Annotated in this window: 51 protein-coding genes and 1 pseudogene (1 of these 52 running past the window's edge); 24 read left to right on the plus strand and 28 right to left on the minus strand. The window is 73.7% G+C overall.

Going from position 1 to position 55,871, the window contains the following annotated elements; translation table 11 throughout:
• From cysD to C2142_RS42030, 6 genes are all read right to left on the minus strand, one after another.
• Window positions 1–721 (minus strand): sulfate adenylyltransferase subunit CysD (gene cysD / locus C2142_RS28805; protein WP_241002835.1); only part of this gene is annotated, 721 nt, incomplete at its 3' end.
• Window positions 718–1,314, minus strand: coding sequence for an adenylyl-sulfate kinase (cysC, locus tag C2142_RS28810; protein ID WP_277347278.1), 597 nt, complete (start codon window positions 1,312–1,314; stop codon window positions 718–720). The genes cysC and cysD, both read right to left, overlap by 4 nt.
• 38 nt (window positions 1,315–1,352) lie before the next feature.
• Window positions 1,353–2,054 carry a phosphoadenylyl-sulfate reductase gene (locus tag C2142_RS28815; protein WP_148645638.1) on the minus strand — a complete coding sequence of 234 codons (702 nt, stop codon included), beginning with the start codon at window positions 2,052–2,054 and terminating at the stop codon, window positions 1,353–1,355.
• Window positions 2,035–2,214, minus strand: coding sequence for an IS1 family transposase (locus C2142_RS28820; RefSeq protein ID WP_148645639.1), 180 nt, complete (start codon window positions 2,212–2,214; stop codon window positions 2,035–2,037). Before C2142_RS28820 ends, C2142_RS28815 begins: the two co-directional genes overlap by 20 nt.
• A 73-nt stretch (window positions 2,215–2,287) precedes the next feature.
• Window positions 2,288–4,012, minus strand: a complete 1,725-nt coding sequence (locus tag C2142_RS28825) for a nitrite/sulfite reductase (RefSeq protein ID WP_148645640.1) — start codon at window positions 4,010–4,012, stop codon at window positions 2,288–2,290.
• A 200-nt stretch (window positions 4,013–4,212) separates the two neighbouring features.
• Complete coding sequence (locus C2142_RS42030; RefSeq protein ID WP_329492070.1) at window positions 4,213–4,296, minus strand: putative leader peptide; 84 nt, start codon at window positions 4,294–4,296, stop codon at window positions 4,213–4,215.
• A 175-nt stretch (window positions 4,297–4,471) separates the two neighbouring features.
• On the opposite strand from C2142_RS42030, the gene C2142_RS28830 reads away from it, so the two are divergent.
• Window positions 4,472–5,770 (plus strand): YihY/virulence factor BrkB family protein, encoded by a 1,299-nt coding sequence (locus C2142_RS28830; RefSeq protein WP_148645641.1) that lies wholly within the window; start codon window positions 4,472–4,474, stop codon window positions 5,768–5,770.
• A gap of 94 nt (window positions 5,771–5,864) precedes the next feature.
• Here C2142_RS28830 and C2142_RS28835 read toward each other — a convergent pair whose 3' ends face one another.
• Window positions 5,865–7,247 (minus strand): FtsW/RodA/SpoVE family cell cycle protein, encoded by a 1,383-nt coding sequence (locus C2142_RS28835; protein ID WP_241002836.1) that lies wholly within the window; start codon window positions 7,245–7,247, stop codon window positions 5,865–5,867.
• A 521-nt stretch (window positions 7,248–7,768) separates the two neighbouring features.
• Between C2142_RS28835 and C2142_RS28840 the strand changes: the two genes are divergently transcribed.
• The 3 genes and pseudogenes from C2142_RS28840 to C2142_RS28850 all read left to right on the plus strand — a co-directional run bounded on the left by C2142_RS28840 (window position 7,769) and on the right by C2142_RS28850 (window position 11,038).
• Window positions 7,769–8,773 (plus strand): cytochrome c oxidase assembly protein, encoded by a 1,005-nt coding sequence (locus C2142_RS28840; RefSeq protein ID WP_148645643.1) that lies wholly within the window; start codon window positions 7,769–7,771, stop codon window positions 8,771–8,773.
• Between the two features lie 441 nt (window positions 8,774–9,214).
• Complete coding sequence (gene rsgA, locus C2142_RS28845) at window positions 9,215–10,276, plus strand: ribosome small subunit-dependent GTPase A (protein WP_241003288.1); 1,062 nt, start codon at window positions 9,215–9,217, stop codon at window positions 10,274–10,276.
• A 177-nt stretch (window positions 10,277–10,453) separates the two neighbouring features.
• Window positions 10,454–11,038, plus strand: a pseudogene (locus C2142_RS28850) (YdeI/OmpD-associated family protein).
• Window positions 11,039–11,115: 77 nt separating this feature from the next.
• On the opposite strand, the gene C2142_RS28855 reads toward C2142_RS28850, so the two are convergent.
• Window positions 11,116–11,571: an ASCH domain-containing protein gene (locus C2142_RS28855; protein WP_148645645.1), complete on the minus strand. Its 456-nt coding sequence runs from the start codon at window positions 11,569–11,571 to the stop codon at window positions 11,116–11,118.
• Between the two features lie 310 nt (window positions 11,572–11,881).
• Between C2142_RS28855 and C2142_RS28860 the strand changes: the two genes are divergently transcribed.
• Window positions 11,882–13,459: an AlkA N-terminal domain-containing protein gene (locus C2142_RS28860; protein WP_148645646.1), complete on the plus strand. Its 1,578-nt coding sequence runs from the start codon at window positions 11,882–11,884 to the stop codon at window positions 13,457–13,459.
• Window positions 13,456–13,965, plus strand: coding sequence for a methylated-DNA--[protein]-cysteine S-methyltransferase (locus tag C2142_RS28865; RefSeq protein ID WP_148645647.1), 510 nt, complete (start codon window positions 13,456–13,458; stop codon window positions 13,963–13,965). Before C2142_RS28860 ends, C2142_RS28865 begins: the two co-directional genes overlap by 4 nt.
• A gap of 169 nt (window positions 13,966–14,134) precedes the next feature.
• Here the strand turns inward: C2142_RS28865 and C2142_RS28870 are convergent, their stop codons facing one another.
• Together C2142_RS28870 and C2142_RS28875 are read right to left on the minus strand one after the other, a co-directional pair.
• Window positions 14,135–14,671 carry a GNAT family N-acetyltransferase gene (locus tag C2142_RS28870; RefSeq protein ID WP_148645648.1) on the minus strand — a complete coding sequence of 179 codons (537 nt, stop codon included), beginning with the start codon at window positions 14,669–14,671 and terminating at the stop codon, window positions 14,135–14,137.
• A 40-nt stretch (window positions 14,672–14,711) separates the two neighbouring features.
• Entirely contained in the window at window positions 14,712–15,311 is a 600-nt protein-coding gene (locus C2142_RS28875; RefSeq protein ID WP_148645649.1) for a MarR family transcriptional regulator, read from the minus strand.
• 100 nt (window positions 15,312–15,411) lie between these two features.
• On the opposite strand from C2142_RS28875, the gene C2142_RS28880 reads away from it, so the two are divergent.
• The 3 genes from C2142_RS28880 to C2142_RS28890 are packed head-to-tail and all read left to right on the plus strand — an operon-like array spanning window position 15,412 to window position 18,442.
• Window positions 15,412–16,962, plus strand: a complete 1,551-nt coding sequence (locus C2142_RS28880) for an MFS transporter (RefSeq protein ID WP_148645650.1) — start codon at window positions 15,412–15,414, stop codon at window positions 16,960–16,962.
• Window positions 16,963–16,994: 32 nt separating this feature from the next.
• Window positions 16,995–17,591 (plus strand): TetR/AcrR family transcriptional regulator, encoded by a 597-nt coding sequence (locus C2142_RS28885; RefSeq protein ID WP_162002561.1) that lies wholly within the window; start codon window positions 16,995–16,997, stop codon window positions 17,589–17,591.
• Window positions 17,588–18,442 carry an SDR family NAD(P)-dependent oxidoreductase gene (locus tag C2142_RS28890; protein ID WP_148645652.1) on the plus strand — a complete coding sequence of 285 codons (855 nt, stop codon included), beginning with the start codon at window positions 17,588–17,590 and terminating at the stop codon, window positions 18,440–18,442. Before C2142_RS28885 ends, C2142_RS28890 begins: the two co-directional genes overlap by 4 nt.
• Before the next feature lie 124 nt (window positions 18,443–18,566).
• On the opposite strand, the gene pth is transcribed toward C2142_RS28890, so the two are convergent.
• The 4 genes from pth to C2142_RS28910 all read right to left on the minus strand — a co-directional run bounded on the left by pth (window position 18,567) and on the right by C2142_RS28910 (window position 21,294).
• Window positions 18,567–19,199: an aminoacyl-tRNA hydrolase gene (pth, locus tag C2142_RS28895; protein WP_148645653.1), complete on the minus strand. Its 633-nt coding sequence runs from the start codon at window positions 19,197–19,199 to the stop codon at window positions 18,567–18,569.
• Window positions 19,200–19,317: 118 nt separating this feature from the next.
• Complete coding sequence (locus tag C2142_RS28900) at window positions 19,318–19,902, minus strand: DUF305 domain-containing protein (protein ID WP_241003290.1); 585 nt, start codon at window positions 19,900–19,902, stop codon at window positions 19,318–19,320.
• Window positions 19,903–20,036: 134 nt separating this feature from the next.
• Window positions 20,037–20,702: a DUF3105 domain-containing protein gene (locus tag C2142_RS28905; RefSeq protein ID WP_148645654.1), complete on the minus strand. Its 666-nt coding sequence runs from the start codon at window positions 20,700–20,702 to the stop codon at window positions 20,037–20,039.
• 133 nt (window positions 20,703–20,835) lie between these two features.
• Entirely contained in the window at window positions 20,836–21,294 is a 459-nt protein-coding gene (locus C2142_RS28910) for a hypothetical protein (protein WP_148645655.1), read from the minus strand.
• A gap of 343 nt (window positions 21,295–21,637) precedes the next feature.
• Between C2142_RS28910 and C2142_RS28915 the strand changes: the two genes are divergently transcribed.
• Window positions 21,638–23,419 (plus strand): protein phosphatase 2C domain-containing protein, encoded by a 1,782-nt coding sequence (locus C2142_RS28915; protein WP_148645656.1) that lies wholly within the window; start codon window positions 21,638–21,640, stop codon window positions 23,417–23,419.
• 73 nt (window positions 23,420–23,492) lie between these two features.
• Here the strand turns inward: C2142_RS28915 and C2142_RS28920 are convergent, their stop codons facing one another.
• Window positions 23,493–24,098: a TetR/AcrR family transcriptional regulator gene (locus C2142_RS28920; RefSeq protein WP_148645657.1), complete on the minus strand. Its 606-nt coding sequence runs from the start codon at window positions 24,096–24,098 to the stop codon at window positions 23,493–23,495.
• Window positions 24,099–24,250: 152 nt separating this feature from the next.
• On the opposite strand from C2142_RS28920, the gene C2142_RS28925 reads away from it, so the two are divergent.
• Window positions 24,251–24,475: a hypothetical protein gene (locus C2142_RS28925; protein WP_148645658.1), complete on the plus strand. Its 225-nt coding sequence runs from the start codon at window positions 24,251–24,253 to the stop codon at window positions 24,473–24,475.
• A 280-nt stretch (window positions 24,476–24,755) separates the two neighbouring features.
• Here the strand turns inward: C2142_RS28925 and C2142_RS28930 are convergent, their stop codons facing one another.
• The 3 genes from C2142_RS28930 to C2142_RS28940 form a co-directional block, all read right to left on the minus strand.
• Window positions 24,756–25,799, minus strand: a complete 1,044-nt coding sequence (locus C2142_RS28930; RefSeq protein WP_148645659.1) for an agmatine deiminase family protein — start codon at window positions 25,797–25,799, stop codon at window positions 24,756–24,758.
• A gap of 31 nt (window positions 25,800–25,830) precedes the next feature.
• Entirely contained in the window at window positions 25,831–27,552 is a 1,722-nt protein-coding gene (locus C2142_RS28935) for an urease subunit alpha (protein WP_148645660.1), read from the minus strand.
• Window positions 27,553–27,622: 70 nt separating this feature from the next.
• Window positions 27,623–28,333: an urease subunit gamma gene (locus tag C2142_RS28940; protein WP_148645661.1), complete on the minus strand. Its 711-nt coding sequence runs from the start codon at window positions 28,331–28,333 to the stop codon at window positions 27,623–27,625.
• Between the two features lie 553 nt (window positions 28,334–28,886).
• Between C2142_RS28940 and C2142_RS28945 the strand changes: the two genes are divergently transcribed.
• On the plus strand, window positions 28,887–29,336 hold the full coding sequence (locus tag C2142_RS28945; RefSeq protein WP_346766439.1) for an ATP-binding protein: 450 nt from the start codon (window positions 28,887–28,889) through the stop codon (window positions 29,334–29,336).
• Window positions 29,337–29,670: 334 nt separating this feature from the next.
• Window positions 29,671–31,917 (plus strand): SpoIIE family protein phosphatase, encoded by a 2,247-nt coding sequence (locus tag C2142_RS28950; RefSeq protein ID WP_148645663.1) that lies wholly within the window; start codon window positions 29,671–29,673, stop codon window positions 31,915–31,917.
• Between the two features lie 106 nt (window positions 31,918–32,023).
• On the opposite strand, the gene C2142_RS28955 is transcribed toward C2142_RS28950, so the two are convergent.
• The 5 genes from C2142_RS28955 to C2142_RS28975 form a co-directional block, all read right to left on the minus strand.
• Entirely contained in the window at window positions 32,024–33,058 is a 1,035-nt protein-coding gene (locus C2142_RS28955; RefSeq protein WP_148645664.1) for a DUF2637 domain-containing protein, read from the minus strand.
• A gap of 202 nt (window positions 33,059–33,260) precedes the next feature.
• Window positions 33,261–34,124, minus strand: a complete 864-nt coding sequence (locus C2142_RS28960) for a (2Fe-2S)-binding protein (RefSeq protein ID WP_174315764.1) — start codon at window positions 34,122–34,124, stop codon at window positions 33,261–33,263.
• Between the two features lie 175 nt (window positions 34,125–34,299).
• On the minus strand, window positions 34,300–35,067 hold the full coding sequence (locus C2142_RS28965) for a hypothetical protein (RefSeq protein WP_241003291.1): 768 nt from the start codon (window positions 35,065–35,067) through the stop codon (window positions 34,300–34,302).
• A 264-nt stretch (window positions 35,068–35,331) separates the two neighbouring features.
• Entirely contained in the window at window positions 35,332–36,201 is an 870-nt protein-coding gene (locus C2142_RS28970; protein ID WP_241002837.1) for a hypothetical protein, read from the minus strand.
• Between the two features lie 187 nt (window positions 36,202–36,388).
• Window positions 36,389–36,988, minus strand: coding sequence for an NTP transferase domain-containing protein (locus C2142_RS28975; protein WP_148645665.1), 600 nt, complete (start codon window positions 36,986–36,988; stop codon window positions 36,389–36,391).
• Window positions 36,989–37,133: 145 nt separating this feature from the next.
• On the opposite strand from C2142_RS28975, the gene moaA reads away from it, so the two are divergent.
• Window positions 37,134–38,129 carry a GTP 3',8-cyclase MoaA gene (gene moaA, locus C2142_RS28980; protein WP_148645666.1) on the plus strand — a complete coding sequence of 332 codons (996 nt, stop codon included), beginning with the start codon at window positions 37,134–37,136 and terminating at the stop codon, window positions 38,127–38,129.
• Between the two features lie 16 nt (window positions 38,130–38,145).
• On the opposite strand, the gene C2142_RS28985 is transcribed toward moaA, so the two are convergent.
• Window positions 38,146–39,138, minus strand: coding sequence for a helix-turn-helix domain-containing protein (locus C2142_RS28985; RefSeq protein WP_148645667.1), 993 nt, complete (start codon window positions 39,136–39,138; stop codon window positions 38,146–38,148).
• A gap of 128 nt (window positions 39,139–39,266) precedes the next feature.
• Here C2142_RS28985 and C2142_RS28990 point away from each other — a divergent pair, with 128 nt between their 5' ends.
• From C2142_RS28990 to C2142_RS29000, 3 genes are all read left to right on the plus strand, one after another.
• The gene (locus C2142_RS28990) at window positions 39,267–40,187 is read left to right on the plus strand and encodes an NAD-dependent epimerase/dehydratase family protein (RefSeq protein WP_148645668.1); all 921 of its coding nucleotides are present in this window, start codon (window positions 39,267–39,269) and stop codon (window positions 40,185–40,187) included.
• 262 nt (window positions 40,188–40,449) lie between these two features.
• On the plus strand, window positions 40,450–41,199 hold the full coding sequence (locus tag C2142_RS28995) for an HNH endonuclease family protein (RefSeq protein WP_241002838.1): 750 nt from the start codon (window positions 40,450–40,452) through the stop codon (window positions 41,197–41,199).
• 99 nt (window positions 41,200–41,298) lie between these two features.
• Entirely contained in the window at window positions 41,299–42,924 is a 1,626-nt protein-coding gene (locus tag C2142_RS29000; RefSeq protein ID WP_148645669.1) for an alpha/beta hydrolase, read from the plus strand.
• Window positions 42,925–43,001: 77 nt separating this feature from the next.
• Here the strand turns inward: C2142_RS29000 and C2142_RS29005 are convergent, their stop codons facing one another.
• Together C2142_RS29005 and C2142_RS29010 are read right to left on the minus strand one after the other, a co-directional pair.
• On the minus strand, window positions 43,002–45,350 hold the full coding sequence (locus C2142_RS29005; RefSeq protein ID WP_148645670.1) for a glycosyltransferase family 39 protein: 2,349 nt from the start codon (window positions 45,348–45,350) through the stop codon (window positions 43,002–43,004).
• A gap of 217 nt (window positions 45,351–45,567) precedes the next feature.
• Window positions 45,568–46,686 (minus strand): alpha/beta hydrolase-fold protein, encoded by a 1,119-nt coding sequence (locus C2142_RS29010; protein WP_148645671.1) that lies wholly within the window; start codon window positions 46,684–46,686, stop codon window positions 45,568–45,570.
• 231 nt (window positions 46,687–46,917) lie between these two features.
• Between C2142_RS29010 and C2142_RS29015 the strand changes: the two genes are divergently transcribed.
• From C2142_RS29015 to C2142_RS29025, 3 genes are all read left to right on the plus strand, one after another.
• Window positions 46,918–47,877, plus strand: a complete 960-nt coding sequence (locus C2142_RS29015; RefSeq protein WP_148645672.1) for a hypothetical protein — start codon at window positions 46,918–46,920, stop codon at window positions 47,875–47,877.
• Window positions 47,878–48,045: 168 nt separating this feature from the next.
• Window positions 48,046–48,495 (plus strand): MarR family transcriptional regulator, encoded by a 450-nt coding sequence (locus C2142_RS29020; RefSeq protein ID WP_206671032.1) that lies wholly within the window; start codon window positions 48,046–48,048, stop codon window positions 48,493–48,495.
• The gene (locus C2142_RS29025) at window positions 48,492–48,944 is read left to right on the plus strand and encodes a hypothetical protein (RefSeq protein WP_148645673.1); all 453 of its coding nucleotides are present in this window, start codon (window positions 48,492–48,494) and stop codon (window positions 48,942–48,944) included. The genes C2142_RS29020 and C2142_RS29025 overlap by 4 nt, the downstream gene beginning before the upstream one ends.
• 59 nt (window positions 48,945–49,003) lie before the next feature.
• Here C2142_RS29025 and C2142_RS29030 read toward each other — a convergent pair whose 3' ends face one another.
• The gene (locus C2142_RS29030) at window positions 49,004–49,783 is read right to left on the minus strand and encodes an isoprenyl transferase (protein WP_277347345.1); all 780 of its coding nucleotides are present in this window, start codon (window positions 49,781–49,783) and stop codon (window positions 49,004–49,006) included.
• 152 nt (window positions 49,784–49,935) lie between these two features.
• Window positions 49,936–50,670, minus strand: coding sequence for a dienelactone hydrolase family protein (locus tag C2142_RS29035; RefSeq protein WP_162002564.1), 735 nt, complete (start codon window positions 50,668–50,670; stop codon window positions 49,936–49,938).
• A gap of 229 nt (window positions 50,671–50,899) precedes the next feature.
• On the opposite strand from C2142_RS29035, the gene C2142_RS42035 reads away from it, so the two are divergent.
• From C2142_RS42035 to C2142_RS29055, 4 genes are all read left to right on the plus strand, one after another.
• Window positions 50,900–52,444, plus strand: coding sequence for a putative Ig domain-containing protein (locus tag C2142_RS42035; RefSeq protein WP_148645676.1), 1,545 nt, complete (start codon window positions 50,900–50,902; stop codon window positions 52,442–52,444).
• Window positions 52,445–52,785: 341 nt separating this feature from the next.
• The gene (locus C2142_RS29045) at window positions 52,786–53,268 is read left to right on the plus strand and encodes a hypothetical protein (protein WP_148645677.1); all 483 of its coding nucleotides are present in this window, start codon (window positions 52,786–52,788) and stop codon (window positions 53,266–53,268) included.
• Window positions 53,269–53,328: 60 nt separating this feature from the next.
• Window positions 53,329–55,509, plus strand: a complete 2,181-nt coding sequence (locus C2142_RS29050) for a DUF6571 family protein (RefSeq protein ID WP_148645678.1) — start codon at window positions 53,329–53,331, stop codon at window positions 55,507–55,509.
• Window positions 55,502–55,871 carry the 5' end (the start) of a hypothetical protein gene (locus C2142_RS29055; protein ID WP_148645679.1) on the plus strand. The gene runs 386 nt beyond the window's last position, so the window shows 370 of its 756 coding nt (coding positions 1–370); its start codon is at window positions 55,502–55,504; its stop codon lies beyond the right edge, outside the window. The genes C2142_RS29050 and C2142_RS29055 overlap by 8 nt, the downstream gene beginning before the upstream one ends.

Consider the following 55,871-nt stretch of genomic DNA (forward strand, 5'->3'; position numbering starts at 1 on the left):
GGGGCCGCCCGCCGGCGGTCAGCCACATGCCGCCCCGGGAGAAGACGTCGCGCTCGTGCGCGTAGTAGATCTGCGGGAGTTCGATGCCCTCGCGCTCGATGTACTGCCAGACGTCCAGTTCGGTCCAGTTGGAGAGCGGGAAGACCCGGACGTGCTCGCCGACGGCGTGCCGGCCGTTGTACAGGGACCAGAGCTCGGGGCGCTGGCGGCGCGGGTCCCAGGCGCCGAACTCGTCGCGCAGGGAGAAGACGCGTTCCTTGGCGCGGGCCTTCTCCTCGTCGCGGCGGCCGCCGCCGAAGACGGCGTCGAACTTGTTGCCCTCGATGGCGTCCAGCAGCGGGACGGTCTGGAGCGGGTTGCGGGTGCCGTCGGGGCGCTCGCGCAGCCGGCCGTCGTCGATGAAGTCCTGGACGTGGGCGACGTGCAGGCGCAGGTTGTGCCTGGCCGCCACCCGGTCGCGGTACTCGATGACCTCGGGGAAGTTGTGGCCGGTGTCCACGTGCAGCAGCGAGAAGGGGATGGCGGCCGGCCAGAAGGCCTTGAGCGCCAGGTGCAGCATGACGATGGAGTCCTTGCCGCCGGAGAAGAGGATCACCGGGCGCTCGAACTCCCCCGCGACCTCGCGGAAGATGTGCACCGACTCGGCCTCCAGCGCGTCCAGGTGGGACAGCGCGAAGGGGGTGTCGTCGGTGTTGACCAGGCTGTCGGTCGCGGTGGTCATGCGAGACCCCTTTCGGTCAGGAAGGCGTGCAGCTCGGCGGCGCTCTCGGCCACCTCGCGGCCCTGGGTCTGCAGTCGCAGCTCGGGGTCCGCGGGGGCCTCGTACGGGTCGTCGACGCCGGTCAGGCCGGAGAGCTCGCCGGCCGCCTGCTTCGCGTACAGCCCCTTGACGTCGCGCTCGGCGCACAGCTCGACCGGGGTGGCGACGTGGATCTCCAGGAAGTCGGTGCCGTGGGCGGCGTGCCGCTCGCGGACCGCCGCGCGGGAGTCGGCGTAGGGGGCGATCACGGGGGCGAGCACCTTCACGCCGTTGGCGGCGAGCTTCTCGGCGACGAAGCCGATCCGGGTGACGTTGGTGTGCCGGTCCTCGCGGGTGAAGCCGAGGCCCTTGGAGAGGAACTCGCGGATCTCGTCGCCGTCCAGGACCTCGACCTTGTGGCCTTCGGCGCGCAGCCGCCCGGCCAGGGCGAAGGCGAGCGTGGTCTTGCCGGCGCTCGGCAGCCCGGTCAGCCACACGGTGGCGCCGCGCTCGCAGGGTGCGGCCGCGGGGGCCGCCTCTGCGGCTCCGCCGGCGGCCGGGGTGGTGGTCGTCACGGGGTTACTCCTGGAGATCTGAAGGGGGGTCGTGCGGGTCAGAGGTGGATGCCGCACTCGGTCTTGCCGGAGCCGGACCAGCGGCCGGCCCTGGCGTCCTCGCCCTCGGCGGGCTTGCGGGTACAGGAGAGCGGGGAGCAGCCGACCGACGTGTACCCCTCCCACAGCAGCGGGTTGAGCAGCACGCCGTTGGCGTTGACGTAGGCGTCCACGTCCTCCTGCGTCCAGCGGGCGATCGGGGCGAGCTTGACCTTGCGGCGCCTCGCGTCCCAGGCGACCACCGGGGTGTTTGCCCGGGTCGGCGACTCGTCGCGGCGCAGCCCGGTCGCCCAGGCGTCGTACCCGCCGAGACCGCGGTTCAGCGGCTCGACCTTCCGCAGCGAGCAGCAGAGGTCCGGGTCGCGGTCGTGCAGGGCGGGCCCGTACCGGGCGTCCTGCTCGGCCACGGTCTGGAGCGGCTTCAGCGTGATGACGTTGACCGGCATCACCGCGGCCACCGCGTCCCGGGTGCCGATGGTCTCCGGGAAGTGGTAGCCGGTGTCCAGGAACACCACGTCCACACCGGGGAAGACCGAGGAGGCGAGGTGGGCGACGACCGCGTCCTCCATGGAGGAGGTGACGCAGAACCGCCTGCCGAAGGTGTCGGCGGCCCACTTCAGGATCTCCTGGGGGGGCGCCTCCTCCAGCTCGCGGCCGGCCCTGAGCGCCAGCTGCTCGTAGTCAGTCGTCGTGTCGCTCATGCGCCTTACCCCCGTTGGCCGGTGACAGCAGTCCCAGGAACTTCAGCTGGAAGGCCCGGCGGCAGCTGTGGCATTCCCAGGCGCCGTGCCCGGCCTCGGACGGGCGCAGGTCCTCGTCCCCGCAGTAGGGGCAGAAGAACGGTGCCGCTCGCTCGCTCATTGCCCGCCTCGCTTCGCTCGGCGTCCGCTTCGCGAGACGCGCCCCTCTTCCACGGTTCGCTCTCTCCGCTCGCTCACGACAGCTGCTCCTCGCTCGCCCGGGCCGCCCACTGGGCGAAGCGCTCGCCCTCGGCGCGGTCGGCCTGGTAGCGGGTCAGGACGCGCTCGACGTAGTCGGGCAGGCCGTCCTTGGTGACCTTGAGGCCGCGGACCTTGCGGCCGAAGCCGGCCTCCAGCCCGAGCGCGCCGCCCAGGTGGACCTGGTAGCCCTCGACCTGCTCGCCGTCGGCGTCGGTCACCAGCTGGCCCTTGAGACCGATGTCCGCGACCTGGATGCGGGCGCAGGCGTTCGGGCAGCCGTTGATGTTGATGGTCAGCGGCTCCTCGAAGTCGGGGAGGCGCTTCTCCAGCTCGTCGATGAGCGTGCGGCCGCGCTCCTTGGTCTCGACGATCGCGAGCTTGCAGTACTCGATGCCGGTGCAGGCCATGGTGCCGCGGCGGAACGGCGACGGGGTGACGCGCAGGTCCAGCGCCTCCAGGCCGGCCACCAGGGACTCGACCCGGTCCTCGGCGACGTCGAGGACGAGCATCTTCTGCTCGGCGGTGGTGCGCAGTCGGTCGCTGCCGTGGGCGGCGGCGAGGTCGGCGATCCGGCCGAGCAGCCGGCCGTCGACCCGGCCGACGCGCGGCGCGAAGCCGACGTAGTAGTTGCCGTCCTTCTGCCGGTGCACGCCGACGTGGTCGCGCCAGCGGCCGGCGGGCTCCTCGGGTGCGGGGCCGTCGACCAGCTGGTACTTGAGGTACTCGTCCTCCAGGACCTGGCGGAACTTCTCCACGCCCCAGTCGGCGACCAGGAACTTCAGCCGGGCGCGGTTGCGCAGCCGGCGGTAGCCGTAGTCGCGGAAGATGCCGATGACACCGCCGTAGACGTCCGCGACCTCGTCCAGCGGGACCCAGGCGCCCAGGCGGACACCGAGCTTGGGGTTGGTCGAGAGGCCGCCGCCGACCCAGAGGTCGAAGCCGGGACCGTGCTCGGGGTGGACCACGCCCACGAAGGCGATGTCGTTGATCTCGTGCGCGACGTCCAGCAGCGGCGAGCCGGAGACGGCGGACTTGAACTTGCGCGGCAGGTTGGAGAACTCGGGGTTGCCGATGAAGCGGCGCTGGATCTCCTCGATGGCGGGGGTGCCGTCGATGATCTCGTCCTCGGCGATGCCGGCCACCGGCGAGCCGAGGATGACGCGCGGGGTGTCACCGCAGGCCTCGGTGGTGGAGAGGCCGACGGCCTCCAGCTTCTGCCAGATCGCCGGGACGTCCTCGATCCGGATCCAGTGGTACTGCACGTTCTGCCGGTCGGTCAGGTCGGCGGTGTTGCGGCCGTACAGCTCGGAGACCTCGGCGATCGCCTTGAGCTGGGCGACGGTCAGCCGGCCGCCGTCGATGCGGACCCGGAGCATGAAGTACTCGGCGTCCAGCTCGTGGGGGTCCAGGATGGCGGTCTTGCCGCCGTCGATGCCCTCCTTGCGCTGGGTGTACAGACCCCACCAGCGCATCCGGCCGCGCAGGTCGGCCGGGTCGATCGAGTCGAAGCCGCGGTGCGCGTAGATCGTCTCAATACGTGTCCGCACGTTGAGACCGTCGTCGTCCTTCTTGAACTGCTCGTTGGCGTTCAGAGGAGTGAAGTGGCCCATGCCCCACTGGCCCTCACCGCGGTGGCGGGTCACCTTGCGCGGCGCGGCGGGACGGCGCTCGGCGGCGCTGTCGGCCGTGGGCTCGGCGGTCTCGGGAGTGGTGGCCATGGTGAAGTCCTTCGGGGCAGGTGGCTCTGACGCCGGGTGGGTCGCTGGGGCGTGCTCGGCGGTGCGCTGCTGCTGTGACCTGCTGGTTTGTCAGGGCCGGGAGAGCAGTGACCGGGGCCGGGCGGGCGCCTGCACATCCGCTTCAGCGGGGATGGCGAGGGTGGTGGCGCCGGGTGCGGTGGGTGGCGGCGGGGTGGGGCTCAGATCACCGGACAGATGGCGCTGGACACGCGAAGGAGATCGACGTGGAGTCGACCTACTAGGGTGGTTCCGGCGCTTGGCATGGCAAGAGATTCGCACGGAGCACGACGTGCGGTCCACTAACGTCCGAATTATGGACGCAAAGGTTTCGCATACCGAGATGCTGGAGCGTTCCCGCCGCTCGCCGGATCGGTGCCCGGTGACCGCTGTACGACACGGAGATCAACGGACCTGCTCCGGCCCGATACCGTTAGCCCTGTGCAACCAGCAGGCGAAACGACGAGACCGAACCCCGAGCGGCCCTCCCGTCGTCGGGGCAGGGGCGCCCGGCGGGCGGCCAAGCAGGTCACCTGGCGCAGTACGGCCTGGGCCCTGGTCAAGGACACCACCAACACCTGTGTCGAGTACCGGGTCACCGGCCTCGCCGCCGAGGCGGCGTTCTTCACCCTGCTCTCCATCCCGCCGCTGCTGCTCTGCCTGGCCGGCACCCTCGGGTACCTCGACGACTTCCTCGGCGCCGGCACCATCGAGAAGCTGAAGCAGGACATCGTCAAGGCCGCCGGGACGGTGCTCTCGGACTCCTCGGTCCAGCAGGTCGTGGTACCGCTGCTGAAGGAGGTCTTCGACCACACCCGGCCCGACCTGGTGTCGATCGGCTTCCTGCTCTCGCTCTGGTCCGGCTCCCGGGCGCTCTACATCTTCATCGACACCATCACCGTCATGTACGGGCTCGACGGCAAGCGCGGCATCGTCCAGACCAGGCTGATGTCGCTCGGCCTCTACCTCGGCGCCCTGCTGATCGGCTCGCTGGTGCTGCCGCTGCTGATGGCCGGCCCCGGACTGGTGCAGAACGCCGTGCCGGACATCGCGACCGTCGTCAACGCGCTCTACTGGCCGGTCGCGATCCTGCTGCTGATCGTCTTCCTGACCACCCTCTACCACCTCGCCGTGCCCGTCTCCACACCCTGGCGGGAGGACATCCCGGGCGCGCTGGTCGCACTGGTGGTGCTGGTCTTCTGCAGCGTGGCCCTGCGGCTCTACCTCGTCAGCTCGGTCGAGGGCCCGTCGGTGTACGGCTCGCTGGCCGCACCGGTGGCCGTCCTGCTCTGGATCTTCGTCGTCGCGCTCGCGGTGCTCATCGGCGCCGCGATGAACGCCGCCATAGACCGCCGCTGGCCCACCCTGGAAACCGCCGACGCCCGCGCCGAGAACGAACGCGCCCACGAGGAGGCCGCCGCCGCGGTGGTCCGCGAGGTGGCCGCCCGGCGCGCCGTCGAGCGGGCCCGGCGGGCGCGCGAACTGGGCCTCGCCGAGGGCGCCGAGGAGGAGCACTGGGGAGAGGACGAGGGCGAGGACGTCGACGTGCCCTCCGAGTACCCCGAGCGCTGGGCCGACGTGCTCGCCGCCGACAACGTCCGGGCCCGCCTCACCACCCGCGGCGGCGGCCCGCACCACCGGCCCGCCCCGCCGCCCCCGGACAGCGACCGGCCGACCGCGCCGCCGCCCGACTACCAGCTGCCCTCCCACCCACCGCGGCCGCCATGGGACCAGGGCTGACCTGCTGGAGACGGGGCGGGCGGCAGGGTGGTGCGTTGACGGGGGGCGGTGCCGGGGTGGTGCGTCGGTGGGGGCGGTGCCGGGGTGGGCCGATCTACGGGGAAGGCTCCAGGGCGGTCCGTCCGGCCGAGTCGCTCAGCTTCACCAGCAGGGCGGTCATCAGCCAGTTCGCCAGCAGTGACGAGCCGCCGGCCGCGAGGAACGGCAACGCCTTGCCGGTCAGCGGGATCAGCCCGCTGACCCCGCCCACCACCACGAACACCTGGAGCGCCAGCGCCGCCGACAGTCCGGTGGCCAGCAGCTTCCCGAACGGGTCGGTCAGACCGACCGCCGTCCGCAGCCCGCGCTGCACCAGCAGCGCGTAGAGCATCAGCACCGCCGTCACCCCCGTCAGGCCCAGCTCCTCGCCGACCGTGGTGAAGATGAAGTCGCTGCGCCCGGCGAAGCCGATCTCCCACGGGTGGCCGGTGCCGAGCCCGGTCCCGGTCAGGCCCCCGGTGCCCAGGCTGAACAGGGCCTGGGCCGGCTGCTCCGAGACCAGGGCCGGGGAGTGCGCCGGGAGGTAGTAGTCCAGCGGGTGCAGCCAGGCCTCCACCCGGCCGTGCACGTGCGGCTCCAGGGTGCCGACCACGGCCGCCCCGCCGACGGCCATCAGCAGGCCGATCACCATCCAGCTGGTCCGCTCGGTCGCCGTGTAGAGCATCACCACGAAGACGCCGAAGAAGATCAGCGAGGTGCCGAGGTCGCGTTCGACGACCAGCACCAGCAGGCTGACCACCCAGATCGTCAGCACCGGCCCGGCGTGCCGCCCGCGCGGCAGGGTCAGCCCCCAGACCCGGCGGCCGGCCAGCGCCAGCACGTCCCGGTAGGCCATCAGATAACCAGCGAAGAAGATCGTGATGGCGACCTTCACGAACTCGTCCGGCTGGAACGAGAGCCCGCCGAGCCGGATCCAGCGCTTCGCCCCGAAGGTGTCGCCGGGGAAGAAGGCGGGCGCGGCCAGCAGGATCAGCGCCCCCGTCATCAGCAGGTAGACGTACCGCTGGAAGACGCGGTGGTGGCGCACCGCCGCGATCAGCACCACGGCCGCCACGACGGAGATCACCACCCAGGTCAGCTGGGCCGGCGCGGTCGGGATCTTCTGCCAGTCGCCCTTGGCCGCGTGCGCGAGCCGGTAGGAGAAGTCCAGGCGGTCGAGCAGGGCCAGGCCGAAGCCGGTCAGCAGCACCGCGAGCGGCAGGATCAGCGGGTCCGCGTACGGGGCGAAGCGGCGCACCGCCAGATGGGCGGCCAGCGCCAGCAGGCCCAGGCCGGTGCCGTGCGCGGTCAGGCCGGGCGGCAGGTGGCCGGTCAGTCCCAGGGCGGCGTCGACGTGCCCGGCCAGGCAGACCACGAGGGCGAGGAGGAGCAGGAAGAGCTCGACGTTGCGAAGGCGCGTGGCCCGGCGGCGGCCCTCGCCGCGTGCAGTGCTCGGCACCCTTGCGTCCCCCTGCCGGCTCCCCGTGGGCGGAGTGCCGACGGCGCACCCTTCCAGACGAGCCCGACGGCGCGGCGGTTGCGGGGCGCGGGGAGGGGAGGGCAGGGGAGGGTGCGGACCGGCACGGTGGGGGGCGAGGGTGCGGCCCGGCACGGGGGCCGGACTTTGCAAAGTGTTGCTGGCCGGCCTCGGGGAGGGGCGGGGCGTGCGCTTTGCAAAGTGTTGGGGACGGCCTCCTGGTGGGAGGCGGGGAGCTGGCGCTGGCCCGGAGCTCGGTCCCTGCGCTTTGCAAAGTGACTGAGAGTGGACTTTGCAAAGCCGGGGTCGGGGTTGGCAAAGCCGGGACCCTGCTTGGCAAAGGCAGGGCCGGTGTTGGCAAAGCCTTGTTCGGCCCGGGGTATAGAGAGGCCCCCTGACGTCGGTGATCCACTCCCGCGCGGCCATGATGGCCGGGCGCCGTCCACTCCGCCCGGACGACGGCGAGGCGGCAGCGGCACGGCACGGACGAGGTGAGCAGGCGGATGGACGCTTCGGCGCAGGCGGTCGGTTATCACGGGCCGCCGCCCTGGCACTGGTCCGACCTGGCCACCTCGTGGACGGCCGAGCCGCTGGTGCTCACCGTCGCCGTACTGCTCGGCGGCTGGTACCTGTACGCCGTGCGGACGGTCGCCCGGGTCGAGGGGGAGCGCTGGCAGCCGACCAGGACGGCCGCCTTCGCCGGTGGCCTGCTGCTCTGGGTCTGGGCGACCTGCTCCGGTCTCGGCGTGTACGAGCGGGTGCTCTTCACCGACCGCGCCGTCCAGGTCGTGCTGCTGCTGATGCTGGTCCCGCTGCTGCTCGCGCTCGGCGCCCCGGTCTCCCTGCTGGCCCGTTCCTCGCCGCCGCACCGCCGGGAGCGGATCCTGCGGGCGCTGCGCAGCCGTCCGTCCAGGGTGCTGATGTTCCCGGCCGTGTCGACCGCGTTGCTGCTGACTCCGCCGTGGCTGCTCTACTGCACCCCCTGGTACGAGGAGTCGCTGACCAGCCCGGTGGGGAACGCCGTGCTGCACCTGGCACTCGTCGCGCTCGGGCTGGCGTACTTCTGGCCGCGCCTGCAGATCGACCCGGTCGGGCACGAGTACCCGCACCTGGTCGGCCTGTTCATCACCTTCGCCGAAGTGATCTTCGACGCGGCCCTCGGCATCCTGTTGATCTACGGGGGCCACCTCGTGGCCGGGCACTACTACGAGGCCCTCGGCCGGCCGTGGGGACCGAGCCCGGTGCAGGACCAGACCTGGGGCGGCAACGCGCTCTGGGTGCTCGGGGACCTGGTCGGGCTGCCGTTCGTGGCCGCGCTGGTCCGCCGCATGATCGTGCAGGGGCGGGAGGAGAACGCCGCCGTGGACGCCGAGCTGGACGCCCGCTTCGAGGCGGCTGCCGCCGAGGCCCAGGCGGCGGGCGCACCGGCGGCGGACGAGCAGGGCATGCGGCCCTGGTGGCTGGACGATCCCGGCCTGCGGCACCGGTACGGCGGGCGGCCGTCCTGACCGGTCGGCGCGGGTCCGCCGTGGGCTGCCGTGTCTCCGCCGTGGTCCGCTGCGGACCGTCGCCGTTGGACCCGTTCTGCCCTGCCCTGCCGCGCCCGGTCCGGCCGAATAACCGCAGGTCAAAAACCGGTTGGCAGGGCCGGTGGTGCTCGTTACGGTGTGAGCAGTCCATTCGGGGGCCGCACTGTTGCCGGCCCAAGGAGAAGCAGGAGGTGAGCCTCGTGGCTGTCGCTGTCGTCACGGCTGCCCTGAGCAGCGCTCGTACACACCACCTCTCCCTCCCGGCCGTCGGCTGACACCGCCGCACTCGCGCGCGCAGCCGTAGCCCGGCGGGATCACTTTCCTCCCGAAGGGCCCACTGCGTTGTTCAACGCTGCCTCCGTTTCCTCTTCTCTCTTCACCTCCTCCGACCTCACCTCCTCCGCGACCTCGGACTCCCCGCTGGTCGGCTATGGCTGGACGGCCGAGTTCGCGGAGTACTTCGCCCCGCTCGCCGAGGCCGGGCTGACGCCTGCCCGGATCGTCCGCGTCGACCGGGGCCAGTGCGACGCCGTGCTGGCCGACCCGGAGACGGGCGAGCTGCGCACCGTCCGGGCCGACACCCGGCCGGTCGGCGACGCCGACATGATCAACTGCCCGTGCACCGGCGACTGGGCGGCCGTGGACCTCGCGGCCCAGCCGATGCCGGCCGTCGCGGCGCTGCTGCCGCGCTCCACCGCGATCATCCGCAAGGTGGCGGGCAAGCGCTCCGACGGCCAGGTGCTGGCCGCCAACGTCGACACCGTCCTGATCGCCGCCTCGCTCGCCGCCGAGCCCGACCTCGGCCGGATCGAGCGCTTCCTCGCCCTGGCCTGGGAGTCCGGCGCCGAGCCGGTCGTCGTCCTCACCAAGGCCGACCTGGTGGACGACGCCGACTTCATCCGGTCCGACGTCGAGTCCATCGCACCCGGCGTCACCGTGCTGGTGGTCAGCGCCGAGACCGGCGAGGGGGTCGACGTGCTGCGCGCCTGCACGCCGGGCACCACCGCCGTCATCGGGCAGTCCGGCGTCGGCAAGTCCACGCTGACCAACGTGCTGGCCGGCACCCACGTGATGGCCGTCCAGCAGGCCCGCGCGGTCGACCAGAAGGGGCGTCACACCACGACCACCCGCGAGATGATCCCGCTGCCCGGCGGCGGCGTGCTGATCGACACCCCCGGCCTGCGCGAGGTCGGCCTCTACGGCGGCGACGGCGTGGCGATGGCCTTCTCCGACATCGAGGAGCTGGCCGAGGACTGCCGCTTCCACGACTGCGGCCACCACACCGAGCCCGGCTGCGCCGTCCAGGCCGCCCTGGCCGACGGCACGCTCCCGCAGCGCCGGATGGACAGCTACCTCAAGCTCCAGCGCGAGAGCGAGTGGATCGCCTCCCGCTCGGACGCCCGGCTGGCCTCGGCCCGGCTGAAGAAGTGGAAGAGCATCACCAAGTCGGTGCGTGCTGCGGGAGGGCCTGTGAAGAAGTGACCGCCGGCGGCCGGGCCCCTGGCGGCCCGGCCACCCCGGCCGGACGTCGTCCGGCGGTTGTCCGTGGTCGTTCGGCCGGTGGTCGCCCGGCCCAAGCCGTCCGTTCGATGCGTCCGGTGGTCTCCCGGCCGCTGGCTTTCCGGCCGGGCGGCGAGGCGCGCCGCTAGCCTGAGGCCCATGGAAGGGAACGAGATCGACGGGGTGGAGATCATCGCCTTCGCGGACGCCGCGGCGTTCGAGAGCTGGCTCGCCGAGCACCACACCCGCCAGGAAGGCGTGTGGATCAAGCTGGCGAAGAAGAAGACCGGCATCCCGACGGTCAGCAGCGACGAACTGGTCGACCTCGGGCTCTGCTACGGCTGGATCTCGGGGCAGCGGAAGCCGCTCGACGCGCAGTACTACCTGCAGAGGTACGTGCCGCGCCGGCCCAGGAGCCTCTGGTCGTAGGTGAACGTCGACAAGGTGGCGGAACTGACCGCGGCCGGGCGGATGCGCGAACCCGGGTTGGCCGAGGTGCGCCGGGCGCAGCAGGACGGGCGCTGGGCGGCGGCCTACGAGTCGCAGAAGTCGGCGACGGTGCCGTCCGACCTCGCGGCGGCGCTCGAAGCCGATCCCGTGGCGGGGCGGGCGTTCGCGGCGCTCGACCGCACGGCGCGCTACCAGCTGATCCTGCCGCTGCTCCAGGCGCTCACGCCCGGGACCAGGCAGGCGCGGCTCGACCGGGTGGTGCGTACGCTCGCCGACGAGGACCGGACGGCGTGACGTGGCATGACCCCGGGGGTGTGGCATGACCCGCGGGGGTGCGACTGACCACGCAGGGTGCGGCATGACCCGGCGGGTCAGCGCAGGTCGGCCACCAGGCGGAAGCGCTCCAGGACGACGGGCGTCGCGTCGTTCACGGTGAAGTCCGGGTCCCCGACCGCGGCGCGCATCTGCTCGCTGTGCCAGAACCCCTCATGGGTGGAGCGCCATTCGGCCACCGTGGTGTAGCCCTCGCCCTCGTCGAGGGCGTGCTGGAGGCCGACCTCGGCGAGCGGGACCACCTGGACGTCGGTCGTCTCGGTCACCGCGACCGGCCGGCCGTCCGAGTCGATCACCGCGTAGTGCACGCCCACCTGCGGCAGCGGGTCGCCCGCGTGCTCGTAGTCGGCGAGCAGACCGGTGGTGCTCGTCTTGGCGCCGCTCAGGACGGCCGCGACCAGCTGGTCGCGCAACGGCCCGGGGAAGGCGAACTCCCCGACCGGCAGCGCGGTGACCTTCGGGTCGTTCGGACCGGTGTAGGACTGCTCGCTCATGGGGGCTCCAGTACCGGGGCGGATGCTGAGGCGGTCAGGGGTGAGACGGCCAGAGGTGAGAGGGGCAGGGGATGAGGCGGTCGGGTGAGGCGGTCACGGGTGGGCGGCCGGCCGCGGTCGCCGACACCGGTCACAGTAGCTGCGGGGTGGGTACAGGGCACCCCGTTTTCCGCCCGGGTGCCGCGAGCCGCCCGGCCTGGTGCCGCCCTGCCGCGCGCGCTGCCCGGGTGCCGCGCGCCGCCCGGCCCAGTGCCGGGTCCCCGGAGAGCGGAGCCCCGTGCCGACCGTGCCGACCGCGCCCTCCACGCCCATGTCCGATATCCGCCAGTCGACCGCCCGCCGGTGCCGCAGACTGGACTGCGTGATCGACGACGACATCCGGTACCGGGCCGTGGACAGCCGCGACGCCCGCTTCGACGGCGTCTTCTTCACGGCCGTCACCTCGACCGGCATCTACTGCCGGCCGAGCTGCCCCGCCGTGACCCCCAAACGCGCCAACTGCACCTTCTACCCCAGCGCCGCCGCCGCCCAGGGCGCCGGGTTCCGCGCCTGCCGCCGCTGCCGCCCCGACTCGGTGCCCGGCTCGCCGGAGTGGAACCACCGCGCCGACCTGGTCGGCCGCGCGATGCGGCTGATCGGCGACGGCGTGGTCGACCGCGAGGGCGTCGCCGGACTCGCCCACCGCCTCGGCTACAGCTCCCGCCAGCTCCAGCGCCAGCTCACCGCCGAACTCGGCGCGGGGCCGATCGCCCTGGCCCGCGCCCGCCGCGCCCAGACCGCCCGGCTGCTGCTCCAGACCACGGCACTGCCGGTCACCGAGATCGCCTTCGCGGCCGGGTTCGCCTCCGTCCGGCAGTTCAACGACACCGTCCGCGAGGTCTACGACCGCACCCCCAGCGGCCTGCGCGCCGAGGTCACCGAGGGCCGGCGCACCGCCACCCCGGCCGGCGGCCTCACCCTGCGCCTCGCCTACCGCGGCGCGTTCGACAGCGACCACCTGGTCGACTTCCTCGCCCTGCGCGCGGTCCCCGGCGTCGAGGAGGTGGTCCCCGGCGGGCGGCCCGGTGTCCTCACCTACCGCCGCACCCTCGCCCTCCCGTACGGTCACGGCATCGCCGAGGTCGACGGGCTCGCACCCGGGGAGCCGCGCACGCGCGGGTGGCTGGACTGCCGGCTCTTCCTCACCGACCTGCGGGACCTGCCGACCGCCGTCCAGCGGCTGCGGATCCTCTTCGACCTCGATGCCGACCCGGACGCCGTCGACGAACAGCTCGGCGCCGACCCCGTGCTCGGCGCACTGGTCCGCTCCCGTCCGGGCCTGCGCTCGCCGGGCCACGTCGACCCGCACGAGCTGGCCGTCCGCGCCGTGCTCGGCCAGCAGGTCACCGTCGGCGCCGCCCGCACCCTGGCGGGCCGGCTCGCGGAGAAGTACGGCACCGCACTGCCCGAGCCCAGCGGCGGGCTGCGGTTGCTCTTCCCGTCCGCGGCGTCCCTCGCGGTGGCCGACCCCGAGGACTTCGCGATGCCGGCGGCCCGCCGCCGGGCGCTCACCGGCCTGTGCGCCGCCCTGGCCGAAGGCGTCGTCCGGCTCGACGGCGGGGTCGACCGGGAGGCCGCGGCCGCCGAGCTGCTCGCCCTGCCCGGTATCGGCCCCTGGACCGTCGGCTACCTGCGGATGCGGGCCCTCGCCGACCCGGACGTCTTCCTGCCCACCGACGTCGGCATCCGCCACGGCCTCACCCGGCTCGGCGCCCCCGGCGACCCGAAGTCCGCCGCTCGCGCGGCCGAGTCGTGGGCACCCTGGCGCTCCTACGCCGTCCACCGGCTCTGGGCCGGCGCCGCGGGCGACCACAGCACCGGAACGCAGAAGGAGAAGCAGGACGCATGAGCACCACCGTCTACACCCACATGGAGAGCCCGTTCGGCCGGCTGCTGCTCAGCGGCGTCCTGCCGGAGGACGGCGGCCCGGCCGGCCTGGCCACCGTCACCGCCCCGGGCCAGAAGTACGCGCTCGCCGAGCCCGCCGACGACTGGGTCCACGACCCGGAGGCCCTCGCCGAGCCCGTCGCCCAGCTCACCGCCTACTTCGAGGGCAGGCGCACCACCTTCGACCTGCCGCTCGCCCCTGTCGGCACCGAGTTCCGCCGGCAGGTCTGGGCCGCCCTCGACGCCGTCCCCTACGGCGAGACGGTCACCTACGGCCAGCTCGCCGACCTCGCCGGCGCCTCCCCGAAGGCCGTCCGCGCCGTCGGCGGCGCCGTGGGGGCCAACCCCCTGCTCATCGTCCGCCCCTGCCACCGCGTCCTCGGCGCCAACGGCACCCTCACCGGCTTCGCCGCGGGCGTGGACCGGAAGCGGTGGCTGCTGGACCTTGAGAGCGGGGCGCTGTTCTGAACCGGAGCGGGTCGGCCACGGGGCCTTCCGGAAGCAGCCGGAAGGCCTTCTGGCCGGTCGGCGGCCTGACCGGCCAGCGGCGGCCCGCCCAACCGTCGGCGCTGCCCAACCGTCGGCACTGCTCGGCGGCCGGGGGCGGTGGTGCCGGGTGGGCGGCCGGCCCGGGGGGTCAGCCGGCCTCCGGACGCAGGTCGACGCGCCAGTCGTTGCTGCGCATGGGGCGGCCGGGCGGGAACTCGAAGTCCGTCTCGCCCAGGAGGGTGAAGCCGGCCTTGCGGCAGACGGCGTTGGAGGCGGGGTTGCCGATGGACGGGAAGGCGTGCAGGTAGCGGTGCCGGGCCGAGGTGCGGGCGGCGGCGACGGCCAGGCGGACGGCGGTGGCGGCGATGCCGCGGCCCTGGTGGGGCGGGAGGACGTTCCAGCCCATCTCGTGGACGGTCCGGCCCTGCCAGCTGCGGGTGCCGTAGCCGACGGTGCCGACGGCCTCGCCCGCGGCCCCTTCCACCACCCCCGGGAGCAGGACGATGCGGTACATGCAGCCGGTGCCCGAGGGGACGAAGTCGAGGTAGCGGCGGTGGCGGACGAGGAGCTGCTCCGCCGTCTCCGGGCCGCCGACGTGCTGCTTCATCTCGGGGACGTTGACCCGGCGGAGCAGGGCGAGGTCGGCGTCGGTCCAGGGTTCGAGGCGTACGTGCGCGGAGTCCATCCCGGGACGCTAGCGGCGGCGGCGGCCCGGCGGCACCCGGTTATTCGGGAGCGGCCGGCCGGGCGAGGGCGCGGGCGAGGTTGTCGAGGGCGGGGAGCGCCTGCATGACGGCCTCGCGGTCGGCGGGGGAGAGGGTGTCGAGGGCGGCCGCGATGCGGCGTTCGTGGGCGCGCTGCCAGTCGTCGAGCTGGCGCCGGCCGGCCGGGGTCAGGGCGATCCGGGCGGTGCGGCGGTCGCCGGGGTCGGCCTGGCGGTCGACGAAGCCGGCTTCCAGCAGCTTGCCGACCAGGCCGCTGACGGTGTTGGGGGCGAGCCGCTGGCGGGCGGCCAGCTCGCCGACCCGCAGCGGGGCGGCGGCGAGTGACTGGAGGAGTTCGACCTGCGCCATCGGCAGGGACTCCCACGGGTAGTCGGTGCGGATGCTGCTGCGCAGGGCGCGGCGCAGCCGGGTGACCACGTCGGTGAGCCGCCTCGCGCGTTCGATCGCGGGGGGCGCCAGGTCCGCCTGGGGCACGGAGTCCGTCCGGGGCGCGAGGTCCGCCTGGGGTGCGCCGTCCGCCGGGAGTGCGAGGTCCGGACGCTCGGCGGCCTCGCGCTGTGGTCCGGCGGCGGGGTCGGGAACGGGCGGTGACGGCGACATGGCGGACAGCGTATCGCCTGGTGGCAGCCGCTCCGATGCTCCGATCATCTGATGGTCGGCTCGCAGAGGGAACATATCTGTATCCGATATATTTCGCCGTATGAACGCCACCACCCTCGCCGCCAGGCTGCTCACCGAGCGACCCCGGCCGCGCGGCATCGCCCGGTGGCGGCACGCCCACTGGCTGGCCGTCGGCACCGTCTGCCTCGGGGCGTTCCTCGGGCAGCTGACCGCCAGCGTCACCGCCCTCGTCTTCCCCGCGCTGGGTCACCACTTCCGCGCGGACTTCGCCGCCGTCGAATGGGTGGCGCTGGCGTACCTGCTGGTGCTGGTGGCCCTGCTCGCGCCGGTCGGATGGCTCTCCGACCTGGTCGGCCGCAAGACCATGTACCTCGGTGGCTTCGCCGTGTTCGCGCTGGCCTCGCTCGGTGCGGGCCTGGCCGGCAGCCTCGGGGTGCTGGTGGCCTGCCGGGCGGTGCAGGCGGTGGGCGGCGCGATGATGCAGGCCAACAGCGTCGCCCTGGTGGCGCGCGGCGTCCCCGGGCACGCGATGCGGCGGGCGCTCGGCATCCAGGCGGCCGCCCAGGGACTCGGCCTGGCGCTCGGCCCGAGCCTCGGCGGACTGCTGGTGGCGCACGCCTCCTGGCGCTGGGTGTTCTGGATCAACGTGCCGATCGGGGTGCTGGGGATCCTGGCCGGCTGGTTCCTGCTGCCCCGGACCCGCCCCGAGGGCGAACCCGCGCAGCCCGGCGTGCGGCTGGGCGCCTGGCCCGGCACCCGGTCCGGCACCCGGTCCGGCGCGCGGCCCGGTGCGCCGGCCGGGCCCGGGGCCGTGCCCGCGAAGGAGGAGGACGACGGCCGCTTCGACCTCCCCGGCCTGCTGCTGCTCACCGGTGCCACCTCCGCGCTGCTGCTCGCCCTCTCCACCGCCTCCGGCCTCCCGCTGCCCGGCTGGGCGGTGGCCGTGCTGCTGCTCGCCTCGGTGGTGCTCGCGCTCGGGCTGGTGCGCCAGGAGCGGCGGGCGAGCCGGCCGCTCCTGGCCCCGGGGCTGGTCAACACCCCCGGGGTGCGGCCGGGCCTGGTGGTCGCGCTGATCGGCTACCTGCTGCTGTTCTGCCCCCTGGTGCTGGGTCCGGTGCTGCTCACCGGTGCGGGTGTCCCGGTGGCCGGGGCGGGCCTGGTGATCACGCTGCTCCCGGCCGCGTTCGCGCTCGCGGCGACGGTCGGTGGCGGCCTGCTGCCCCGGGGCTGGTCGGACGTCACCCGCTGCCGGGCGGGCGCGGCCGTCGCGGGCGCCGGGCTGCTGCTGTTCGCGGTGGTGCCGGCGGGCGGTGCGTCCTCGGCGGGCCCCCTGCTGATCGCCGGCTGCGGGCTGGGCCTGCTGCTGCCCGCCAACAACGCGCTGGTGATGCGGGCGATCCCGGCGGAGTGTTCGGCGGTCGGCGGAGGCATGGTGAACATGGCCCGCAGCCTCGGTACGGCCCTCGGCACCGCGCTGCCCGTACTCGGCGTCCACCTGGCCGGTGCCGCGGCCGGCGGCCGGACGGTGCTGCTCGGGCTCGCCGCCGTCGCCGCCCTGGCGGTGGCGCTGGTCCGCCCGGCGGCGCGGCCGCGCGGCCTCCGCACCCCGGGGAGCCCGCAGGACTCTTGACAGCGGCGGCGAGCGGAATGAACATTCATTCCGTGACACCCAGGAAGCCGGACCTCCCCCAGTCCCTGATCGACGCCGCCATCGCCCTGTTCGCTGAGCGCACCTACGAGGGCACCCAGATGCCCGCCGTTGCGCAGCGTGCCGGGGTCGGGGTGGGCAGCATCTACCGGTACTTCCCCAGCAAGGAGGCGCTCGGCAACGCCGCGTTCCAGTACGCCAAGCGCGCCCTGCTGGACCAGCTGGCCGAGACGCTCGCCGAGGGCGGGCCGGCCGGCTCCGTCCGGGAGGAGTTCGGCCGCTTCTGGTGCGGCTTCACCCGGTACGCGAGCGAGCGCCCGGAGGCCTTCGCCTTCCTGGAGCACCAGCAACACGACACCTTCCTCGCCCCCGAGAGCGGGGAGCTGGCCGCCGAGATCGACCGCGTCGCCACCGACTTCATCGCGCGCGGGCAGGTGGCCGGCGAGATCCGCGAGGGCGAGGCCGACCAGCTGGTCGCGCTCGCCATGGGGGCGTTCGCCGGGCTGGTCCGGCTCCGCCGCCCCGGCGGACTCGCCGCTCTCGGACCCGGCGACATCGACCGGGCGGAAGCCGCCGTCTGGGACCTCCTGCACCGAAAGGCCGCACCATGACCTCCCCGCTGACCGTGCTGATCACCGGCTGTTCCTCCGGGATGGGCCGAGAGGCCGCGCTCGCCCTGCACCGCCTCGGCCACCGCGTCCACGCGACCGCCCGCCGCCCCGAGTCGCTCGCCGACCTGGCCGCCCAGGGCATCGCCACCTCGGCGCTGGACGTCACCGACGAGCGGTCGATGGCCGACGCGGTGGCGGCGGTCGAGGCCGAGCACGGGCACGTCGACGTCCTGGTCAACAACGCCGCCTACGGGCTGCACCTGCCGGTCGAGTCCGCCACGCCGGACGAGGTCAGGGCCCAGTTCGACACCAACGTCTTCGGCCTGGTCCGGATGGCCCAGCTGGTGCTTCCCGGCATGCGCCGGGCCGGGCGCGGCAGGATCGTCAACATCTCCTCGATGGCGGGCCGCTTCTCGCCGCCCGGTGGCGCCTTCTACCACGCCAGCAAGCACGCGGTGGAGGCGATCAGCGACTCGCTGCGGCTGGAGGTGGCCCCGTTCGGGGTGGAGGTGGTCGTGGTCCAGCCCGGCCCGACGATCACCGGGTTCGGCGCCACCGCCGTCGGCACCATGCACGGCGGGCCGGCCGACGACCGGACCGACCCGTACGGGGCGTTCCGCCGCGAGCTGGCCGACATGTACGCCAACCGCGCCTTCACCCGGCGCGGCGGCGCCGTTCCCGCAGAGACGGCCACCCGCGTGATCGTCCGCGCCGTCACCGCGCCGAGCCCGCGGGCCCGGTACGCGATAGGCATGCTCGCCCGCGGCACGATGCTGGCCAAGCGGCTGCTGCCGGACGCCGCCTTCGACGCGCTGATGCGGCGCAGTTTCCCGCTGCCCCGGGCGGTCTGAGCCGGCGGGCCGGGGCCTCGGCCCGCTCCGCGCCGGTGCGGCACCGGTGTCAGCGGGCGTGGCGGTGCGTCACCGGTCAACAGGCCCGCCGGAGCGGCACCGCCCCGGCAGCCCTTGCCGGGCGTCAGGCCGGGGCGGGGGCGTGCAGCATGTCCTGCGCCCGGTTCAGGCCGCGGACGACGAGGGTCTCGGCGGCCTCGGCACAACGGTCCAGCAGCGCCGGCAGCCCGGCCTGCTCGTCCGCCGAGAACTCCTGGAGCACGAAGTTCCCGATCGTCTGCCCCTTCGGCGGCCGCCCGACGCCGAAACGGAGCCGGACGTAGTCGCGCGTCCCGAGCGCATTGGTCACCGAGCGGGCGCCGTTGTGGCCGCCCGGGCCGCCGCCGCGCTTCAGCCGGCCGGCGCCGAACGGGAAGTCCAGGTCGTCCTGGACGACGAGCAGGCGCTCGGCCGGGACGCCGTGGCGTCGCAGGAGCCCGGCGACCGGGCGCCCGGAGAGGTTGATGAACCACTGCGGCTTCGCCAGCACCACGCGCCGCCCCTCCACCTCGATCTCGGCGACCCGGGTGCCGAGGCCGCGCAGCCGGAAGCGGGCGCCGTGGCGCTCGGCCAGCCGGTCGACCACCAGGAAGCCGGCGTTGTGCCGGGTGCGCCTGAACCACGGGCCGGGGTTGCCCAGGCCGGCGACCACCCAGGTGGTGCCGGCTGCCGGCGGTCGGGGCCCGGCCGCAGCGGGCGGGGTGGGACCGGACGTCATGGGGTGGTTCCTCCGGGAGTGGGGAGTGGGAGGTAGGGAGTGGGGAGTGCGGACGGCCGGGGTGCGGCGGACGGTCGGACCGTCCGCCGCACCCCGGCCGGGTGACGTGGGTCGTCGCTCAGGACGCGGGGACGCCGGGGGCGGCGCCGCGCTCCTTGAGCATGTCGGTGATCAGCCCCATCTCCGAGGTCTGACCGTTCACCATCGACTGGGCGAGCCGCTTCTCGGTCTCGTTCTTCGCCAGGTCGACGTAGCCCTGGGCCATCTCGACCCCGCCCTTGTGGTGCTCCAGCATCAGCTGGAGGTAGTACACCTCGGCCTCCCGCCCGCTGAGCGAACGCAGCCTGGCGAGCTGGGCGTTGGTGGCCATGCCGGGCATCAGCGAGCCGTCGTGCGCCTCGTACGCGTGGTTCATCCTCATCCACGCCATCGGCTTGGCCGGCGTGTGCTGCGAGAGCCCCCACTGGTCGATCCAGCCCATCATCATCCCGCGCTGGTTGGCCTGGGTGTTGATGATGTCGAAGGCGAGGGTGCGGACGGGCTCGTCGGCCGTCCGGTCCCGGACGATGAACGACAGGTCGACGGCCTGCTGGTGGTGGGTCGCCATGTCGCGGGCGAACCCGGCCTCGGGAGAGTCGTCGGCCGGGGCGGTCAGCGCGGACGAGCCGGACGCGGACGTCCCGCTCGCGACCAGCGCGGGCACCCCGAGGGCGAGGGCGAGCGCGGCGGCCAGCGCGGCCGGCCACCAGAGCCGCCGGCGGGCGGTGCCGGGAGCCCCGTCCGTCTCCTCCGTCTCCCCGGGCGCCGCCGCGTCGGCGGGTGTCACCGCGTCGGCGGTCACATCGACCCCATGGTGCAGGACGCGCCCGGCTCCTGGGTCTGCTTGCCCTGCACGTACTTGGTGAAGAACTCGGCCACCCGCGGGTCGTTGGCGTTGTCCACGACCAGCTGGGTGCTCCACGCGTTGAGCGTGATGGTGCCCTGCTCGTCCGGGTAGGGGCTCATCAGCGAGTACGGAGTGCCCTTGACCTTGTCGGAGAGGGTCTTGATGTCGTCCGGCGTGGCCTTGCCGTTGTACGTCACCCAGACCGCGCCGTGCTCCAGCGAGTGGACGGCGCGCTCGTTCTCGACCGGCTGGTCGTAGACGTGGCCCATGCAGTCCAGCCAGATCGCGTTGTGGTCGCCGCCGACCGGCGGGGTCATCGGGTAGTTGACCTTCTCCTTGACGTGGTTGCGGCTCAGGTCGCCGAAGGTCTTCACACCGTCGATCGGCGCGTTGGCGGCGGCCTCCTTGGCCTTCTTGTCGTTGTTGGCGTCGACCACGATCCAGGTGCCGGTGGCTATCGCACCGATCACCAGGACGCCGGCGATCACGGAGGCGACGATCTTGTTGCGGCGGTCGCGGCGCTGCTCGGCGGCGCGGAGCTCGGCGATCCGGGCACGGCGGTCGGTCGCGCCCTGCTTGCCGCCGGGCTTGTTGGACTGCTTGGAGGCGGAACCCATGTGGTGTCCTTGTCCCCGCCGCACGCTGCGGGCGCGGCGGTCTGAAGTGGGGTGTGGAGGGGCGGATCCGTCGGTGCCGCCCGTCCTGCCGTCCGCTCGGACGGGCAGGGGGACGGTCGGCGGTGGGTTCCGCTCAGGACCGGTGGACTTGGAGTTCGTGCAGATCCGGTGCCGGGCGCGGACCGTCCAGCAGGCCGCGGGCCACCACCCGGGGCAGCGCCTCGGGCGTGTCCGGGCGCGGCGTCACGGCGGGCTGGGGCTGCGGCGGCGGATTGGGGAGCTGGGCGTCCTGGCCGCTGTACGGGTGGCCGGAGCAGCCGTTGTCGCGATGCGGCGGCTCGCCGTCGGCGGAGCACCACGTCCAGTGCCGGGGTCCGTCCGCGTGGCGGGACGGGTGGGCCGCCTTCGGGGCGCCCGGCGCCACCGGCGGTCCCGGCAGGTCGGTGGACGGGCCGGCGAGCGGGCCGGCCAGGGTGGTGGACGGGCCGGCCGCGGGAGGACCGGACCGGTCGGCCGTGACCGCCTGGGCCTGGCCCGCACAGGGGAGCGCCGTCAGCAGCCCGACCAGCAGCAGGACCCAAAGCGCACCCACCGGGCGGCCCGCGACTGCGGCCCTCCCCGGTCGGGATGGTCTGGGGGCCGACGCGGTCATGCGGACATTTAATCAGCCGAACGAGTGAAGCGATGCCCCTCCTCGGCCCTCATTTTCGGCGCCCGAAGGGGTCGAACACCCCGTAAACACCCTGCTCGGGGCAGTTCCGGCAAGCACGGACGGAACGGAAGCGGAACGTGGGGCGAACCCGGTGATCGCGATCATCCGATCAGTGCACGGTTTGTCGCCGAAAGCCGGACAGCGTCGTTGCTCTTGGAGACAATGACGTCGAGTCCGGCCCCGCCGGGGGCGGCGCGCAGACGGACCGACCAGGAGCCGCCAGATGAGCAAAAAGGGTGCACCCGCACAGCAGCACCGGCCGGACGACGGCTGGTGGGACACGGTCTACGAAGGGCCGGCGGGCACCCTCCCCGACACCCCGCACGCGCACGCGGGGGAGGGCAGCGTCGACGACTGGTTCGAGACGGCGGCCGGGCTGATCGGGCGGCAGCGCACGGACGGACCGGCGGCCGCGGGCGAGGAAGCGCCCGAGGCCGTGGCCGTGGCCGTGGCCGGGGACGTGGCTGAGGAGGCGGCCGAGAGGGCGGCCGAGGAGGCGGTGCTGGAGCGGGACAGCATCGACGACTGGTTCGACACCGCGGTCGGGGTGATCGGGCAGCAGCGCGACCGGGCGGAGACGCACAGGTTCCCGGCCCCGTCCTGGGCGGAGGACGCGGTGGACGCGACGGGTCCGGCGGACGAGGCGGTTGAGGCGGCGGAGGCGGTCGTGGAGCCGGCTCCCGGGCCCGCTCCCGAGCCGGCTCCCGTCCTGGAGAAGACGATCGAACCCGCGCCGGCGCCCGAGCCCGAACCCGCGCCGGCGCCCGAGCCCGAACCCGCGCCGGCGCCCGAGCCCGAACCCGCGCCGGCGCCCGAGCCCGAACCCGTGCCGGCGCCCGATTCCGAGATCGCCCCCGAAGCTGAACCCGCGTCCGCGGCCGAGCCCGAGATCGTCCCCGAGCCTCAACCAGCGTCCGCGCCCGGGCCTGAACCAGCGTCCGCGCCCGGGCCTGAACCCGCGTCCGCCCCCGAGTCTGAACCCGCGCCGGCCGCCGTGTCGGCACCGGAGCCTGCACCTCGGCCGGAGCCCGTCGCCCCCGAACCCGCGCCCGCGCCGCGCCCCGTGCCGCGGTCGGTGCTCGCCGGTGCCGGGCCCGCCGTGCCGCACGTCGGCGAGCGCCCGCCCACGTACGCGCCCGAACCGACCGCCGTGCCGGAGGCGGACCCGGGCATGCTGGGCGCCGTCGTACCGGACACCGTGCTGGAAGGCGCCCAGTACGGCGCCGCCACCCTGCGGGCCGTCTCGGTCCGCGGAGACTCCGCCCGCTACCGCGGCGAGCCCCGCCGGGACACGCTGCTGGTGACCAGGTTCGGCGAGGCGCCCGACGGCCTGCTGCTCGCCGCGCTCGGCGGCTTCGACCGCAGCGCCGCGGACGGCGAGGCGGCCCCCGAGGCCGTCGCCACCGCCACCGCCGAGGCCGTCCGTCAGCTCGCCACCGCGATCGGCCGCAGCCGGACCGGGCTCGCCGCCGACCTGCGCGACGGCGCCCGCGACCGGCTCCGGTACGGCCTCCAGCGGCTCGCCACCAGTGCCGCCGCCCCGCTGCGCGCGCTCGCTCCCGAACCGGAGGGCGACGACGGCGCGCAGTCCCCCGCCGCGTTGCACTGCCTGCTGCTCTCGCTCGACCCGGAGGCGTCCTACCGGGCGGCCTTCGGGGTCGGACCGGGCGGGCTCTACCTGCTGCGCTCCGGCCACTGGATCGACGCGTACGCCGCGCGGCTGCTGCACCACCCGGACGGTCAGCCGCCGGTGCCGGACACCCCGGTGCCGGACCCGCGCCCGTTCCGCTTCCGGATGGTCCCGGCCACCCCGGGCGACATCCTGTTGCTCTGCACCCCCGGCCTGGCCCGCCCGATCGCCGACGAGCCGACCGTCGCCCACTTCCTCTCGTCCCACTGGGCCCACCCCCACCCGCCGGGCACCGTCGACTTCCTCCGCCAGGTCCAGGTCAGGGCCAGGGGCTACGCCGACGACCGCACGGCCGCCGCGATCTGGACCGGGTGAGGGGCTGTCCCGGAGCGGGATCCTCGCGGAGTAGGCCTCTCCCGGAGCAGGACCCTCCCGGAGCGGGGGCGCGTCAGCGGCCGGCGCCCAGCAGGGTGCCGCAGGCCGACTCGGCCAGGTGCAGCGCCCGGGGGCGTCCGGAGCCGGGGAGGCCCAGGGCCAGGGGGACGGCGAGGCCGTCGAGGAGGGCGCGGATCTGGGCGGCCCGGTCGGCGGCGGTCCCGGGGGTGAAGCGGCCGGAGGCGCTGCCCTCCTCCAGCAGGGCGACGAGGTCCGCGTCCCACGGGGCCTCGATCTCCAGCTGCCCCTGCCGGAGCTCCTCGCTGGCGGGGGAGCGGCCCCAGACCTCGACCCAGAGGATCCACCGGGGGTCGCCGGGGCCCTCGGGGAGGTAGAGGCGGGTGTAGGCGGTGAGCCGGTCCCAGACGTCCCGGGTGCCGTCGGTCAGGGCGGCGTGGCGGCGGGCCCCGAGCTGGTCCTCGCTCCAGCGCAGGGTCTCCAGCAGGAGCTGGTCCTTGCTGCCGAAGTAGTAGAGCAGGTGCCCGGCGCTCATCTGGAGCTGTTTGCCGAGGCCGGCCATGGTGAGTTTGGCGAGCCCGTGTTCGGCGATCGCGGCCCGCGCGGTGGCGAAGACCTCCTCGCGGGGGCGCGCCGGGCGGCGCGGGCGGGCGTCCGCCATCTGCTGTTCTCCTCTGTGCGGTGGCGGCCGTGCCGCCGGCTGCCCACGATACTGGCCGTGCCCGCGGGGGCACGGAGCGGGACGAAGCCCGGTTCGGCCGCCCGTCCTCCGGGTACGTACCAGTGGGGGAACGACGACCTTGAGGGGTGGCCATGGTCACGCTGATCGCCCTGATCGCCGGTCTCGCCGTGATCGTGACCGGACTGGCGGTGTACCTGCACCACCGCCGCAACGGACCGACCGAGAACCTGGACGGCCTGCTCGCCGAGCAGGCCCACCTCGCACAGGCGCGTGCCCGGCGCGCCGCCTGCAGTTCGATCGCGATGCACAGCACGCACGGCCTCACCACCGACGACCTGGGGAGGCATCTCAGGTGACGGGGCCGGCGGGCCTCAGCCCTTCATGCGCTCCGCGCTCATGACCCGGCAGAAGATCGTGCCGCTCCCGTTCCCGTCCAGCGGCTTGGTTCCGTACGCCTTGCCCTCCCTGGTCGAGCCCGGCGCCACGAACCGGACCTCGGCCGGGGCCTGGTCCTGTCGGGGGAACCGTGCCCGCGCGGGGGGACGGCGTGGAGGGAGTGTGCGGGATCAGTGACGGAGCGTCGGGTGGCGCGGCGCGACCCGTCGTGTCACGCCGCACCACCCGACGGCCGGCCGGTCAGGCCTTCGGCTGCTGCTGGGTGATGCAGTGGATGCCGCCGCCGTTGGCGAAGATCTCGCGGGCGTCGACCAGTTCGACGGTCCGGCCGGGGTAGGCCTCGCCGAGGATGGCGGCGGCCTCCTGGTCGCGCGGGTCGTCGAAGCCGCACAGGATCACGGCGCCGTTGGCCACGTAGTGGTTGATGTAGGAGTAGTCGACCGGCTCGCCCTCCTCGTCCAGCAGGACGGTGGGGGCGGGCAGCTCGATGACCTGGAGCTCCCGGCCCTGTGCGTCGGTGGACGCGCGCAGGATGGCCACGAGCTCCTTGCACACCTCGTGGTCCGGGTGCGACGGGTCCGGCTGGACGTGGGCGACCACGACGCCGGGGCGGACGAAGGAGGCGACGATGTCGATGTGGCCGCGGGTGCCGAACTCGTCGTAGTCGCGGGTGAGTCCGCGCGGCAGCCAGACCGCCTTGGTGGTGCCGAGGAAGGCGTGCAGCTCGGCCTCGACCTCCTCCTTGGTCCAGTCGGAGTTGCGGCCCTCGCCGAGCTGCACGGTCTCGGTGACCAGTACCGTGCCCTCGCCGTCGACGTGGATGCCGCCGCCCTCGTTGATCAGCCGCGAGACGAAGCGCTGGACGCCCGTCAGTTCGCCGATGTGCTCGGCGATGTGCTGGTCGTTGTCCCAGCGGGCCCAGGACTGCGCGCCCCAGCCGTTGAAGATCCAGTCGGCGGCGGCGAGCGAGCCCTTGCCGTCGATCAGGAAGGACGGGCCGATGTCGCGCATCCAGGCGTCGTCCAGCGGGCGCTCGACGATCTCGACCTGCTCGGAGACGTACTTGCGGGCCTCCCCGGTCTCACCGGTGTTGACCACCAGGGTGACCGGCTCGTACCGGACGATCGTGTTGGCCACCGCGGCCCAGGCCTCGCGGCCGGCGTGCAGGCTCTCCGGGCTGTCGAAGGTCGGGTTGGAGGTGGGGAAGGCCATCCAGGTCCGCTCGTGCGGGTGCCACTCGGCGGGCATCCGGTAACCGAGCGAGGCGGGGGTGGGGGAGGTCATCGTGGAGTCCTAGCGGGGGAGGTGGGGCGGGTCAGAGGAAGTACAGGCGGCTGAGCGAGACGCTGTCGGCCGGCTCGGAGCGCAGCGGGGAGCCGTCCAGCGAGACCAGGCCGGTCTCGGTGACCTGGACGTTGCCGACCCGGGCGTTGCGCACCATGTCGCGCGGGCCGATGCCGCGGGTGCCGCGGACGCCGACGCGCCGGCGCCGGGTGGGCATGCCGTCGGCGGCCCGGTCCAGGTAGGCGCCGTCGGCGGCGGCCTGGGCGACGAAGGCCACCGAGATGTCGGCGGCGGTCGCGCCGTGGGCGCCGAACTGCGGGCCCAGGACGAGGGGTTCGCAGCGGTCGGTGGAGGCGTTGGGGTCGCCGACCACGCCGTACGCGGGGAAGCCGGCCTTCAGGACCAGCTGCGGCTTGGCGCCGAAGTGGTCGGGGCGCCAGAGCACGATGTCGGCGAGCTTGCCGATCTCGATCGAGCCGACCTCGTGCGAAAGGCCGTGGGCGATGGCCGGGTTGATGGTGAGCTTGGCGATGTAGCGCAGCACGCGCTCGTTGTCGTCGCCGCCCTCGGTGGTGCCGTAGGAGCCGGTGCCGTCGAGGGGGCCGAGTTCGGCCTTCATCTTGCCGGCCATGGCGAAGGTGCGGCGGACGGTCTCGCCGGCCCGGCCCATGCCCTGGGCGTCGGAGGAGGTGATGCCGATGACCCCGAGGTCGTGCAGCACGTCCTCGGCGCCCATCGTGCCGGCCCGGATGCGGTCGCGGGCCATCGCGGCGTCGCCGGGCAGGTCGACCTTGAGGTCGTGGGCGGAGACGATCATGCCGAAGTGCTCGCCCAGCGCGTCCCGGCCGAACGGCAGGGTCGGGTTGGTGGAGGAGCCGATGACGTTCTCGACGCCGGCCATCTTCAGCACGTTGGGGACGTGCCCGCCGCCGCAGCCCTCGATGTGGAAGGCGTGGATGGTCCGGCCCTCCAGCACCTTGAGGGTGTCCTCGACCGAGAGGCACTCGTTGAGGCCGTCGGTGTGCAGGGCGACCTGGACGTCGTACTCCTCGGCGACCCGCAGTGCGGTGTCCAGCGCGCGGGTGTGCGCGCCCATGTCCTCGTGCACCTTGAAGCCGGAGGCGCCGCCCTCGGCGAGGGCCTCGATCAGCGGGGCCTCGTCGGAGGAGGAGCCGCGGCCGAGGAAGCCGATGTTGACCGGCCAGGCGTCGAAGGCGTTGAAGGCGTGCCGCAGCGCCCAGGGCGAGTTGACGCCGACGCCCCAGACCGGGCCGAACTCCTGGCCGATGATCGTGGTGACGCCGGAGGCGAGCGAGGCCTCCATGATCCGCGGCGAGAGCAGGTGGACGTGGGTGTCGATGGCGCCGGCGGTGGCGATCATGCCCTCGCCGGAGACGATCGTCGTCCCGGTGCCGACCACCACGTCCACGCCGTCCAGGGTGTCCGGGTTGCCGGCCCGGCCGATCGAGGCGATCCGGCCGCCGATCAGGCCGATCGAGGTCTTCCGGATGCCCTGGACGGCGTCGATCACCAGCACGTTGCTGATCACCACGTCGCAGGTGTCGCGGACGGCGGCGGGCTTGAGGTGCAGGCCGTCGCGGGCGGTCTTGCCGAAGCCGGCCAGGAACTCGTCGCCCGGGGCCTGCGAGTCGGACTCGACCCGGACGATCAGGCCGCTGTCGCCGAGCCGGATCCGGTCCCCGGCGCGGGGGCCGTGCACGGAGATGTAGTCGTGGGGGGTGATCGCGGTCATGCTCCGGCCTCGCTTCGCTCGGTGGGCCACGCCGGCGCGGCCGCTCTGTTCAGGTGCTCGCCCCGCTCGCTCACGAGGGCACCTCGGCGTCGTCGAAGCTGGTCAGGTAGCCCGTCGCGCGGGCCTTGGCCAGCGCGGCCTCCTTGGCGCCGGGGGCGTCCAGCGGGCCGTCCACCAGGCCGGCGAAGCCGATGGCGACGCGCTCGCCGCCGATCGGGACGAGGCCGACCTCGACGGTGGCGCCGGGGTCGAAGCGGACCGAGGAGCCGGCCGGCACCGCGAGGTGGGTGCCGTAGGCGGCGGCGCGGTCGAAGGCGAGGCGCGGGTTGGCCTCGAAGAAGTGGAAGTGCGAGGTGACCGAGATCGGCACCTCGGAGGTGTTGTGGACGGGCACCACGACCGACTCCTCGACGGGGTCGTAGCCGGTGCCTTCGCCGATCAGCGCGCCGCCGGGGGCCTCGTCGCCGAGCGAGCCGGCGCCCTTGAAGGGGTCGTTGACCACGGCGAGGCGGGTGCCGTCCTCGAAGACCGCCTCGACCTGGATCACGGTGACCACGTCGGGCACGCCGGGCAGGACGTCGTCAGCGGTGAGCACGGAGCGGCCGGCCTCGATGGCCTCGGCGAGGCGTTTGCCGTCGCGGGCGGCCTCGCAGACGGTATCCGCGATCAGGGCGTGCGCCTCGGGAATGTTGAGGCGTACGCCTCGGGCACGGCGGGCACGGGCCAGCTCGGCTGCTGTGAAGATCAGCAGCCGGTCCCGCTCGGTGGGGGTCAGTCGCACGGTTCCTCGCTCGCGGTCGCCGGGGAGGGTGGGAGGGGGGTGAAGTTAGAACGGCGTTCAAACATCTCGGGCCATTGAACCCGGACCCGGCCACCCTGTCCAGCGTTGCCCGTCCCCGGGTGTTCGGCTCGCCGGACGCCGCCATCGGGTCCGCGGGCGTGTCGCGGGCCGCGGCGGGACCGGTCGGGACCGGGCCGCGGGCCGGGGTGCGCCGGGCGCGCGTCCTGACCCGCGATGACCGGACGGCGTCGAAAACCGCCCGTACGCTTCGCAAACCTGTCCGGCCCCGGCAGTTGGATCACGCGGACCGTCCCGTGCCCCTTTCACCACGGGTGATCGCACGCGCACTGTTGCAAAGGCCGAAAGCTGGGCATGAGGATGGTGGTCAGAACGAGGGGGCCACCCGGCCGGCGGGGGATCCGGCACCGGGTGCCCGGATTGAGGGCGGGGGCATGTGTTGATGGACGGTCAGTCGCGATTCCCGCGGCAGCGGACGAGTTCGGGGGACGCATTCCGGCCCAGGGCCCAGGGCGGTGCACCGGGCGTGCCGGGAATGCCCGGCGTCACCGGCGCAGCGGGCCCGGCACTTCCCGGCACACCGGCGCCCGGCTGTGCGCTGCACCGCCGGCTCCATCTGGCGGTCGACGCGGCCGACCTGGTCGCGGTCGGCGCGGTCCGGCACCGGCTGCGCGCCGCGCTCGGCGACTGGGGGGTGCCCGAGCTGGCCGACACGGCCGAGCTGCTCTCCTCCGAGCTGGTCACCAACGCGCTGCTGCACACCGGCCAGGGTGCGGTCTTCGACGCGGTGCTCACCGCCGACCTGCGGCTGCGGATCGAGGTCCGGGACGGCGTGGGCCGGCTGCCCGGCCGCCGCCGCGACCCGGACGCCGAGTACGCCACCTCGGGGCGCGGGCTGGTGCTCGTCGAGGCGCTGGCCGACGCCTGGGGGGTGCAGCTGCGCGGGGACGGCAAGGTCACCTGGTTCGAGCTGGCCTCGCCCTGATCCGGCCTGCACGGTCCACCCGCCGGGGCCGCCGGGCCTGCCCGGTCCACCCGGCGGGAAGCCCTGTCGGGGCCGGGGGAAATAACGTCGTTCGCCATCGAACGGAACGCCGGGCCGAAGGCCCGGCGGAAGATTTCCGGCCCGTTGCCATTGCCGCTCGGCCGAACATTGGCCAGGATGGTGGGAATGTGTGCCCGCGTCCGGGAAGCAGCGGGGAGACCTCACCTCGACTGACCACCGCCGTCGCACGGCATTGTCCAGCACCACCCATCACACCGCCACGCGGCCCGTCCGAACGGTCGGCGCGGTCCGCCACGGCAGCGGCAGGAGCAGCATGCCCACTGAGCCCGAGTCCCCGGGGTCGGCGCTTCCTCCCGGCCAGTCCACGGCCGGGTCGGGGCGGGCGAGACCACCCGCCCAGGCGGTGCGCAGGCACGCGCTGCGGACAGCGCCGGGGCTGGCGGCCGGGCGGCTGGCGCCGATGCTCTCCGGCGGCCTGCCGGTCCCCTCGGGGGACTCCACGCCGGACTGGCTGGAGCCCGCGATGGCCGCCAACGGCATCGGCTCCTTCGACTGGGACATCCGCCGCGACGTCCTGGAGGGCGACCAGCGGGCCTGCACGATCATGGGCCTGGACGCGGCCGAGAAGAGCCGCTTCGACCGCACCTCCGCCTCCTTCCTGGCCCTGCTGCACCCCGAGGACTCGCCCGTGGTGCGCCGCCGGGTCGAGCGCGCGGTGGCCGAGCTGGGCCAGTGCGGCGCCTACTACCGCACGGTCGGGCCGAACGGGGCCATGCGGGCGGTCCGGTTCCGCGGCAGGGTCCTCGCGGACGCCTTCGGCCGCGCCTCCCGGATGGTCGGCTTCGTCTGGGACGCCACCGTCGAGCTGCACAAGCGCGACCGCGCCGACCGGATGGCGCTGCTCCGCGAGGAGCGCTCGCGGTTCATCAAGGAGGCCGCCCGCGCGCTCTCCGAGGCCGTCACCGTCCGCGACGTCGCCCGGGTCTTCACCGAGCTGCCGCTGCCGGGCCTGCCGCCGGACGGCCTGGTGCTGGCCTCCTTCGAGGCCGGCCGGGTGCAGATGCTCGGCGCCTCCGGCTACCGGCCCGACGAGCTCGCCGTCTGGGACCGCTCGGTGCTGCCCGCCGCCCACCCGGCGGCCGAGGCGCTGCGCAACCGCGCCCCCGTCTTCATCGCCAGCCGCGACGAGTACCGCGAGCGCTACGCCGAGGTCTGGGAGCCGACCAGCCGGACCGGCCGCAGCTCCTGGGCCTTCCTGCCGCTGGTGGCGAGCGGCCGGGCGATCGGCGTCTGCGTGGTCAGCTTCGACGACGACCGCGAGCTGGACGCCGACGAGCGCACCCTGCTCTCCACCCTCGGCGGCCTGGTCGCCCAGTCGCTGGCCCGCGCCCGGCTGCACGACGCCGAGCACGAGCTGGCGGCCGGCCTCCAGCGGGTGATGCTGCCGCGCACCGTGCCGTCCGTGCCCGGGGTCTCCACCGCCGTCCGCTACCTGGCGGCCGGCTCCGGCCTGCAGATCGGCGGCGACTGGTACGACGTCGTCCCGCTGCCCGGCGGCCACGTCGGGCTGGTGATCGGCGACGTCCAGGGGCACGACGTGCACGCCGCCGGGATCATGGGCCAGCTGCGGATCGCGCTGCGCGCGTACGCGGCCGAGGGCCATCCGCCGGCCGCCGTGATGGCCCGGGCCTCCCGCTTCCTCGCCGACCTCGACACCGACCACTTCGCGACCTGCACCTACGCCGAGGTGAACGTCGACTACGGCGTGGTGTACGCCGTCCGGGCCGGTCACCTGGACCCGCTGGTCCGCCGGGCCGACGGCACCGCCTCCGTGATCCCGGTCGCGGGCGGGCTGCCGCTGGGCATCGCCCCCGACGAGGAGTACCGGGTCACCCGCTTCAGCCTGGACCCGGGCGAGACGGTGCTGCTCTGTACCGACGGCCTGGTCGAGGCGCGCGGCATGGACCTCGACGACGGCATCGCCCGGCTCACCGAGGCGCTCTCCGGCCCGCTCGCCGGCCACGCCGCGCAGGCCCGCGACCCGCTGGAGGGCCTCGCCGACCGGATCGCCTCCCAGGCCGCCGACGACAGCGAGCGCGAGGACGACATAGCGCTGCTGCTCCTGCGCTGGGACGGCCCGGAGGGCGGCCTGGCCGCCCAGCAGCTGCGCCGCCGGATCGGCCAGGCCGACCTGGCCCGGATCTCCGAGGTGCGGGCCGAGCTGCGCGACGCGCTGCGGCGCTGGGGTGTGGCCGAGCTGGTGGACACCGCGGAGCTGCTCGCCTCGGAGCTGGTCACCAACGCGATCCGGCACACCGACCGGGACGCCATGTTCACCGCCCGGCTCTACCGGGAGCCGACCGACGGCGGCCGGGCCCGGCTGCGGGTCGAGGTGGAGGACGAGTCGGACCTCTGGCCCACCCGCCGGACCCCGGGGGAGCAGGCCTCCTCCGGGCGCGGGCTGATGCTGGTCGAGGCGCTGGCGGACGGCTGGGGCGTGGAGCCGCGCGGCTCGGGCAAGCGGATGTGGTTCGAGCTCACCGCCACGCCCGCGGCCTGAGGCCCCTCGGCAGGCCGCCCTCGTCCGCCCGGAGGGCGGGCGGGGGCTCAGGGCAGGACCTGAGGGCCCGTCCCGGCCGGGTGCTCCGGCCGGGACGCCCGGAGCCTCAGCCGAACTGCTGCTCCAGGTCCTTCAGCTTGCGCTCCAGCGAGTCCAGCCGGGGCTGCGCGACGGTGTCCTCCTCCATCGTGAGGTCGATGGTGCGCCGCTCCGGGCGGGCCGGCAGGCCCTGCTGGGCGACCGGGCCCTCGGCGGGCGCCGGTGCCTCGACGGCGGGCCGGTCCGCCGCGGGCCCGCCGGCTATGGCGGACTCCTGGCCGGACTCCAGCTGCCGGGCCGCGCCGCGCGGGCGCCAGACGCTGTTGGTGCGGTTGATGGCCCTGATCTCGGCCCGCTCACGGCGGCCGGCCAGCCTGCGGCGCTCCTTCTCCGCGGTCTTCTCCCGCTTGTCCTCGCGGACCTCGTCCACCGCCTCGTCCAGGCTGCGGACGCCCTCCAGCAGCATCAGCGACCAGGCCGCGTAGGTCTCGCGCGGGGCGCGCAGCCAGCGGACGATCCGGATCTGCGGCAGCGGGCGGGGGACGAGCCCCTGTTCGCGCAGGGCGGCCCGGCGGGTCTGCTTGAGCGCCCGGTCGAACAGCACGGCGGCCGAGAGCGACATCCCCGCGAAGAACTGCGGTGCGCCGGCGTGGCCGAATCCGCGGGGGGCGTGCACCCAGTTGAACCAGGCGGAGGCCCCGGCGAACAGCCAGACCAGCAGGCGCGAGCCGAGTGCGGCGTCGCCGTGGCTGGCCTCGCGGACGGCGAGGACGGAACAGAACATCGCCGCGCCGTCCAGGCCGAACGGGACGAGGTACTCCCAGCCCCCGGAGAGGTTGAGGTTCTGCACCCCGAATCCGACCAGGCCGTGGAAGGAGAGCGCGGCCGCGACGGCGGCGCAGCAGAACAGCAGCGTGTACGAGGCTCCGCCGTACAGGGACTCCTTGCGGCGGCGGCGTTCCTCGGAACGCTCCCAGGAATCCGCGCCGCCCGGTCCGGCGGCGGATCCCCGGCTCCGGGCCAGGGCCACCAGCAGGCCGGTGACCAGCAGGACCGCCACGCCGGTGACGGCCCAACCGAGCGGTATATCGGACAGTTTCATCGCCTGGACCAGCCTCGCTTTCCTGCGTCGTGATGGGCGGGGACCATCATGACGGATATACGGGCGCTGAATGGCTGATTCGTCGTCAATGCGCTGAGGAGAGGGATTTCTGACGTAGGAGAAGTCGCATTGTCCTACTTATTGGGGGTGATTGTTTCCCGGAATTCCGGGGCCGCCGAGGCGGGGCCCGAAGGGAATACGGTCAACCTCGCGTGAGACGGGGGCAGCCGCCGCACATCGCCTCGGGCCGGGCGGTGTAGACGAGGCAGCAGCTGGCCCGGGAGCGGTCGCCGTCCGGAGTGCCGAGGTCCGCCGGCGCCGGGTGGGTGAAACCCGCGCCCGGCGTGAACGGTGAGACGGATGCGCCGGGCGTACACTCCGCGGGCGCCGGCGCGAACAGCGCGGTCAGCTCGGTGCGGGCCCGCTCCTCCTCGCCGAGCAGCCCGCCGACGTGCCAGAGGCCCTCCACCGCGGCGTCCGTGGCCATCGCCCAGAGGGTGTGCGGTCCGCGCCGCACCTCCGGGCGGAAGGCCGCCAGCACCGGCGTCAGGAACCCGGCCAGCGCCGCCCGCAGTCCGGCGGCCAGCTCGGCTTCGCCGGCCGCCGTCCGGGCGCCGGGCAGGCCGGCCGCCGGGTCGCCGGACAGGCAGACGAAGGCGCCCGGGCGGGCCGTCAGCTCGCCGGAGGAACGGCGGATCGAGACGTCCTCGGGGGTGAGCAGCGGCACCCGGCGCTCCAGGAACCAGGGCAGGGTGAACAGCAGCGCGGTCGCCCAGGTGAAGCGGTGCAGGCCGAAGCCGGCCGCCACGTCGGGGCGCAGCGGCCGGCCGTACTGGGCCAGGCCCTGCCGGGCGTCGTGGGCGATCAGTTCGCGCAGCGCCTCCGGGCGGGCGAGCAGGTCGGCGCCGCCGAGCCAGCCGTCGCCGGTGCGCGGCGGGGTGCGGTGCACGCGCAGGGCGGGGAACAGCTCGCCGATCCGCCGGTGGCTCGCGGTGCACGGCTGCGGCGCGCGGGCGGCGGCCGGCACGGCGGGGGTGGTGCAGTGGACGGTGCTGCTCGCGGTCATGGTGCGGCCCCATCGGGTCGACCGGCGCCCGTGCGGGACCGCCCGGCCGGGCCCGGCCGGTGTCGTGCGCGCGCGCCCGTGGCCAGGCCCCGGCCGGCCGGGGCCTGGCTGAGCCCGGGAACGGCAAGGCTGACCCGGCCGGGGTGCTGCTCCCCCCAGCCAGGTTAGGCTCACCTTAGCTGATAGTTCCCCGTGGGTCCCGCCCGATGCGACCGTCCGGGGGAGCGCCCGGCGTGCGCGCCGCGCTCAGCTGGCGCGCGAGCCACACCGGTACGCCTCCGAGCGCCTGCACCAGCCTGGTGGCCTCGGCCCGCATCCGGGCCGCCTCGCCCGGTCCGGAGACCTCGGCCAGTGCCGCCAGTGCGGGCGCCACCCCCACCGTGAAGCCGAGTTGCTCGCGCAGCCGCAGCGAGGCGTCGAACCCCTCCCTGGCCCGCTCGTGGTCCCCGGCGGCCTGGGCCAGCGCGGCCAGGTGGCGCCAGGTGTAGGAGCGCAGCAGTTCGTCCCCGCTCTCACCCGCGCCCTCGTGGGCCCGGCGGTAGGCGATCCAGGCGGCCGTCCGGTCGCGCAGCAGGTTCTCCGCGACCAGGCCGCGGCGGAAGTCCAGCAGCGGGCGCCCGGGGGCGTCCGGCGGGAGCAGCGCGGAGGTGCGGCCGAGCGCCGCCTGGGCCTCGTCGAGCCGGTCTCGCGTGCCGAGCACGCTGGCGACGTACGCCAGGAACCCGCGGGCGCACGCGGCGGCCGCGCGCTGCTCGGTGGTGGTGACCACGGCCTCGGCGAGGCGCAGCGCCTGCTCCGCCTGGGTCCAGTGGGCGGCGGTGAACAGGCACTGTTCGATGAGGAGTTCGGCCCGGCCGAGTGCGGCCGCCGGGTCTCGTTCGGCGGCCGGGCGTAACAGCTCCGCGGCCTCCTGCCAGCACGCCCGGGACCGCAGCCGCCACACGGTGTCCCCCGGCTCCGCGGGCGCCGCCCGCCCGCGCCCTTCCCGCCCGTCCCGGCCGCTCGGGCCCCATCCGTGCTCCGACAACGCCACCTCCTTGTGTGCGCCATCCAGCAGGGCACGGGCCTCTACCCCCAAGGCCCGCGCTGTGGCGGCAATTCAACACGGGGGTGAGCTTGTGCACCAGATCACGAGCGCAGGTTGTTGCGTTCGGAGGCGGAATGATCTAGAGGGCGTTCCGGGGCCGGTCGTGCGGGCCGGGCCGGCTCAGGACGTCCAGCCGGTCTCCATCAGGGCCTCGGCGGCGCCGTTGGCGGGCTGCGGCACCCCGGCGAGGTCCAGGCTGAACAGGGCGACCAGCAACTGCTCGCCGCGGACGGTGGCCTGGTGGGAGTAGCCGGCCAGGGTGAACATCGCGGCGGCCATCTCCTCGGCGTGCAGGGTCTGGAGCCAGAGGCACTCCACGGACTTCACGTCGGCCGGCTCGGTCCAGGTGTCCACCTGGGCGACCATCCGGCTGCCCAGCAGGGTGACGCCGTCGCGTTCCTGGGCCTCCGTCAGCTCCAGGTCCTCGAAGCCGAGCCACTCCAGGTAGCGGGCGGCCGTGAACACCGCGTCCTGGGAGGTGCGGACCGGGTGCGGGCGGAACGGCGCCCGCCGCCGCCAGGGCGTGGCCGTGGCACCGGACCCGCCGGGCGCGGCGGGCGCGGGCGCGCCCTGCGGGTGGGCCGGGGACGGGCGGGAGGAGTGCGGCCCGGCGGGGCCGAGCTGCCCCGCGGGGGCCCGGCCGGTGGTGGCACTGCCGCCGAGGCGGGTGGTGCGGTCCACCGGCAGGCGGACGGTGGCGCCGCAGTTGCAGGTGAACTCGGGCTGCGGCCACTGGTCCGAGCGGCCGCAGTGCGGGCAGCGCATGTTCAGCCAGGAGTCCTCCCAGGACCGGAACCGGACCTGCACCGGCACGCCGCCGCGCAGCAGCGGCACCTTGAGCGAGGCGCCGCAGGGGCAGGGCAGTGACGGCGGCTCGTACAGGTGCTCGCGCCGGCAGGCGGGGCAGCGGATCGCCCGGGCGCCACCACCCGCCCCCGGCCCGTGTTGCGCGGGATCGTGTCCGGTGAAGTCGTCGGGCAGTCCGGACATCGCGGGCACCGTCCGTTCGAATCGGGGTGGAGGGTCGTGTCCCATGCTCCCCGAAACGCGGGAGCCGCGGCGCGGAATGCCGCAATCCTCAGGGACAGATCAGGGGTGTGCGGCCTATCCCTCGCCTGGGAGGAGGAGGTCCGGCCACCCCTGAGGGGGACCGGGCGCCGGCGCCGGCCGCGGGCGCTCACCCGGCGGACCAGCGGGCCAGGTCGGCGGGGGTGTCCAGGTCGTCCGGCACGGCGACATCGGCGCACTCGACCAGCGTGAGATCCTCGGGGTGCGCCGCCAGCAGCGCCCGCGCGCCCGCGTCGCCGGTCGCGCCCGCCGCCGCCTCGCCGAAGTACCGGGCCCCGATCAGCACCGGGTGCCCGCGCCGCCCGCCGTACGCCGCCGCGGCCAGCCCGGCGCCCGCCCGGTGGGCGGCCACCAGCCTGGCCACCGCCGCCGCGGTGACCCCGGGCGTGTCCACCAGCATCACCAGCACGGCCGGGGTCGACGGCGCCAGCGTGGCGAGCCCCGCCCGCAGCGAGGAGCCCATGCCGTCCGCCCAGTCGGGGTTCTCCACGAGCCGGCAGCCCGGCAGGTGCGCGGTCGCCCGGACCCGCTCGCGGGCGGCGCCCAGCACCACCGTGACGTCCGGGCAGCCGCCCGCCCGGACCGTCGCCACCGCGTGCTCCACCAGCGGCCGCCCCCGGTACGGGATCAGGGCCTTGGGCCGTCCGCCCAGCCGCCGGCCGCCGCCGGCGGCCAGGACGAGGGCGGCGACGGGTCGTTCGAGCTGCATGTGCCCAGCCTGCCCGGCCGGGCCGCCGCGCGCAGCCGTACGAACCCACAGTTGGACGAATGCACAAGGCGAACCCGCAGGTCGCGGCCGCTCCCCGGCGGTTCGGCCGCTGGATCTCCCGCCCGGCTGCCCCTGTACTTGGCTGATGAACACCGCACCGCGCCCGCTGCTGGACCGCTTCGGCAGGGTCCACACCGACCTGCGGGTCTCGCTCACCGACCGATGCAACCTGCGCTGCACCTACTGCATGCCGGCCGAGGGCCTCGACTGGCTGCCCAAGGCCGAGGTGCTGAGCGACGACGAGGTGGTCCGGCTGGTACGGATCGCCGTGGAGCGGCTGGGCATCGCCTCGGTGCGGCTCACCGGCGGCGAACCGCTGCTGCGGCGCGGACTGCCGGAGTTGGTCGGGCGGATCACCGCGCTCGGCCCCGAGGTCTCGCTGACCACCAACGGCATCGGGCTGGCCCGGACGGCCGGTGCGCTGAAGCAGGCCGGGCTGCACCGGGTCAACGTCAGCCTGGACACCCTGCGCCCCGAGCGGTACGCCGAGATCACCCGCCGCGACCGGATCGCCGACGTCCTCGCGGGCCTGGCCGCCGCGCAGGCCGCCGGGCTCGCCCCGGTCAAGGTCAACGCGGTGCCGGTGCGCGGCGTCAACGACGACGAGATCCTCGACCTGGCCGGGTTCGCCGCCGCGCACGGCTACCGGATGCGGTTCATCGAGTCCATGCCGCTGGACGCGCAGGGTGCGTGGGACCGGGCGAAGATGATCACCGCCGACGAGATCCTGGCCGTGCTCTCCGCCCGCTGGGACCTCGTCCCGGTCGGCCGGCACGGGAACGCCCCCGCCGAGGAGTGGCGGATCGCCGGCACCGACACCGTGATCGGCGTGATCGCCTCCGTCACCCGCCCGTTCTGCGGCGGCTGCGACCGCGTCCGCCTCACCGCCGACGGCCAGCTGCGCAACTGCCTCTTCGCCACCGAGGAGTCCGACCTGCGCGTCCTGCTGCGCGGCGGGGCCGGCGACGACCGGATCGAGGAGGCCTGGCGCAACACCATCGCCCGCAAGGGCCCCGGGCACGACATCAACTCGGCCGGCTTCGTCCGTCCGGACCGGCCGATGTCCGCGATCGGCGGCTGATCCGGCACGGCCGGGGTCACGGCGTCCGCGCGGCCGGCCGGCGCGCGGCCCGGCCCATCAGGGCGAACCGCGCGCGGTAGGCGCGCGGGGTCATGCCGACCCGCTGGAGCAGGTGGCGGCGCAGGGAGTCGGGGGTGCCGAACCCGGTGCGGTCGGCGATCAGATCGACGGGATGGTCGGTGCTCTCCAGCAACTCGCGGGCCCGCTCGACCCGCTGGGCCAGCAGCCACTGCAGCGGTGTGGTGCCCGCCTCGGCCAGGAAACGGCGGTTGAGGGTGCGGACGCTGACGCCCGCGTGCGCGGCCAGCGCGGCCAGGGTGAGCGGCTCGTGCAGCCGCTCCTGGGCCCAGGCCCGGGTGGCGGCCAGTGACGTCCCGTCCGCCGCGGCCACCGGCGCCGGGAGGTACGGGGCCTGCCCGCCGTCCCGGGCCGCCGAGACCACCGCCAGCCGGGCCACCGCGTTGGCCACCGCGGCGCCGTGGTCGGAGCGCACCATGTGCAGGCAGAGGTCGATCCCCGCGGTCAGCCCCGCCGAGGTCAGCACCGGGCCGTCCTCCACGAACAGGGCCGGTTGCACCCGGACGGCCGGGAAGCGGTGGCCGAGCGCGCCGGCCTGGACCCAGTAGGTGGTGGCGCGGCGGCCGTCCAGCAGCCCGGCCTGGGCGAGGACGAACGCGCCGGCGCACATCGAGGCGACCCGCGCGCCCTTGTCCGCCGCCGAACGCAGCGCCGTCAGCACCCGTTCGTCCGCCTCGGCGCGCGCACCCGAGCCCGTCACCATCACGGTGTCGGCCCGTTCCAGCGCCTCCAGCCCGTGCGGGACGACCACCTGAAGGCTGCCGGTGGCCGCCACCGGGCCCGGCTCCATCGTGCAGACCGTCACCTCGTACGCCGGCTGCCCGTCCAACTCGGCGGCGCCGAAGACGATTTCGGGGATGGACAGGTCGAAGGTGGTCACCGGGGGGACGGCGAGCACCGCGATCCGGTGAATCCGCTCGGACGAGGGCATGGCCAGAACCTCCGGAAGCTTGGCAGCCGCGGCGCTGTTCCGTGACGGCGCCCGGTCGGACAGTGGAGCACGACGGCGCGCAGCCCGCGCCGCGAGGCCCATCCACTCTGCCAACCCGGAGCAGCGCCATGTCCTTCCACGTCGTCACCGGTGCCGGTTCCATCGGCACCGCCACTGCCCTTCGGCTCGCCCGGTCCGGAGAACGGGTCCGCCTGGTCACCCGGCGCGGTACCGGGCCCGAGCACCCCGGCATCGAGCGGATCGCCGCCGACGCCACCGACGCCGACGCGCTCGCCGCCCTCACCGAGGGCGCGACCGCGCTGATCAACTGTGCCGCGCCGGCGTACCACCGCTGGCCGCGGGAGTTCCCGCCGCTGGCCGCCGCGCTGCTGACCACCGCCGAACGGACCGGCGCCGGCTACGTGATGCTCGGCAACCTCTACGGCTACGGGCCGGTGGACGGCCGGTTCCACGAGGAGCTGCCGCTCGCCCCGACCAGCCGCAAGGGCACGGTGCGTGCCCGGCTCTGGGAGGACGCGCTGGCCGCGCACCGGGCGGGCCGGGTGCGCGCCACCGAGGTCCGGGCCAGCGACTTCCTCGGGCCGGGCGCCGGCTCGCTCTTCCAAGTGACGGTCGCCCCCGCCGTGGTGGCCGGCGATCCCGTCTCCTACCCCGCCGACCCGGACGCGCCGCACAGCTGGTCCTACACCGGTGACGTGGCCGCCACCCTGATCGCGGCGGCCCGCTCCGAGGCGGCCTGGGGCCGGGTCTGGCACGTCCCCAGCACCAGCGAGGCGTCCGCCCGGACGCTCGCCTCGGCGCTGGCCGGTGCGGCCGGCGCACCCGCGCCGAAGCTCACCGCGCTCTCGCCGGAGGAGCTCGCGAAGCTGGGCGAGGAGGACGAGATCCTCGCCGAGGTGGTGGAGATGGGCTACCTCTACTACCGCCCGCAGCTGCTCGACTCGGCCCGCACCGAGCGGGAGCTGGGCGTCTCGGCGACGCCGCTCGACGAGGTGCTCGCGGAGACGGCGCGCTCGCTGCGGGGGTGACGGGCGCCCGGCCGGTGCCGGGGTGCGGGCTTCGATCCGGTACGTGGACTTCGCACCGGATGCGCGATTCACGCTGGATGCGTGATTCACGACGGATGCCGGATTCGGGCCGGGACGTGAGCTTGGATCCGGGATGTGAGCTTCGATCGGGGATGTGAGCTTCGACATGCTCGAACGCCCTGCGCTGCGCCGCCTTGACGCGGTGGGGGGCGGCTGGTCTGCTGGTTCGCCGTCAGCCGCCCCCCCACCTCGGGAGTTCTCCGTGCCCGCCCGCCGCGCCGCCGTGTCCGCCGCCGTCCTCCTGATACCCGTCCTGGCGCTGGCCGGCTGCTCCGGCGCCGGGAAGACCTCCTCCGGCGCCGCCGCGCCGGCCGGTGGCGGGGGCACCAGCCCGCTGCAGAACCCCGACGGCACCAGGCCCGGCCTGGCGCCGCTCACCTCGCCCGAGGACCAGAAGGCCGGCCGAGACCTCATCGCCAGGGTCGCCACCGCCGCCGCCGGCCCGAAGGACGGCTACGACCGCAACGAGTTCGGCCCGGCCTGGACGGACAACGTGGACGGCGTCCCGGGCGGCCACAACAACTGCGACACCCGCAACGACCTGCTGGCCCGCGACGGCCGGGCGGTGGAGCGCAAGGACGGCTCGACCTGCGTGGTCACCGCGATGACCATCGACGACCCGTACACCGGCAAGACCGTCCAGTGGACGAAGCAGCAGGCCACGAGGATCCAGATCGACCACGTGATGCCGCTCTCCTACGATTGGCAGATGGGCGCGGCCAAGTGGGACAAGGGCAAGCGCGTGCAGATCGCCAACGACCCGCTCAACCTCATCCCGGCCGACGGCTCGCAGAACGCCTCCAAGGGCGACTCCGGCCCGGCCACCTGGCTGCCCGCCAACACGACGATCCGCTGCGCGTACGCGGTGCGGTTCGCCCAGGTGTCGCTGAAGTACCAACTGCCGGTCACCGAGGCCGACAAGAAGGCGATGCTCCAGCAGTGCGGCGGGTGAGGAAACGTTTCGCCAGCCTTTGTCCGCATTGCATCCCAGGTCCTCGCCGGCGATGTGACTCCTGTGATGACCGGGTGATATTCGTGTGCGGTGCATTCGATGATCACCCGGTTCTCACGGCGCGCGCTGCCCGCCGCCGTTGCCGCCGCCCTCCTGGCCGGCTGCACCAGTTCGGCCGGCTCCGGCGACGCGGCCTCCGGCACCACGTCGCCGGCCGCCACCCCGGCCACGACCACCGCGCCGCCCACCCCGACCACTACGCCCACCCCGACGCCGAAGCCGACCGGCGCGGCGGACCCGGCGCTCAAGCCGTTCTACGGCCAGCAGATCGCCTGGACGCCGTGCGCCGACGACCCGGCGACCGACAAGGTCGACGAGTCGGCCGTGCAGTGCGGCAAGCTCAAGGTGCCGCTGGACTACACGAACCCGGCCGGCGACACCCTGGAGGTCGCCGTCGTCCGCAACCCCGCCGCCAAGCAGGACCAGCGGGTCGGCTCCCTCCTGGTCAACCCCGGCGGGCCCGGCGGCTCCGGCGTCGGCATGGTCAAGCGCAACCCGAAGCAGTTCGACGGCCCGCTCCACGACCGCTTCGACACGATCGGCTTCGACCCGCGCGGCGTCGGCCTCACCACCCCGGTGAACTGCCTGGACGACGGCGCCCGGGACGAGTGGGTCACCACCGACACACCCGGTGACGCCCACGGCAAGGTCCTGGCCGACGCCTGCCAGGCCAAGTTCGGCAAGGTGCTGCCCTTCATCGGCACCCGCAACACCGCCCGCGACATGGACGTGCTGCGCGCCGCCCTCGGCGACCAGAAGCTCAACTACTTCGGGCTGTCGTACGGCACCTACCTCGGCAGCCTCTACGCCGAGGAGTTCCCGGACCGGGTCGGCCGGCTGGTGCTCGACGGCGCCGTCGACCCGTCCGTGCCACTGGCCCAGCACAACATCGCGCAGTACGCGGCCTTCGAGCACTCGCTGGAGGCCTTCGCCGCCAACTGCGCCACCAAGAGCAGCTGCCCGCTCGGCAAGGACCCGGGCGCGGCCGCCGGCAAGCTCGCCGACTTCCTCGACGGGCTCAAGGAGAAGCCGCTGACCACCGCGAGCGGGCGCAAGCTCACCGCCAACGCGGCCTGGACCGCCATGATCGACGGCCTCTACGGCGACGAGCAGGGCTGGGAGTCCCTGCGCAACGACGTCGGCTGGGCCATGGTCCGGGGCAAGGGCGACTACCTGCTCGCGCGCGCGGACGACTCGAACCACCGCGACAAGGACGGCCACTACAGCGTCTCCGCCGACGCCTACACCGCCATCCACTGCGCCGACGGCGGCACCGGGGTGCCGGTCGGCGACGACCTCAAGGCCGCGTACGCCGAGCTGGCGGCGAAGGCCCCGCTGCTCACCCGCCACGAGCCGAGCTTCGCGCTGTTCGACCCCGACTGCCGTTCCTGGCCGTTCCGTTCCGCCGAGAAGCCCCACCCGATCGCCTCGAAGAGCGACGCCACCATCGTCGTGGTCGGCTCGACCGGCGACGCGGCGACGCCCTACGCCTCGGCCGAGAAGCTCGCGGCCCAGCTCGGCAAGGCCGTACTCCTCACCCGCGAGGGTGAGGGCCACACCGGCTACGGCTGGAGCAAGTGCATCCGGACCTCGGTGGACGCCTTCCTGACGGACGGCACGGTGCCGGCCGCCGGGACGCGCTGCGCCAGCGACCCGGCCGGGTGACCGGCTGACGGCGAAGGGGCGCACCGCGGGACCGCCGCGGTGCGCCCCTTCGCCGTGCTCGGGAGCTTCGTCGTAGGTCAGGAGCTGGGAGCCTGCGTCAGGTCGTAGAACGTCGCGCCGCCCACCGTCTTCGCCGTGAAGTGGCTCGTCACCCAGGTCTCGATCTGTGCGGTCTGCGACTCCTGCGCCTCGCCGTCGGCGTTGGCGCCCATCGCGCGCCGGGAGCCGCCGCCGATGAACCAGTGCACCTTGCCCTCCTTCACGTACTGCTGGAAGGCGCTCAGGCTGAGCGACGGGTCGGTGCTGTTGAAGCCGCCGAGGGCCATCACGGGGACGCCGGAGGCGAGTTGGTAGCTGGCGGCGTTCTGCGAGCCGCTGGTCGCGGCGGCCCAGGTGTAGCGGTCGGCGTCCTGCTTGAGCGCGGCGGCGGCCTCGTCGCTCACCCGGGCGCCGTTCAGCAGGCCGCCCATGCCGCCGGGGGCCCCGCCCGTCCTGCCGCCGAACCCTCCAGCACCGCCGCGGCCGCCGTTGCCGTTGCCGTTGCCGGGCAGGCCGCCGCCGTTCGCGCCGCCCTGGCCGCCCGGCATCTGGCCGGCGGCACCGCCGGGTACGCCGCCCTGGGCACCGCCCGGTACGCCGCCCGGCACTCCGCCCTGGCCGGGCGTCATCTGCCGGCCGTTGAAGAAGAACTCGCCGTTGCCGCCGGGCGGAAGGCCGCGCATCCCGCCCGGGCCCATGCCCCGGCCGCCCGCGACCGCCGGGCCGGCCGTCACGATCGACCCGGTGTGCGGCGTGCTCACGGTGTCCACCGCGTACGCGGCCGGACCGCCGAGCGCCGCCGCCAGGCCCACCAGCCCGACGACCGTCGCGAGCCGCGCCGCCAGCCGCCCGGCCAGCAGCAGCGTCGCCGCCGCCGCGAGCCCGCCCACCAGCACCGCCCAGCGCAGCCACGGCAGGAACTGCGCGCTGCGTCCGAGCAGCACGTACGCCCAGACCGCCGTCACCGCCAGGGTGACCGCCAGCACCGCCGCGTACGGCAGCCGGTGCCGGGCCCGCCAGAGCCCGTCCACGCCCATGCCGACCAGCGCCGCGACCGCGGGGGCCAGCGCCACCGTGTAGTACTGGTGGAAGATGCCGGACATGAAGCTGAAGGTCAGTGCGGTGCAGAGCAGCCAGCCGCCCCAGACCAGGAACGCCGCGCGGGCGGTGTCCGTCCGGGCGTGGCGGCGAGTGGCCCACAGGGCGGTCAGCAGCAGGAGCAGCGCGGCCGGGATCAGCCAGGCGATCTGGCCGCCGATGTCCCCGTCGAACATCCGGGTGATGCCGGTCTCGCCCCAGCCGCCCATCGTCCGGCCGCCACCGGGCGGCGCCTCCGTGCCGGCCGGGAACCTGCCGCCGCCGCCCACGCTGCCGGTCTCGTTGCCGTTGAGGCGGCCGAGGCCGTTGTAGCCGAAGGTGAGCGAGAGGAAGCTGTTGTCCTGCGAACCGCCGACGTAGGGCCGGGACGACGCTGGCACCAGTTCGACGACGGCGACCCACCAGCCGCCCGCGACCACCATGGCCAGCCCGGCCGCCAGCAGCTGGCGCACCCGGCGCCAGAGCCCGGCCGGCGCGGCCACCAGGTAGACCAGCGCGAAGGCCGGGAGGACGAGGAAGGCCTGGAGCGTCTTGGTGAGGAAGGCCAGCCCGAACATCACCCCGGTGAACACCAGCCACCGGGTGCCGGCCGCCTCGATCGCGCGGACCAGCCCGTACGCGGCCAGCGTCAGCAGCAGTACCAGCAGCGCATCCGGGTTGTTGAAGCGGAACATCAGCGCCGCCACCGGGGTCAGCGCCAGGGTGGCGCCCGCCAGCAGGCCGCCGAGCGGGGAGAAGCGGCGGCGCACCGTCGCGTACAGGGTGGCCACGGTGGCGACCGCCATCAACGCCTGCGGGGCCAGCACCGACCAGGAGGAGAGGCCGAAGACCCGGGCGGCCAGCGCCATCGGCCAGAGCGAGAGCGGCGGCTTGTCGACGGTGATGAAGTTCCCGGCGTCGGAGGAGCCGTAGAAGAAGGCCTTCCAGCTCTGGCTGCCGGCCTGGGCGGCCGCCGAGTAGAACGAGTTGGCCCAGCCGGAGGCGCTCAGGCCCCAGAGGTAGAGGACGGCGGTCGCGGCCAGCAGGGCCAGCAGCGCGGGCCGTACCCAACGCGGGTCGTCCGCGCGGCCGCGCCAGGCGCGGGCCGGGAGTGTGCGCAGCCGGCCGGCCCAGGACGCCGGGCCCTTGGGGCCGACGGGCGGCAGCGGGAACGCGGGGAACAGCGGTCCGGCCGGCGGCGCCGCGTCCGAGAGTGCGTCAGGGGCCGGCTGCGGCACCTCCGGCGGCGGGTGGTTCGCGGCCTCGGGCCACGGTTCGCCGGCCGGCGGGGAGAAGCTGGTCGTGGTCATGGACCATACGCTCGGCCGTGCGGCTGAGAGGACCGTGAGACCCGGCTATGAGGGGCCTGTGATCCCCGCCGGAACCACCCGGACGGGTCAGCGGGACGGTCGGCGGACGGGTCGGCGGCCGGGGGCCGGGCGGTCGGGTGCCGGGCGGACGGGTCGACCGACGCGTGGCGGCCAGGCGGGCGGCCCGGGTGGTGGTCCTTCCGGGCGGCCCGGGGGCTCAGGCCGGCTGGGGCATCGTCAGGTGCTTGCCCAGCCACTCCAGCGCCGGGGGGATCTCCCGGGTCCAGGTGTGGAAGTTGTGCCCGCCGGTGTCCAGGGTGATGGTGGAGAGCTTGGTCGGCGCCTTGAACGACTTCACCATCTCCTGGGTGGCGGCGTAGTTGTTCTCGTCGTGGGCGGTGCCCAGCAGCAGTGCGACGGGTGCGGCCGGCTTGTTGTGCAGCCGCCACAGCAGGTCGTTCTCCTGCTTCAGCTGCCCGTTGCCGGCGAAGAGGTCGCCGGTGGTCTCGTCGATCGGCGCGGTGTAGTAGCCGGAGAGCGAGACGGCGGCCGGGTACGAGTCCGGCTTGCGCAGCGCGAACTTGAGCGCGCAGTAGCCACCGGTCGAGTTGCCGATCACGGCCCGGTTGGACGGGTCGCTGCCGAGCCGGTAGGTGGTGGCGAGCGCCTTGGGCAGGTCACTGGTGAAGAAGGTCTCCACCTGCGGGCCGTTCGGGACGTCCACGCACTCGGTGTCCCGGTTGTTGACGAGGGTCGGGCGCAGCATCACCAGGACGGTCGGCGGAAGCTTCTTCTGGTCGATCGCCTCCAGGGTGGAGGCGGGGTACTGCATCAGCGAGATCAGCTTCTCCGGCGTACCGGGGTACCCGGCCAGGACCAGGGCCATGGGGAACTTCCGCTGCGCGTACTCGGGCTGGAAGTACTGCGGCGGCAGATAGACGAAGCCGTCGGTGCTCAGACCGCTGGCGGCTCCTTTGACGGCGACCTTGTGGATCAGGCCGACGCGCTCCGGGTTCGAGCCCTGCTCCGCGTAGAACTTCTGCTCGCCGGTGATGGCGACGGCGGCGTTCGGCTGGTGGTCGACGACCGTGCCGGGACCGCCGTTGGTGCCGAGCAGGTCGGTCCAGGAGCTGTAGAAGCCGAAGTAGCCGTTGGCGATCAGGCCCATCGCGACCAGTACCGAGATCTGGGTGGCGAGGAAGGCGCCGATCCGCCCGAGCCAGGCCTTCCAGCTGCGGCCGCCGAGTCTCGGCCAGAGCCACATCGTGGCGGCGAACGCGCAGATCGCGACGACGGAGGCGATGATCTGGAGGGGGAGTCCCGTAAGCCTGAGCACGTGCCTGATCGTAGTTGACCGTGACAGTCGCTCTGCGCGCCCCCGTGTACGCCCCTTCTGTGCTTCCGTGCGCCCCTTGTGCGCCCTGTTGACCGCGTCCCCCGGGGTCGGGATCATGTCCGCGGGGAGTGCACAGAGCGTGCACGAGAGATCACCGTGCATGAGTGGTCGCGGCGATCACGGCGTGCACGGGGATCGCAGGGATCACAGGGATCACACCGGGGGAGCGGCATGAAGTCCTTCACCAAGGCCGGCCTGGCGGCCGGCGCCACACTGTTGCTGGCAGCGTGCTCCGGCGGGGGGTCGGGAGGCACGGACGGGTTCGGCCTGAAGCCTGGGAAGACCGACGCGGCCTCCACGACCGCGAGTCCGACCCGCACGCCGACTCCGACTCCGACCCCGACCCGGCCGCCGTACGGTCCGGTGCTGGCGGGCTACATCGACCCGGTCAACACCGCGCTCGGCAAGCTCAACGCGTCCGCGAGCCTCGACGCCTTCTCCACCGCCCTCCAGGAGGCGGCCACCGCCGCCACCAAGGCGGGCAGCGGGCTCGGCTACGCGGACGAGCCGGCCACCGTCACCACCGCCCGCCGCCAGCTGGTGGTGGCCCTCGGCCAGCTCTCCACCGACCTGACCAAGGTGCGCAACGACATCAGGAAGAAGAACGTCTGCGCCACCACCTCCGCCTTCGCCGAGGTCGGCCAGTCCGAGGGTCTGAAGGCGGTGCCCGCCGCCCTCGCCCAGATGAACGCCGCCGGCTACCCCACCACCTTCAACGTCCCGCAGACCCCGCAGCTCCAGACCCGCAGCCAGGAGAACGGCACCCTGGTCCGCGAGGGCCGGCTGAACGGCTCGGGCGTCCTCAACGTGGACAACGGCGGCAGCTCGGACGCGGTGGTCTCGCTCGCGCAGAACGGCAAGTCGATCCACTCGGTGTACGTCGGCAAGGGCAAGAAGGCGTCCATCGAGGGCGTCGAGGACGGCACCTACGACGTCTACTTCGCCGGTGGCGTCGACTGGGACCCGTCGCTCAAGGCGTTCACCCAGAGCTGCGACTTCAGCAAGTTCGACGACACCATGGCCTTCGAGACGGGCCGCACCTACACCTCGTGGTCGATCACGCTCCAGCCGACGGTCGGCGGCAACGCCAAGACCAGTGACGTCGACGAGGACAAGTTCCCGGAGCCGTAGGCCGGCTCGTGACGTCGGGACGCCGTGACGCCGTGACGTGGTGGTGGCGCCGTGGGCCGGGAGCGGCCGACGGCGCCACCACCGTTATCCGGGCGGCCCTCGCCGCGGCGACTGCCGGGGGGGCGCGCGTTTGGCGGCAGGTAGTACGAAATCGTATAGTTCGGAATCGTGAAGTCCGATTCCGGTTCGTCCGATTCCGTGCCGTCCGAGTGGTCGGCCCTGCTCGCGCTGCAGCGGGCCACCCATGCCACGCTCCAGGTGCTCGCCGCCGAGCTGGTCGACCTGGACCTGAACCCCTCCGAGATCAACGCGCTGGCCAACCTGGCCGACGGTCGCGGCCGTACCGTGTCCGAGCTCGGTGCGGCCGTGGGTACCCGCCCGACCACGCTGACCAGCATCCTCGACCGGCTGGAGCGGCGCGGCCACATCACCCGCGGCACCCGCCCGGGGGACCGTCGCGCGGTGCTCATCGAACTCACCCCCTCCGGCCGGGTGGCCGCCGACACGATCCGGCAGGCCATCACCGGCCTGGAGCGTCGCGCGCTCGCCGGACTGCCGGCCGACGCCATCACCGGTCTTCGTGCCGCCCTGCAAGCTCTGACCGAGGTGCCCTCATGACCGCCCAGCCCCTGCACGACTCCACCACGACCGAAGGGCCGGCGGCCGACTTCGGCACGCTGCTGGCCGAGGTGACCGCGGCCGCCGGGCGGTTCGGCCACCGTGAGCACGTCCACCTCACCTGGCTGGCCGTGCGGGCGGTCGGCGTCCCCGCGGCGGTCTCCCTGGTCGGCGACGGCATCCTGCGCACCGCCACCAAGGCGGGCGTGCCGCAGAAGTACCACGCGACCGTCACCCGGGCCTGGGTGGAGCTGGTCGGCCACCACGCGGCGGAACACGGCGGGGACGACTTCGCGGACTTCGCCGACCGTCACCCCGACCTGCTCGACAAGGACCTGCCGGCCCGCTACTACCGTGCGGCCACCCTGGACTCCCCGGAGGCGAAGGCCGGCTGGGTCGAGCCCGACCTCGCCCCCTTCCCCTGGCGACGGGACGCCGCTTCCGCCTAGCCTGTCCGGTCGTCCGGTCGTCCGGTCGTCCGGTCGTCCGGCTGTCCGCGGCCTTCTGCCTACTTGCCGAAGCGGCGCTCCCGGCCCGCGTAGGAGCGCAGGGCACGGAGGAAGTCGACACGGCGGAAGGCGGGCCAGTAGCAGTCCACCCAGTGCATCTCGGCGTAGGCGGACTGCCAGAGCAGGAAGCCCGAGAGCCGCTGCTCGCCCGAGGTGCGGATGATGAAGTCGGTGCGGTCGGCCGTCGGCGAGTGCGAGTAGAGGTGCCGGGAGATGTCCTCGACGTCGAACCGCTCGACCAGCTCGACCGGGTCGCCGCCGGCCGCGATGTGCTCCCCGAAGGCGCTCTTCACCGCGTCGACGATCTCCCGGCGGCCGCCGTAGCCCACGGCCACGTCGACCTTCAGCCCGCCGCGCCCGGCCGTCGCCGCGGCGGCCTCCTTCAGCGTCCGGGCGCTGTCGCCGGGCAGCAGGTCCAGCGAGCCGATGACCTGGACCTCCCAGGGGCGGCCCGGTGCGGAGATGGCCCGGACGGTCTCCTCGATGACCGAGATGAGCGGCCCGAGCTCGTCCGCCGGGCGGCCGAGGTTGTCGTCGGACAGCATGAACAGCGTCACGTGCCCGATGCCCGCCGCCGTGCACCAGCCCAGGAACTCCCCGGCCTTCGCCCCGCCCGCCCGGTAACCCTCCCGGACGTCCTCGTGCCCGGCCTGCCGGGCCCAGCGGCGGTTCCCGTCCAGCATGATCCCGACGTGCTGCGGGCGCGGGAGCCCGACCAGCGTGGCGGCCAGGCGGCGCTCGTACACCGCCTCCATCGGCCGGCGGAGCACCAGCGGCAGCAGCCTCATGAACCGTCTCCATCCTCGTGCGACATCCGGTCGACGGTACCAGCGCTCCGCCCGATCCCCTTGCCACGACGGGTAGATGATGATCACGGTGGTGCGCGGGGGCGCCGGCCCGCCCCCGCGCGCCGGCGTCGGGACCGCTGCGCCTACAGGTACGTCTGCAGCGCCGCGTACACCCGCCGCCAGGCGTCCGCACCGGCCTCCGGGTCGTAGTCGGCGGGGCGGTCGGAGCACGCGAAGCCGTGGTTGGCGGCGGGGTACGTGACGAGGTCGTGCGCGACCTTGGCCTCGGTCAGGCGCTGCCCGGCCTGCTCCCACTCCTCGGCGGGGATGATGTGGTCCAGCTCACCGCGGAAGCCGAGCAGGAACACGCCGTTGGCGGCGATCCGCTCACTCGTCTCCAAGGGCGGGACCGGGCCGACCAGCGGGAAGCCGCTGTTGAGGAGCCAGCCCGGGTAGAAGACGGCGGCGAGTTCGAAGCGGAGCTCGGTGGCCGCGCGCACCGCGATGTGCCCGCCCATGCTGAGCCCGATGAAGGCGACGCCGCGGCCGCCGGCCTCGGCCCGGGCGGCCGCGAGTGCGGCGGCCGCGTCCGCGACCAGCTCGTCGCGGTCGAGCGCGCGCATCAGCACCAGCCCGGACTCGCGTTCCTCCGCCGTGTAGCCGAGTTCGGTACGCCGGGCGTTGCGCCAGTAGTAGTCGGGTGCGATGGCGACGTACCCGGCCGCCGCCAGTTCGGCGCAGGTGTCGCGGACGTAGGTGTTCACGCCGTAGAGCTCGGAGCAGACGACGACGGCGCCGCGGACCTCGCCGTCCTCGGGGTGGTGGACGTAGGCCTCGATGCCGTCCGGTTCGCCGAGCGTCGTCCAGTGACCGGCCATCAGTTCCCCCGTGTGGCTTGCGGAAATGTTCCGCCCGCATCCTAGACGCCGCCACGGGCGGGTGAGGGGCGGCGGGGCCGTCCGGGTGGCCGGCGGGGGACGGGCGAGCGGAATCCGGTCGGACGAGTTCTGCCGGCATGGTTGACGCATTGAGGTGGTCATGGCACTTTCGTGCGGCGCGGGCGTCCGCAACCGGTCGTACGCCCCGCAATCCCCCACAAGGAGAGCCATGTTGAAGAGACTTGCCGCCGTCGTCGGCGCGAGTGCAGTCGTCGCAGGTGGGCTCACCCTGGCCGCCACCCCCGCACAGGCGGTCCAGGCCGGTGACCTGACGTCCACCATCGCACTGAGCAACTGTTCGGCCTCGCTGGTCCGTTACCCCTCCTCGGTCGACACCGACCGGGCCATGATGCTCACCAACGGCCACTGCCTGCCGACGATGCCGGCCGCCGGCGTGGTCATCCAGAACCAGAGCGCCAGCCGCAGCGGCACCCTGCTCAGCTCGTCCGGCTCCTCGCTCGGCACCGTCCAGGCGGACAAGGTGCTGTACGCGACGATGACCGGCACCGACGTCGCCCTGTACCAACTCACCGACACCTTCGGCTCGGTGACCAGCAAGTACGGCGCCACCGCCCTCACCATCAGCGACACCCACCCGGCCGACGGCTCGGCGATGTACATACCCTCGTCGTACTGGAAGCAGGTGTGGGACTGCTCGATCAACGGCTTCGTCCCCACCCTGCGCGAGGACGCGTGGACCTGGCACGACTCGATCCGCTACAGCTCCGGCTGCAACACCACGCACGGCACGTCCGGTTCGCCGATCGTCGACGCCGCGACCAAGAAGATCGTCGGCATCAACAACACCGGCAACGACGACGGTGCGATGTGCACCCTCAACAACCCGTGCGAGGTGGCGGCCGACGGCACCACCACCGTCACCAAGGGCCAGAGCTACGGTGAGCAGACCTACTGGTTCACCACCTGCCTCGGCAACGGCCGCGTCATCGACCTCAACGTCAGCGGCTGCCTGCTCACCAAGCCGGCCGGCAGCGGCGCCGTCTCGGTCACCAACCCGGGCCCCCAGTCCACCGGGCTGAACGCTCCGGTCAACCTCCAGATCTCGGCGAGCGGCGGCACCGCACCGCTCACCTACTCGGCCGCCGGGCTGCCGGCCGGGCTCTCGATCAACGCGTCCACCGGCCTGATCACCGGCACGGCGACGACGGCGGGCACGTCCACCGTGACGGTCACGGTCAAGGACTCGGCCGGCAAGACCGCCACGACGAGCTTCAGTTGGACGATCAGCCGGGGCGACGGCTGCATCCCGACGCAGCTGCTCGGCAACGCGGGCTTCGAGACCGGCTCCGCCGCCCCGTGGACCGCCTCCAGCGGCGTGGTCGACAACAGCGCCTCGCAGGCCGCCCACGGCGGTTCCTGGAAGGCCTGGATGAACGGCTACGGCTCCACCCACTCGGACAACCTGTCCCAGACGGTGACCATCCCGACCGGCTGCAAGGCCTCGCTGAGCTTCTACCTGCACATCGACACCGCCGAGTCCGGCTCCACCCAGTACGACAAGCTGGCCGTCACGGTCAACGGCACCGCGCTGAAGACCTACTCCAACGTGGACGCGGCCGCCGGCTACCAGCTGCGCACCTTCGACCTCTCCGCGTACGCGGGCCAGTCGGTGACGGTCAAGTTCGCCGGCACCGAGGACTCCTCGCTGCAGACCAGCTTCGTCATCGACGACACGTCGATCGCCACCAGCTGACGCCTGTGCGATAACCCTCCTGTGGCCGCCCGGTCCTTGACCGGGCGGCCATTCGCGTTGCGTATCCGAATCCTCGGGTCGGCATGCACGCGTGGCAGCGCTCGGAATGATGTCGTCCGCATACTGATCTCGCGGTCGAGCCTCAAGAAGCGCTCAACTGTCGTGCGGGTGGCGAGTATTCGTGGAAGGCTTCCGAATCGACGGAGCGTACGGGTCGTCCCTGTCGGCGCTCTGCGGACGACTGTCAGGAATTCCTTGCATCGGTATCGGCAAGCTTGCATTCGGTGCCCGGGTGACCGCCTGGCCGGTCCCTGTATTTGCGCTCGAATTGGGGTGGGGGAATGGTTGACCTGGATTTTGAACGGCGGATCAATCCGTGGCTGTTCGACAGCTCCGGGAACCTGACGGAGGCGGCGAAGAAGCAGTTCCCGGACCTCGCGTCCGCCGCGTCCGGGGCGCCGGCACCCGGGTGGACGCCGACCGTGCAGGCCACTCCGGGCCCGGCCGGTGCGGCTGGTGCGTCCGGTGCGGTGGTGAAGGTCAGCCCGGACGCTCTCCGCCGGGCGGCGGGCAATGTCGGCACCTTGCAGACGAAGTTCTCGCAGGCCTGCAAGAAGCCCTTCGACCGGGTGAACGAGGCCACCGAGGATCTACCGCGCAGCTGGGCGCTGGTGGGGGCGCTGGGTACGGCCCGGGACGTCTGGAACGCGCAGGTCCAGTCGCTGACCGACACGTTCGGGAGAATCGGCGAAAATCTGGGCGCCAATGCCGAATCCTATGCTCGCGCCGAACAGCTGAACGCACAGAACTTCGGAAAGAACTGAGGCCCGGGAATGGTGGAGTTCAGTGACCTGAGGCATGCCCCGGTCTCCGGGATCGACCGGATGGCCGGTGCATTCGAATCACTGGTCCGCGGTTGGGAGTTATCCTCCGAACTGACCGGCGATGTCATCACGCCCCTCCAGGGTTCGGGCTGGCGCGGCCCGGCGGCAGAACAGGCGGCCGGCGCCATCGCGAAGGTCCGCACCGAGATCGACGCGGCCTTCGAGGAGGCCAGCGGCCTCGCCAAGGCTCTGCGCGACGCGCACACGGAACTCGCCGGCGCCCAGGCCGACCTGAAAGCGGCGGTTCAGTCCGCCACTGACCACGGGATGACGGTGGACGACAGTGGCAGTGTCCACTGGCCGCCGGCAACGAGCACGGCGGACAAGAACGATCCGGACTACGCCAACACCTATCGGCAGAAGGCGTCGGGCGTCGCCGACGCGATCGCCAAGGCACTGGCCCGCGCCGCTGCGGCCGATTCCGCCGCGGCGGTGGCCCTCGCGGCGGACACCGGCATCAACCGTGCTTCCTTCCGCGGGGCGCCCGGCACCCGGCTGCCCGAGGAGGCGGCGAGGGAGGCGGCCGGCATTCTGCAGCTGGCCGGCAACGCCAGCGACGCCCAGCTCGCGCACCTCAACCAGCTGCTGAAGGACCACGCCGGGGATCCCGCCTTCGCCACGGCGTTCTACGGGTCGCTGGGGCCGGACGGATTCCTGGCCTCGTACGGCAAGTTGGCCGCTGCCTCCGCCAAGCAGGGCGGCGGCCGACCCCAGGTGATCGCCGACCTCCAGGCCAGGCTGGGTACCGCCCTCGCCACCGCGACCAACTCCCGCAACGAGCCGCACCTCTCCGACGAATGGGAGGCCGGCCTCCGCAAGGCGGGAAGTACCCGCGTCGCCATCTGGCCGGACGGTCAGCCCGGCGGCAGCGCGCAACCGTTCGGGTACCAGATCCTCACGAACATCCTGCGCACCGGAACGTACGACCCGCACTTCCTCAACCCGATCGCCGAGCACGTCACGCAGCTCAGCGAGCGGCAGGGCTTCTGGACCTCCGACCAGTGGAACGCGGCGGAGTTCTCCCAGTACCGGTTCCTTGGCACCCAGCAGGGAGGGTTCAACCCGATGGTCGGCGTCCTGGAGGCCCTCGGGCACAATCCCGACGCGGCCACGAGCTATTTTCACGATCCGGCGACCCTCTACAACCTTGACGGGACGGTCGCTGCCGTCGGTCAGGCCAACAAGTACCTCGACGCGCTGACAACCGCCGGCTGGAACTCCCCGCTCCAGGACGTCTGGCCGGGACACAGTGCGCCCATGGGGCATGCGGAGCCGCTGGAGGCCGCTGCCCTGGGCCACGCCCTGGAGGCGGCCACCACCGGCCGTGCGCACGACTCGGCCGACGCACCACTGCCGCCGCACACGCCCGAGATGGCCGCGGTGATGAAGAGCGTGGTGGACCGCTTCGGCAGCGGCGACGGCCCCGGGCTGCTCGCCAAGGGTGGGTTGTTCGCCGGCCTGAACGGCGGTCTCGGCCACATGACGGCCGCCTACATGGGTGATGTGCAGGCGTCGTTGAGCCCGCACGACACGACGCTGACCACCTACGGCACGAAGGCCGACCTCGACCGGGCGAACACCGAAAAGCTACTGGAGGCCCTTGGCCACCACCCCGACGCCTACGGTGCGATCGCCCAGGCTCAGCAGGCGTACAGCACGGCGCACATCCAGGACATCATGCAGCACCGGGAACAGTACAAGGACCTCTTCGGCGCGGCCGTCCAGAACGCTGCTCGCCCGGGTGGTGTGGTGGCCGGCATCCTCACCGCGGGCATGACGGACGAGGTCTACGTTCAGAAGCAGGCCGAGGCGACCGCGTACAACGACGCGATCGACCACAACGCCATCTGGGCCAAGACGATCTGGGCAGTCACCGGGGGAGCGGTGCTCGGCGCCATTCCTGTGGTCGGTGGTGGGATGTCGTACCCGGTGAACGGCTTGATCGACAGCGTCGCGGCTGGCTACCAGGTCACCCCGCAGGCGAGTGACGATGCGACAAAGGCCCATGACGCAGGACAGTCCGCAGCCGCCGCGGCGGCTGCGGCCGCTGTAAAGAAGGCCGGACAGGGTGCGGGTCTGGAGCAGCCGTACCTCGACACGCTGGCCACGTCGGCCGCCAACTCGGTGCTGACCGGTCACACCAGCGGCGAGAACGTCTCCAAGGAAGCGATCCATGGCTGACCGCCACCACCGCCGCCCTCGTGCGCGGCTCGTCGTCGGGTCGTTGGTGTGCGTCCTCGCCCTGGCGGGCAGTTACCTGTGGTGGTCGTCGTCACAGGATCCGTTGAAGCTGCCGGCGAGTGCGTGCTGGTCACTGCTCGACCGGAACGACCTGCGGCCGTTGGCAGCCAAGGCTCAGGGAACGTTCGCCGTTCATTACACAAAGGACGGTTTCCATTCGATCGGTCAGCAGGCCACTATCCAGCCTGGCGAACGGACTCAGTACTGCGCCGTGTCGCGGGACTCCGAGCACTACGAGTCGCTGCTGGACGTCACGGTCCACCGCATCAACAGGCTCGACTACCGCAACATTTACGAGGAGG

Origin of the sequence: Streptomyces sp. CB01881 (assembly GCF_002953255.1) — a bacterium.
In the GTDB taxonomy this organism is placed as follows: domain Bacteria; phylum Actinomycetota; class Actinomycetes; order Streptomycetales; family Streptomycetaceae; genus Kitasatospora.

Excerpts from the sequence above, each read along its gene's own strand:
- C2142_RS29015 (WP_148645672.1), top strand. The coding sequence starts at position 46,918 with ATGAAGTCCTTCACCAAGGCCGGCCTGGCGGCCGGCGCCACACTGTTG.
- C2142_RS28865 (WP_148645647.1), top strand. The coding sequence starts at position 13,456 with ATGAGCACCACCGTCTACACCCACATGGAGAGCCCGTTCGGCCGGCTG.
- C2142_RS28930 (WP_148645659.1), bottom strand. The coding sequence starts at position 25,799 with ATGACCTCCCCCACCCCCGCCTCGCTCGGTTACCGGATGCCCGCCGAG.
- C2142_RS28970 (WP_241002837.1), bottom strand. The coding sequence starts at position 36,201 with ATGTCCGGACTGCCCGACGACTTCACCGGACACGATCCCGCGCAACAC.
- C2142_RS28880 (WP_148645650.1), top strand. The coding sequence starts at position 15,412 with ATGAACGCCACCACCCTCGCCGCCAGGCTGCTCACCGAGCGACCCCGG.
- C2142_RS28935 (WP_148645660.1), bottom strand. The coding sequence starts at position 27,552 with ATGACCGCGATCACCCCCCACGACTACATCTCCGTGCACGGCCCCCGC.
- C2142_RS29005 (WP_148645670.1), bottom strand. The coding sequence starts at position 45,350 with ATGACCACGACCAGCTTCTCCCCGCCGGCCGGCGAACCGTGGCCCGAG.
- C2142_RS29000 (WP_148645669.1), top strand. The coding sequence starts at position 41,299 with ATGATCACCCGGTTCTCACGGCGCGCGCTGCCCGCCGCCGTTGCCGCC.
- C2142_RS28860 (WP_148645646.1), top strand. The coding sequence starts at position 11,882 with ATGTCCGATATCCGCCAGTCGACCGCCCGCCGGTGCCGCAGACTGGAC.
- C2142_RS29035 (WP_162002564.1), bottom strand. The coding sequence starts at position 50,670 with ATGGCCGGTCACTGGACGACGCTCGGCGAACCGGACGGCATCGAGGCC.
- C2142_RS28960 (WP_174315764.1), bottom strand. The coding sequence starts at position 34,124 with ATGACCGCGAGCAGCACCGTCCACTGCACCACCCCCGCCGTGCCGGCC.
- C2142_RS28990 (WP_148645668.1), top strand. The coding sequence starts at position 39,267 with ATGTCCTTCCACGTCGTCACCGGTGCCGGTTCCATCGGCACCGCCACT.
- C2142_RS28915 (WP_148645656.1), top strand. The coding sequence starts at position 21,638 with ATGAGCAAAAAGGGTGCACCCGCACAGCAGCACCGGCCGGACGACGGC.
- C2142_RS28975 (WP_148645665.1), bottom strand. The coding sequence starts at position 36,988 with ATGCAGCTCGAACGACCCGTCGCCGCCCTCGTCCTGGCCGCCGGCGGC.
- C2142_RS29025 (WP_148645673.1), top strand. The coding sequence starts at position 48,492 with ATGACCGCCCAGCCCCTGCACGACTCCACCACGACCGAAGGGCCGGCG.
- C2142_RS28825 (WP_148645640.1), bottom strand. The coding sequence starts at position 4,012 with ATGGCCACCACTCCCGAGACCGCCGAGCCCACGGCCGACAGCGCCGCC.
- C2142_RS28905 (WP_148645654.1), bottom strand. The coding sequence starts at position 20,702 with ATGGGTTCCGCCTCCAAGCAGTCCAACAAGCCCGGCGGCAAGCAGGGC.
- C2142_RS28870 (WP_148645648.1), bottom strand. The coding sequence starts at position 14,671 with ATGGACTCCGCGCACGTACGCCTCGAACCCTGGACCGACGCCGACCTC.
- C2142_RS28815 (WP_148645638.1), bottom strand. The coding sequence starts at position 2,054 with ATGAGCGACACGACGACTGACTACGAGCAGCTGGCGCTCAGGGCCGGC.
- C2142_RS28945 (WP_346766439.1), top strand. The coding sequence starts at position 28,887 with ATGCCCGGCGTCACCGGCGCAGCGGGCCCGGCACTTCCCGGCACACCG.
- pth (WP_148645653.1), bottom strand. The coding sequence starts at position 19,199 with ATGACGTCCGGTCCCACCCCGCCCGCTGCGGCCGGGCCCCGACCGCCG.
- moaA (WP_148645666.1), top strand. The coding sequence starts at position 37,134 with ATGAACACCGCACCGCGCCCGCTGCTGGACCGCTTCGGCAGGGTCCAC.
- C2142_RS28955 (WP_148645664.1), bottom strand. The coding sequence starts at position 33,058 with ATGAAACTGTCCGATATACCGCTCGGTTGGGCCGTCACCGGCGTGGCG.
- C2142_RS28875 (WP_148645649.1), bottom strand. The coding sequence starts at position 15,311 with ATGTCGCCGTCACCGCCCGTTCCCGACCCCGCCGCCGGACCACAGCGC.
- C2142_RS28855 (WP_148645645.1), bottom strand. The coding sequence starts at position 11,571 with ATGAGCGAGCAGTCCTACACCGGTCCGAACGACCCGAAGGTCACCGCG.
- C2142_RS28820 (WP_148645639.1), bottom strand. The coding sequence starts at position 2,214 with ATGAGCGAGCGAGCGGCACCGTTCTTCTGCCCCTACTGCGGGGACGAG.
- C2142_RS28920 (WP_148645657.1), bottom strand. The coding sequence starts at position 24,098 with ATGGCGGACGCCCGCCCGCGCCGCCCGGCGCGCCCCCGCGAGGAGGTC.
- C2142_RS29045 (WP_148645677.1), top strand. The coding sequence starts at position 52,786 with ATGGTTGACCTGGATTTTGAACGGCGGATCAATCCGTGGCTGTTCGAC.
- C2142_RS28890 (WP_148645652.1), top strand. The coding sequence starts at position 17,588 with ATGACCTCCCCGCTGACCGTGCTGATCACCGGCTGTTCCTCCGGGATG.
- C2142_RS29050 (WP_148645678.1), top strand. The coding sequence starts at position 53,329 with ATGGCCGGTGCATTCGAATCACTGGTCCGCGGTTGGGAGTTATCCTCC.
- C2142_RS28985 (WP_148645667.1), bottom strand. The coding sequence starts at position 39,138 with ATGCCCTCGTCCGAGCGGATTCACCGGATCGCGGTGCTCGCCGTCCCC.
- C2142_RS28950 (WP_148645663.1), top strand. The coding sequence starts at position 29,671 with ATGCCCACTGAGCCCGAGTCCCCGGGGTCGGCGCTTCCTCCCGGCCAG.
- C2142_RS42030 (WP_329492070.1), bottom strand. The coding sequence starts at position 4,296 with ATGCCAAGCGCCGGAACCACCCTAGTAGGTCGACTCCACGTCGATCTC.
- C2142_RS42035 (WP_148645676.1), top strand. The coding sequence starts at position 50,900 with ATGTTGAAGAGACTTGCCGCCGTCGTCGGCGCGAGTGCAGTCGTCGCA.
- C2142_RS28840 (WP_148645643.1), top strand. The coding sequence starts at position 7,769 with ATGGACGCTTCGGCGCAGGCGGTCGGTTATCACGGGCCGCCGCCCTGG.
- C2142_RS28925 (WP_148645658.1), top strand. The coding sequence starts at position 24,251 with ATGGTCACGCTGATCGCCCTGATCGCCGGTCTCGCCGTGATCGTGACC.